The sequence below is a fragment of the Streptomyces platensis genome, from assembly GCF_008704855.1.
GTDB lineage: Bacteria > Actinomycetota > Actinomycetes > Streptomycetales > Streptomycetaceae > Streptomyces > Streptomyces platensis.
In genome coordinates this window covers 1605213-1662195 of the sequence record NZ_CP023691.1, presented here as the reverse complement: position 1 = coordinate 1662195, position 56983 = coordinate 1605213, and the positions used below count along the sequence as shown (strand labels likewise).

Sequence of the window (56983 nt, the reverse complement as noted above, 5' to 3'; positions counted from 1 at the left end):
CCGCCGAGCGCGATCAGGTGCGGGCCGCGGCGCCCCTGGTGCGTACGGTCGGCGACGGTGACGAGGCGCGGGACGCCGCCGCCCGGGCCGCCCGGCTGCCGTCGATGGCCTGGCAGGTGGTGCGGGACGGCCTCCAGCGCGGACCGGTGCTCATCCAGGTGCCGCGCCGGGGATACGCGCCCCGGCTGGCGTGCGAACGGTGCCGTACCCCCGCGCGCTGCCGGTCCTGCGCGGGCCCGCTGGAGGCGCAGGACGCCGGCGAGCTGTGCTGTGCGTGGTGCGGCCGCCCGGAGCCGGACTGGCACTGCTCCGAGTGCGGCGGCGCGCGGCTGCGGGCCCAGATCGTGGGGGCGCGGCGGACGGCGGAGGAGCTCGGCCGGGTGTTCCCGGCGGTGCCGGTGCGGACCTCGGGGCGGGACCATGTGCTGGCCACGGTGCCCGCTGCCCCCGCGCTCGTGGTGAGCACCCCCGGTGCGGAGCCGGTGGCCGAGGGCGACGGGTATGCGGCCGCGCTGCTGCTGGACGGCTGGGCGCTGCTGGGGCGGCCGGACCTGCGGGCGGGGGAGGAGGCGCTGCGCCGCTGGCTGGGAGCCGCCGCGCTGGTCCGCGGTCAGGCGGCGGGCGGCACGGTCGCGGTGATCGCGGAGCCGACGCTGCGGCCGGTGCAGGCGCTGGTGCGCTGGGATCCGGTCGGCCATGCGGTCCGTGAGCTGGCCGAGCGGGCCGAGCTGGGCTTCCCTCCGGTGTCGCGGATGGCTGCCGTGGCCGGCCGCGCCGACGATGTCACCGAGCTGTTGAGATCCGCCGAACTCCCCGCGGGCGCCGAGGTGTTGGGGCCCGTACCACTCCCGGTGCCGGACCCCGCTCGCCCGCGCCGCCCGGGCGACCCGCCGCCGGGCGAGCAGTGGGAGCGTGCGCTGGTCCGGGTCCGCCCCGGCCAGGGCGCGGCCCTCGCCGCCGCGCTCAAGGCCGCCCGAGCGGCCCGGCTGGTCAAGCGGGAGGGAGAGGCGGTACGGGTCCGGATCGATCCGCCCGATCTGGGGTGAGCGTCCGCCGGGGCGGGCCGTCGGCGCGTCCCCGCCCCGGACATGGCGCCGCCCCGGGACCGAGGCGGCGTCCCGGGGCGTTGGCGAGCGGCGTGGGGGCGAAGGCGCCCGGTGTCGCGGGTGGTTCAGCCGTTGCGGGGGCCGGGGAAGGCGCCCGGCCGGGCCGGTTCGTCGCGGGCGGCCGCGGAGGGCTGGGCGGGCATGGACCGGGCGGCCGGGACGGACGGCGCGGCGGGCAGCCCCGCGGCCACGGTCACCGCACGGGTCGCGGTGGTTTCCGGCGAACGCACCGCCGGCTCGGCGCCGTTGGCCTCCGCGGCGGGCTGGGCCGCGGCTCTGCGGGCACCGTAACGACGGTGTACCGCCTGTTTGGTGACGCCGAGCGCCGAGCCCACCGCGTCCCACGAGAATCCCAGCGAACGGTCGAAGTCGACCGCGGCCGTGACGAGGGTTTCGACGCTGTCCCGCAGTTCCTGGGCGAGGCGCACCGTCGGAGCGGGCGCGCGTCCGTAGACGACGAAGCCCGCGGAAGGGCCCGTGCGCCGGGGCCGGTAGACGTTGCCGAGCTGAGCGGTCAGCGTGCGCAGTGCGTCCACCTGCCGGCGCACCCGCTCGATGTCCCGCACCAGGAGATGCAGGCTGGCGCGCGCCTGGGCGTCGTGGGTTGCGTGGTCGGCCATGAGCAAGCCTCTCGAACCGGCGTGAAATAGGAAGGATGTGATACGAGCGGGCCGCCAGAGCGGCCCGGCCCGGGTCAATGCTGTTTGACCAACGCGACAGCAGCGGCTCTGGTCACGGTATGGGGGCGTACGAGCTTCCGCACAAGGCGCGGGAATTCGTGTACGCCCCCTGGAACCGTCTCCCGTGGCCCGCGTGCCGGACCCATAGACTGGTGCGTCGTTCCGCTGCGTGTGAGAGGTAGTTCGCCACCCATGAGGCTTGTCTTCGCCGGCACCCCCGAGGTCGCCGTACCCGCCCTCGATGCCCTGATCGCCTCGGACCGGCACGAGGTCGTGGCCGTGGTGACCCGGCCCGACGCCCCCGCCGGACGCGGCCGGAAGCTGGTCGCCAGCCCCGTCGCGGAGCGTGCGGAGGAGGCGGGCATCGAGGTGCTCAAGCCCGCCAAACCGCGCGACGAGGACTTCCTGGCCCGGCTGCGGGAGATCGCGCCGGACTGCTGCCCGGTGGTCGCCTACGGTGCGCTGCTGCCGAAGGCCGCGCTCGACATTCCCGCCAAGGGGTGGGTCAATCTGCACTTCTCGCTGCTGCCCGCCTGGCGGGGCGCGGCGCCCGTGCAGCACGCGGTGCTGGCCGGGGACGAGGTGACGGGCGCCTCGACCTTCCAGATCGAGACCGGCCTGGACTCCGGTCCGGTCTTCGGGGTGCTCACCGAGGAGGTCCGGGCGACCGACACCAGCGGCGATCTGCTGACCCGGCTGGCGTTCGCCGGTTCCGGGCTGCTGGTGGCGACGATGGACGGCATCGAGGACGGCACGCTCCAGGCGGTGCCGCAGCCGGCCGAGGGCGTCACGCTCGCCCCGAAGATCGAGGTCGAGGATGCCAAGGTGGACTGGGCGGCGCCCGCACTGCGGGTCGACCGGGTGATCCGCGGCTGCGCGCCCGCGCCCGGCGCCTGGACGGTCTTCCGCGGCGAGCGCCTCAAGCTGATGTCCGCCGTCCCGGCCGTGGACCACGCGGAGTTGGGCCTGGCGCCCGGCGAACTCGCCGTCACCAAGAAGGCGGTGCACGTCGGCACGGGCAGCCACCCCGTGGAACTCATCTGGGTCCAGCCGCAGGGCAAGAAGCCGATGAAGGCCGCCGACTGGGCGCGCGGGGTGCGCATCGAGGGCGGGGAGCGGCTGGGGGACAGCGCTTAGGGGGTGGGCGAACACATCCCGTAGGGGATGCCGGCGCCCCCTGCGGGCCACAACGTGGCGGGGGCGGGCCGGTATTCCCGAGGGGCCTGCCCGAGCGCGCCGCGGTGCCGCCCGTCGCGCCGCGGTGCCGCCCACCGTGCCGCGCCGAGGTGCCGCCCACGTGCCGCGGTGCCGTCGCCGCGCTGCCCACTGCACCCGTCCCTCTCCCGGCGCCGCCACCAGGTCCGCGTAGGCTGGGAGGTACCCCTCATCTCGTATCCGGAGCACCTTTTCTGTGAGTCAGCAGCCAGCCCGTCGCCCCAGCAAGCCCTATCGCCGCCCGCAGAAGGACCCGGTCAGGATCCTCGCGTTCGAGGCGCTGCGGGCCGTCGACGAGCGCGATGCCTACGCGAATCTGGTCCTGCCGCCCCTGCTGCGCAAGGCGCGTGAGGGCGGTGACTTCGACGCCCGGGACGCGGCGCTGGCGACGGAGCTGGTGTACGGCACGCTGCGGTGGCAGGGCACGTATGACGCGATCATCGCGCAGTGCGTGGACCGGCCGCTGCGCGAGGTGGACCCCCCGGTCCTGGACGTGCTGACGCTCGGGGCGCACCAGCTGCTCGGCACCCGTATCCCCAGCCACGCCGCGGTCAGCGCCAGCGTCGAACTGGCGCGGGTGGTGCTCGGCGACGGCCGGGCGAAGTTCGTCAACGCGGTGCTGCGCAAGGTCGCGGCCCATGACCTGGACGGGTGGCTGGAGCGGGTAGCCCCGGAGTACGACAAGGACCCCGAGGACTACCTCGGCCTCGTGCACGCACACCCCCGCTGGATCGTCTCGGCCCTGTGGGACGCGCTCGGCGGCGGCCGGGCCGGCATCGAGGACCTGCTGGAAGCGGACAACGAGCGCCCCGAGGTGACCCTGGTCGCCCGGCCCGGCCGGAGCACCGCCGAGGAACTGCTGACGGTGGCCGGCGAGGAGAGCGCGCTCCCCGGGCGCTGGTCCCCGTACGCGGTGCGGCTCGCGGAAGGCGGTGAGCCGGGCGCCCTGGACCCGGTGCGCGAGGGGCGTGCCGGGGTGCAGGACGAGGGCAGCCAGCTCGTCGCCCTGGCGCTGGCGAACGCGCCCGTCGAGGGCCCCGACCGCGCCTGGCTCGACGGCTGCGCCGGCCCCGGCGGCAAGGCGGCGCTGCTGGCGGCGCTCGCCGCGCAGCGGGGCGCCGCCCTGCTGGCGTCGGAGAAGCAGCCGCACCGCGCCCGTCTGGTGGCCCGGGCGCTGGCGGGCAACCCCGGCCCGTACGCGGTCATCGCGGCCGACGGCACCCGCCCCGCCTGGCGGCCCGGCGCCTTCGACCGGGTCCTGGTGGACGTGCCGTGCACCGGCCTGGGCGCGCTGCGCCGCCGCCCGGAGGCCCGCTGGCGGCGCCGCCCCGAGGACCTCGACGGCTTCGCCCCCCTCCAGCGCGAACTGCTCCGGCAGGCGCTCGCGGCGGTCCGGGTCGGCGGCGTCGTCGGCTATGCGACCTGCTCACCGCATCCGGCCGAGACCCGCGCCGTGGTGGACGACGTCCTCAAGGGCCGGGGCGGCGCACCGTTCGAGACGGAGTGGATCGACGCCCGTCCCCTGATGCCCGGCGTCCCGGCCCTCGGCGATGGTCCGGACGTCCAGCTGTGGCCCCATCTGCACGGTACGGACGCTATGTATTTGGCCTTGCTGCGCCGGACGGCCTGACAGCGGGCGCGTGGCCCTTGCGGCATCTGTTCCGGAAGAAGGCGCGAGCGGGCGCCGGGGGATCAGGGCGCGTGGGCGTGTGGTCGGTCGGCAGAGGTTTGCCGTCGGTCTTGCCTCAGTGTGCTGTCCACGGCCGCCCCGCCGTCCCCCCTCCCTGGTCCCCCGGACCGCACGCCATACTGGGGGCATGGCCTTGATCAACCCCAGCATTCTGTCCGCGGACTTCGCTCGCCTTGCCGAGGAGGCGAAGGCGGTGGAGGGCGCCGACTGGCTGCACGTCGACGTCATGGACAACCACTTCGTGCCCAATCTGACCCTTGGTGTGCCGGTGGTCGAGTCGCTGAGCAAGGCGACGGACACCCCGCTCGATCTGCATCTGATGATCGAGGACCCGGACCGCTGGGCGCCGCAGTACATCGAGGCCGGGGCCGGTTCCGTGACCTTTCATGTGGAGGCGGCGGCCGCGCCGGTGCGGCTGGCGCGGGAGATCCGGGCCAAGGGGGCGCGGGCGTCGATGGCGCTGAAGCCGGCCACGCCGATCGAGCCGTACGAGGATCTGCTGCCCGAGCTCGACATGCTGCTGATCATGACCGTGGAGCCCGGCTTCGGCGGCCAGGCCTTCCTGGACATCATGCTGCCGAAGATCCGCCGCACCCGTGAGCTGATCTCCCGGCACGGCCTTCAGCTGGCGCTTCAGGTGGACGGCGGGGTCTCGGCGGCGACCATCGAGCGGTGCGCGGAGGCGGGCGCGGACGTGTTCGTCGCGGGCTCCGCGGTGTACGGCGCGGACGATCCGGCGAAGGCGGTCCGGGACCTGCGCGAGAAGGCCGAGACGGCGACCGCGGCGGCGGGCTGGGGCTGCGCGCACTGAATTCCCGAGCGGGGGCGCGGGCGGCCCGGTCCATTCCGGCCACGGGAATCTCCTCGTGAGACGGCCGCGCCGCCCCTTGTGTGGGGCGCCACCGAGCGTTCATGAGGGTCGGGGCGCTGATGGTCCCCGTTGCCGCCGGGTTTCTGAAAGGATGAGCAAAGACTCGATCAGATGCGCAAAAGGGGAGAATTTCGTGGTAGCCAGCCGCCCACAGTCCGGAATGGGCCCTGCCGAGCTGGTGCAGGCCGCGGCCATGGCCCGCCGTTTCTATCTTGAGGGCAAGTCGAAGATTCAGATCGCGGAGGAATTCGGCGTCAGCCGGTTCAAGGTCGCGCGGGTGCTGGAGACGGCGCTGGAGCGTGATCTCGTACGCATCGAGATCCGGGTGCCCTCCGAGCTGGACGCCGAACGCTCCGACGCCCTGCGGGCCCGCTACGGCCTGCGGCACGCGGTGGTCGTCGAGTCGCCCGCCGACGCTCCCCCCGCCTTCGGCGGCCAGACCCCGCCCGAGGACGCCGCCGACCCGGAGAACCTCGGCGAGGTCGCGGCCGACCTGCTGGGCGAGCTGGTCGCCGAGGGCGATGTGCTGGGGCTGGCCTGGGGCCGCTCGACCATTCACATGGCCGCCGCGCTGCACCGCCTCCCGCCGTGCACCGTCGTGCAGTTGACCGGTGTCTACGACGCGGGGACCGCTGACCGCGGCTCCGTCGAGGCGGTCCGCCGCGCGGCCGATGTCGCCGGGGGCGAGGCGCACCCGATCTACGCGCCGATGCTGCTGCCCGACTCGGCGACGGCCGAGGCGCTGCGCCGCCAGACCGGCATCGCCCGCGCCTTCGACTACTTCGACAAGGTCACCGTCGCCTGTGTCTCCATCGGCTCCTGGGAGCCGGGCGTCTCGACCGTCTACGACATGTTGACGGACCAGGAGCGGGAGCACTACGCCTCGCTGGGTGCCGCCGCCGAGATGTCGGCGCACCTCTTCGATGCCGAGGGGCGGCGGATCGGCCGGGACCTCGGCGAGCGGTGCATCACCGTCGAGGCGGACCGGCTGCGCCGGATCCCGGAGGTCGTCGCCATCGCGGGCGGCCGGCGCAAGGCCGCCGCGATCGGTGCGGTGCTGCGCTCCGGGCTGGTGACGAGCCTGGTCACGGACACCGCGGCCGCCGACCATCTGCTGCTGGAGACCGGCCCGGGGCCGCGCCCGGCACTGGACCGGGCGGACCCCGACGGGGCGTGACGCACGCCGGAGCCGGTCGCGGTGCGTGATGTACGGCGGGCCGGAGCCGGATCCGTAGCCGGACGCGACGCCGGGCGGCCCGCGTAAGCCCGGGTCCGCGCCCCCGCGGGCACCCCGGGCGCGGTCATCGACGAGCAGCCTGCGCGGCCCTGTGACAGCATCGGCGCATGGTGATCCGCTTCTCCCCGCGCCGTGCCGCCGCCGTCCTCGGCGCGCTGCTCGCCGGGCTGCTCCTGGTGCTGACCGGGTGCTCCACGGGCGGTGGCCCCAACGGGAGTTCGCAGGCGGCGCCGCGGTCCACCGCGACGGCCGTCGACGGTACGCTCCGGGCTTCGGGTGTACCGGACCGGTCGCAGGGCATGCCGGTCGTGCCGGTCGGCGAGCTGCCTTCCCAGGCCCGGGACACCCTGCGCCTCATCGACGCCGGCGGTCCCTTCCCGTACGCCCAGGACGGCACGGTCTTCGGCAACCGGGAGCGGCTGCTGCCCCGTCAGCCGCGCGGTCACTACCACGAGTACACCGTTCCCACGCCGGGCGCACCGGACCGCGGCGCCCGCCGGCTGGTCACCGGCCGGAGCCATGAGACGTACTACACCGAAGATCACTACCGGTCCTTCAAGGCGGTGCTCCGATGACGGCTCCCGTACCCCGGCCGCTCGCCGCGGTGCTCGACGGCAGCACGCCCCCGGGGGTGCTGCCCTGGCCCGCGGAGCGCGCGGTGGCGGACGCGCTGGCCGCCGCCCGGGACGCCGGCTGGACCGGTTCGTCCCTGGATCTCGACGGGGTCGCGGACAAGGCCGCCTTCATGGAGCGATGCGCCCGCGCGCTGCGGCTGCCGGAGTGGTTCGGCCGCAACTGGGACGCGCTCGCCGACTGCCTCACCGATCTGTCCTGGTGCCCGGCCGACCGCGGCCGGCTGCTCGTGGTGACGGGCTGGCAGGGGTACGCGGCCGCGGCGCCCGATGAGTGGAGCATCGTCGAGGGAGTGCTGGCGGATGCGGTGGGTTACTGGCGGGACACGGACGCCGGACTGGCCGTGATCATGGCCAGGGGGCGGGCCCGGCAGGGCACGTAGCGGCGGCCACGGCGGCCCGACCAGCGGCGATGCCATGCGGTCCGCCGCCCGCGCGGAACATCCCCGCGCGGCAGGGACGCACCGGGCGCCGCGAGGCCCCTTGGGGGATCGCACACACGCCCGACGAAGCGCTCGGACAATCATATGACCCCTGGTCAGGGCCCGTATCCTGGCCATATGCGATTCCTGAACCCGAAGAACGGCGCGCTCGAAGAGAGTTCTTCGGTGCCCTACGACCTGACCTACGACGATGTGTTCATGGTGCCCGGACGCTCCGCCGTCGGCTCCCGCCAGGGCGTGGACCTGAGCTCGCACGACGGGACCGGGACCACCATCCCGCTCGTGGTCGCCAACATGACGGCGATCGCCGGCCGCCGGATGGCCGAGACCGTGGCCCGCCGCGGTGGCCTGGTCGTCATTCCGCAGGACATCCCGCTCGATGTCGTCACCGACGTCGTGACCTGGGTCAAGCGCCGTCATCTGGTCCTGGACACGCCGATCGTGCTGTCCCCGGTCGCGACCGTGGCCGACGCCCTGGCGCTGCTGCCCAAGCGGGCGCACGGCGCGGGCATCGTCGTCGAGGGCGGCCGCCCGGTCGGCGTCGTCACCGAGCACGACCTGGCCGGGGTGGACCGCTTCACCCAGGTGGCCGAGGTCATGTCCCGGGACCTGCTGGTCCTGGACGCGGACATCGACCCGCGGGACGCCTTCAACCGCCTCGACGCCGCCAACCGCAAGCTCGCGCCCGCGGTCGACGCGGACGGCATGCTGATCGGCATCCTCACCCGTAAGGGCGCGCTCCGCGCCACCCTCTACACGCCCGCCACCGACGCCGACGGGAAGCTGCGGATCGCGGCCGCCGTCGGCATCAACGGTGATGTGGCCGGCCGGGCCAAGGCCCTGCTCGCGGCCGGTGTGGACACCCTCGTCGTGGACACCGCGCACGGTCATCAGGAGTCGATGATCAGCGCGATCAAGGCGGTCCGGGCGCTGGACCCGCAGGTCCCGATCGTGGCGGGCAACATCGTCGCCGCCGAGGGCGTCCGCGATCTGATCGAGGCCGGCGCGGACATCATCAAGGTCGGCGTCGGACCGGGCGCGATGTGCACCACCCGGATGATGACCGGCGTCGGCCGGCCGCAGTTCTCCGCGGTGCTGGAGTGCGCCGCCGAGGCGAAGAAGTTCGGCAAGCACGTCTGGGCCGACGGCGGTATCCGCCACCCCCGCGATGTCGCCATGGCGCTGGCCGCGGGCGCGTCCAACGTCATGATCGGCTCCTGGTTCGCCGGCACCCTCGAATCGCCCGGTGACCTCCAGCACACCGCCGACGGCCGGCCGTACAAGGAGAGCTTCGGGATGGCCTCGGCCCGCGCGGTGCGCAACCGTACGAGCGACGAGTCGGCCTACGACCGGGCCCGCAAGGGGCTCTTCGAGGAGGGCATCTCCACCTCGCGGATGTTCGTCGACCAGGCGCGCCCCGGCGTCGAGGACCTGATCGACTCGATCATCGCGGGCGTCCGCAGCTCCTGCACCTACGCGGGCGCGGCCTCCCTGGCCGAGTTCGCCGAGAAGGCCGTGGTCGGTGTGCAGAGCGCCGCCGGTTACGCCGAGGGGAAGCCGCTGCACGACAGCTGGAACTGACGCGTCACACGGCCGCTCACCGGCCGTGGTCACCGCCGCTCAACGGCCCCGCACCGACTCGGTGCGGGGCCGTTCGGGTAAGTGGAACCCGGGGCCCCGGTCGGTGTCACGTGTGGGAACCCGTACGATCGGAACCTGGCGCGCAACGAACGACCGCCCGCCGCGCCGGTGCGCAACGATCGTGCACTGTTGCGCAAGGAACCTGCATTACGGCAGGTCAGCGGCGGGCCGTAAGGTCAAGCGCTGTACGTGGAGTGGCGGAGACCGCCTGCTCGGCGGTCTCCTGCTGCGGTGTGCTTCGGCATGCCCTTGTGCCGACCGCTGCCGGTCGCCGTCATCCGTACCCGTCATCTGATCGGCAGCGATAAAGGAGCCACCCCAGTGTTGGAGCACGGCGCAGCCCCGCCCGCAGGGGACAGCGACCCCAGGCCCCCCTCGTCAGGGGGCCTGGCCACTCGGCTGATGCGGCGCAAGCCCGTCGAGCGGCTGGTCGCCGAGGGCGGCAAGGGCGAGGGGGGAACGCTCCGCCGCTCGATGGGCATGTGGCAGCTGACCATGATCAGCATTGGCGCCACGCTCGGCACCGGCATCTTCGTGGTCCTCGGCGAGGCCGTCCCGGACGCCGGGCCCGCGGTCATCCTCGCCTTCGTGATCGCCGGGGTCACCGCCCTGTTCTCCGCACTGTCCTACGCGGAGCTGGCCGGCAGCATCCCGGTCTCCGGATCGTCGTACTCCTACGCCTACGCCACCCTCGGTGAGCTGGTCGCCTGGGTCTGCGGCTGGTGTCTGATCCTGGAGTACGGCGTCTCGGTCGCGGCCGTCGCCGTGGGCTGGGGCCAGTATCTGAACGAGCTGCTCAGCGGCATCTTCGGCTTCACCATCCCGGACGCGCTGTCCCAGCCGCCCGGTGACGGCGGTGTCTTCAACCTGCCGGCCCTGCTGGTCGTGCTGCTCGCGATGGTGTTCCTGCTGGGCGGCGCCAAGGAGAGCGCCCGCGCCAACACGATCATGGTCGTCGTCAAGATCGCCGCGCTGCTGCTGTTCTGCGGTGTCGCCGTCCAGGGCGTGCGGTCCGGCAACTACGCGAACTTCATGCCGATGGGCATGACGGGCGTCAGCGCCGCGGGCGCGACCCTGTTCTTCTCGTACATCGGCTTCGACGCCGCCTCCACCGCCGGTGAGGAGGCCAAGGACCCGCAGCGCGACCTGCCGCGCGCGATCATGCTCTCGCTGGTGATCGTCACGGCGCTGTACTGCCTGGTCGCGGCGATCGCCGTGGGCGCGATGCCCTGGCAGAAGTTCGAGGGCTCGGAGGCCGCGCTGGCCGGGATCATGAAGGCGGTCACCGGGCAGAGCTGGTGGGCCGTGCTGCTCGCCTTCGGCGCGGTCATCGCCATCGCCAGCGTCGTGCTGACCGTCCTCTACGGCCAGACCCGCATCCTGTTCGCGATGTCCCGGGACGGCCTGGTGCCCAAGGTGTTCTCGAAGGTGCACCCGAAGAGCGGTGCGCCGCGTGTCAACACCGTCATCGTCTCGCTGTTCTGCGGGGTGCTCGCCGCGGCGGTGCCGCTGGGCGAGCTGGCCGACGCCACCAGCATCGGCACCCTGTTCGCCTTCGCGCTGGTCAATGTCGCGGTGATCGTGCTGCGCCGCACCCGGCCCGACATGCCGCGCAGCTTCCGCACCCCGCTCTCGCCGCTCTTCCCGGCGATCGGCTTTGTGCTGTGCCTTTACATGATGGGCAGCCTCGGCGCCGTGACCTGGGTGGTCTTCGGTGTCTGGATGGCCGTGGGCCTTGTGGTCTACTTCGGATACGGCATGCGCCGCTCCCGATTGGCCACCGCAGAGAAGTGATCCACCCGCAGTGCGACTGAACGATCTCGACGAACGCATCGTCCACGCCCTCGCCGAGGACGCCCGCCGCAGCTATGCCGACATCGGCCAGGAGGTCGGGCTGTCCGCACCGGCCGTCAAACGCCGGGTGGACCGGCTGCGGGCGGACGGCGCGATCACCGGATTCACCGTACGGGTCGATCCGGCCGCGCTCGGCTGGGAGACCGAGGGGTTCATCGAGATCTACTGCCGCCGCAACACCTCGCCCGAGGCGATCCACCGCGGCCTGTCGCGCTACCCGGAAGTGGCGTCCGCCTCCACCGTCACCGGTGAGGCGGACGCCGTCGTCCAGGTCTTCGCCTCCGACATGCGGCACTTCGAACGGGTGCTGGAGCGGATCGCCGGCGAGCCGTTCGTGGAGCGGACCAAGTCCGTGCTGGTGCTCTCCCCGCTGCTGCGGCGCTACAGCTCGGGGGCGCCGGGCTGAGCCGGTGGCCGGCGGGCTTGCCGCTCACGACCCGCCGCGCCCGGCCCGGGCCCCGGCCCGCAGACCCCACACCACGGCACCGCCCACCACCAGCACCACCCCCGCCGCGATCCGGTAGCCCAGCGCCGTGGCGTCGGCGAACGCGGTGACCGCCGTGGCGCCGTGCCCGGTCCCTGCGGCGAAGCGCACGGACAGCACGGTGCCCACGACAGCGATCCCCAGCGCCGCGCCCAACTCGCGCGCCGCGCCCTGGAGTCCCGACCCCATCCCGGAGCGGTGGGCCGGTACGGACGCCACGATCGCATGTGACAGCGTCGGCATCGCCAGCCCCGCACCGGCCGCCATCACCAGCAGAAACGCCAGGTAGCAGAGGTACGGGGTGCGGGCGTCCGCGGTGGCGAGCAGCAGCAGACCGGCCGCGATCAGCGCCAGTCCCGCACCGGCCGTCCTGGCCTCGCCGGCCCGCTGCGTCCAGCGCATGCCGTACTTCGTCACCGCCATCATCCCGAGGGCCAGGGGCGCGATCGCGCACCCCGTCTGGAGGGGCGAGTACGCCTTCACGTACTGGAGGAACTGGGCGTTGACGTAGAAGAGCGCGAACATCCCGAAGAAGGTGACGGCGATACCGAGGCTCCCGGCGAGCAGCCGCGGCAGCCGGAACAGCCGGGGGTCCAGCACCGGGTGCGCGGCCCGCAGCCCGTGCCGGACGAACAGCGCGAACCCCACCAGCGCCAGGGCGAAGGCGCCGGTCACCGCGGCCGAGGTCCAGCCCCGCCCCGGGCCCTCGATGATGCCGAAGAGCAGTGCCGTCGCCCCGAGGACCAGCAGCGCCGAGCCCGGCAGATCGAGCGTCGCGGTCTGCCGGGGGATCCGGGGCGCGGCCGTCGCCACCCAGGCCGGCAGGGCCAGGGCGAGGGGCACATACGCCCAGAACAGCCCCTGCCACGGCAGGAATTGCAGGATCAGCGCGCCGCCCGCATTGCCCGCCAGCCCGCCGATACCGACCGCCGTGCTCCAGGCGGCGACGGCCCCGGCCCGGCGGTCGGGCGGCGCGGTGTGCAGGAGTACGGACATGGTCGCGGGGACCAGGAGCGCGGCGCCCGCGCCCGAGAGGGCCCGGCCCGCCAGCAGCACCGGCAGCGAGGTCGCGGGCGCGCACAGCAGCGCGCCCGCCGCGAACACGCCGAGCCCGGTGAGCAGCACCCCCTTGCGGCCCACCCGGTCGCCGAGCGCCCCGGCCGGGATCAACAGCCCCGCGAAGACCAGCACATAGGTGTCGACGATCCACAACAGCTGGGCGGGGGAGGGGTGCAGAGCGCTTGCGGCGATCTTGGGTATCGCCAGATTCATCGCGGCCACCAGCGACTGCGCCACCAGCACACAGGCGCACATCGCGGCCGTCACCGAGCGCCGCCGGGCGGAGCGGCCGGCGGCCGTGGGAGGGGAGTCCGGAGGAGAAACGGTGGAGGTCATGACCGGGACGCTAAAGTCCCGTTCAGTTGACCTCAAATGCAAGGGGCGCACTCCATGATTGCGCGAAACGCAAACATCGACCTCAATCTGCTGACGGCGCTGGACGCCCTGCTCGAAGAGCAGAGCGTGACCGCGGCCGCCGACCGGCTCGGGCTCTCCGGGCCGGCCATGAGCCGCGCCCTCGGCCGCATCCGCCGCACGATCGGCGACCCCGTCCTGGTGCGCGCCGGCCGCCATATGGTGCCCACCCCGCGCGCCCTGGAAATCAGGGCCGAGGTGCGCCGGCTGGTGGAGGCGGCCCACGGCGTCCTGGCCCCGTCCGCGCCCGCCGACCCGGCTCAGCTGGCCCGGGTGTTCACCATCAACGCCAACGACCTCTTCGTCACCTCCCTCGGGCCGCGCCTGGTCGCCCGCGTCGCCGAGGAAGCGCCGCAGGTCGTACTGCGCTTCCTCGGCGAGAGCCATATCGATGTGCCGCTGCTGCGGGACGGCGCCGCGGACCTGGAGATCGGCGTCATCGACAGCCGTGAGCCGGAGATCCGCAGGGAGGAGCTGTTCGTCGACCGCAGCGTCGCAGTGGTGCGCGAAGGCCACCCGCTGACCACCGGGAAACTCACCGCGCGCCGCTTCGCCGACGCCTCCCACCTCAACTTCTCCCGCCGCGGCCGGCTGACCGGGCCGGTCGACGCGGCGCTCGCCGCCCGCGGACTGCGGCGCAAGGTGATCGCCACCGTCCCGACCTTCGCCGCGTCGCTGATGATGATCCGCGACAGCGACGCGGTGGGCCTGACCAACGAGCGGGCCGGAGTGGCCACGGTCCGCGGTCTGGGCCTGCGCATGCTGCCGATCCCGCTCGAACTGCCGCCGATGACCATGGAAATGGCCTGGCATCCGCGCCAGGAGGCCGACGCGGGACACCGCTGGCTGCGCGGGCTGGTACGGGAAACGGCGCTGGAGAGCCTGCGGGACGCGCCGCCCGACGAGGTCTGAACCCGCCCCGGCGCAGTGGATCGCCGCCGGTCAGTTGATGCTCACCTCCCGGGGGCAGCCGCCGGCCGGCCCCGGTGCCCCGCCCAGGCCGCCCCGGCACCGGCGCAACGAATCACCGCACAGTCCCTTGAACGCGCAATGAATCGTCCATTGGCGCGCAACGGTGGCGCCTTGTCCCGGATCACCGGCGGCCCGTACCGTCAAGGCGTCCGCCCGCACCGTCCCGCCGAGGGGTCCCATGACGTCGCTGCACACCGCCCTGCTCCAGAGTTCGGGCCGGCCTGGCGATGTCGCACACAATCTGCGGGTGATCGAGGACGCGGCCCGCGCGGCGGCGGCCACCGGCGCCGGACTGCTGGCCTGCCCCGAGCTCTTCCTCACCGGCTACGCCATCGGCGGCGACGTCCACCGCCTCGCCGAGACCGCCGACGGCGACAGCGCGCAGGCCATCGGGAAGATCGCCGCCGAGCACGGCATCGCGGTGCTCTACGGCTACCCCGAGCGCGCCGCGCAGGACGAGCCCGACAGCACCGCGGTGTACAACTCGGCGCAGCTCATCGGCCCCACGGGCGAGCGCCTCGCCAATTACCGCAAGACCCACCTCTTCGGCTGCTTCGAGCAGGAATGGTTCACCCCGGGGGAGCGGGCCGTCGTCCAGGCCGAGCTGGCCGGCCTCCGGATCGGTCTGCTGATCTGCTACGACGTGGAATTCCCGGAGAACGTCCGGGCCCATGCGCTGGCCGGCACCGATCTGCTGCTGGTGCCCACCGCGCAGATGCACCCCTTCCAGTTCGTCGCCGAGTCCGTCATCCCGGTCCGCGCCTTCGAGAACCAGATGTATGTCGCGTACGTCAACCGGGTCGGCGCGGAGGGCGAGTTCGAGTTCGTCGGCCTCAGCTGCCTGGCCGGCCCGGACGGGGTGGTCCGCACCCGCGCCGGCCGTGGCGAGGAACTGGTCCGGGCCGATGTCGACCCTGCGTTCCTCAAGGAATCCCGGGCGGACAACCCCTATCTGCACGACCGCCGGCCCGAGCTGTACGGCCCGCTGACGTGACCTGACCCCCGCCTCCCCCCCCGATCCGCCGCAGGCCGGCCCACCCGGCCTGCACTGCCCTGCCTGCTGCGCCCTGTCTGCAAGGAGCTCGTCCCCGATGACGTCCACGGTGCCCACCGCCGCCCACCACGCGGATGCCCAGCCGCCGATCACCATGTTCGGCCCGGACTTCCCGTACGCCTACGACGACTTCCTCGCCCACCCGGCGGGCCTCGGCCAGGTCCCCGCGACCGAGCACGGCAAGGAGGTCGCGGTCATCGGCGGCGGCCTCTCCGGCATCATCACCGCCTACGAGCTGATGAAGATGGGCCTCAAGCCCGTCGTCTACGAGGCGGACCGAATAGGCGGCCGGCTGCGGACCGTCGGCTTCGAGGGCACCCCGGCCGACGCCGCGGGCCTGACCGCCGAGATGGGCGCGATGCGCTTCCCGCCGTCCTCCACGGCGCTCCAGCACTACATCGACCTGGTGGGCCTGGAGACCACGCCGTTCCCCAACCCGCTGGCCGCGGACACCCCGTCGACCGTCGTCGACCTCAAGGGCGAGTCGCACTACGCCCGTACCGTCGAGGACCTCCCCGAGGTCTACCACCAGGTCATGAACGCCTGGAACGCCTGTCTGGAAGAGGGCGCGGACTTCTCCGACATGAACCAGGCGATCCGCGAGCGCGACGTCCCGCGCATCCGCGAGATCTGGTCCCGGCTCGTCGAGAAGCTCGACAACCAGACCTTCTACGGCTACCTCTGCGACTCGACGGCCTTCAAGTCCTTCCGCCACCGGGAGATCTTCGGCCAGGTCGGCTTCGGCACCGGCGGCTGGGACACCGACTTCCCCAACTCCATCCTGGAGATCCTGCGGGTCGTCTACACCGAGGCCGACGACCACCACCGCGGCATCGTCGGCGGCAGCCAGCAGCTGCCGCTGCGCCTGTGGGAGCGCGAGCCGGCGAAGATCGTGCACTGGGCACCGGGCACCTCGCTCTCGTCGCTGCACGACGGTACGCCCCGGCCCGCGGTCACCCGCCTGAACCGCACGGCCGGCAACCGCATCACCGTCACCGACGCCGACGGCGACATCCGCACCTACGAGGCCGCCGTCTTCACCGCGCAGTCCTGGATGCTGCTGAGCAAGATCGCCTGCGATGACTCGCTCTTCCCCATCGACCACTGGACGGCGATGGAGCGCACCCACTACATGGAGTCCAGCAAGCTCTTCGTCCCCGTCGACCGGCCGTTCTGGCTCGACAAGGACGAGGACACCGGCCGGGACGTCATGTCGATGACGCTGACCGACCGGATGACCCGCGGCACCTACCTGCTCGACAACGGCCCGGACGAACCCGCCGTCATCTGCCTCTCCTACACCTGGTGCGACGACAGCCTCAAGTGGCTGCCGCTGGAGGCGAACGAGCGGATGGAGGTCATGCTGAAGTCGCTCTCGGAGATCTATCCGAAGGTCGACATCCGCAAGCACATCATCGGTAACCCGGTCACCGTCTCCTGGGAGAACGAGCCGTACTTCATGGGCGCCTTCAAGGCGAACCTGCCCGGCCACTACCGTTACCAGCGCCGCCTGTTCACGCACTTCATGCAGGACCGCCTCCCCGAGGACAAGCGCGGCCTGTTCCTCGCCGGCGACGACATCTCCTGGACGGCGGGCTGGGCCGAGGGCGCCGTACAGACCGCACTGAACGCGGTGTGGGGCGTCATGCACCACTTCGGCGGCACGACGGACGCCACCAACCCGGGCCCGGGCGATGTCTACGACGAGATCGCCCCGGTGGAACTGCCGGAGGACTAGGGCGACCAGGGCGACGAGGGCGACCAGGGCGTATGGCAGGAGTGGGTCACACCGGGTGATCCACTCCTGCGCCTTCGGCTCACGCCGCGGTGCGGTAGTGATAGCTGCACAGTTCGCGGAAGCCGGCCTGCTCGTACAGCCGGAGTGCCGGGACATGGCCGCGCGCCACCTGGAGATACATGCGGTCGGCCGCCTGGTCACCGGCCCAGCTGGCCAGCGCGGAGAGTACCGTACGGGCCGCGCCTTTCCCACGGGCGGCGGGAAGTGTGGCCATCCCGAACACACCCGCCCAGCCGGTGTCGGCGACCGCGCGGCCCACCGCGACCACCTCGTCCCCGGCCATCGCACAGGCGTAGGCGGACGGCTTCGCCACCCGGGCGAGCAGGTCCCATTCGGGGCGGGGGTCCCCGCCATGGCCGTGCACCGCGTGCCAGACGTCGAACCATGCGGACGTCGGGCGGTACGCCAGCCGCACCCGCAGCGCGCCGGGCGCCGCCGGTGCCGGCACCCCCGCGGTCGGCGCAACCCGCAACGACATCACGCTCTCCCGGCGGTAGCCCCGCTCCGCCAAGGCCGTGTCGAGTCCGTCCGGACACACCCCCGGGCTGATCTGGAACCGTGCGACGGCGTGCCGGCCGGCATAGAACTCCTCCACCCCGCGAATCCGGCGCCCCAATTCGTCGGGCCCGGCCACCCCGTGGGGCAGCACCGTCCCCACCCACCACGAACAGCTGGGGGAATGGCGCAGCCGCCACCCCGCCACCTCCTCGACATAGTCAGCCGGAAGCGCCCGAGCCGCTCTCTCCTGTAGGCCGCGCACCGATTCCGAGCCACTCACTGCCGAGTTCCCCTTCGCCCCGTCCCGCCGTGATCCCCCTCCACGCTAGATCCCGGCCGTCCGCGCCACATCGGGAATGTCGCGTCCGATGTCGATTTGCTGCCGTAGCTGCGGGAGACGGCGAGCGAGCCGCATCGCCGGCCCGTGCGGGGAGCGGGCGGCATGGCGTCGAGGACCGGGGCGCGGATCAGCCGGGCAGCGGAGTCAGCAGCATTCGCCCGACCAGGCCCACCCCGGCATCCAGCCGTTCGGTGAGCTCCTCCGTCACATCCGGCAGTCGGCGGACGCTCCACAGCGCGCGGGCCGCCGCCCAGGCGCCGTCTCTGGCCTTGTCCAGGCTCCAGGACCCGATCAGATGCGTCAGGGGATCGGCGACGTCCAGCACGTCGGGGCCGGGCATCAGCAGTTCACGGATCCGCTCCTCCAGGCTCGTCAGTACGCCGCCGACCCGGTCGAAGTCGTGCTCCAGCGCCGCCGGTTCGCACTCCAGCGCCCGGCAGGTGTCCAGTACGGCCAGCGCCAGATCGTTGCCGATGTGGGCGTTGATTCCGGCCAGGGCGAACTGGAGCGGACGCACTCCCGGGTGGCGGCGGAGCTGGAAGAGCGGCCGCCAGCAGGCCGGTGGCCGCAGCCCGGCGGCCGCGGCCTCCACCGCGTCGAAGTAACGCCGCGCGAAGCGGATGTCCAGCTCGCCGGTGGCCGCCGGATCCTGGAACGTACCGTCCCCGATGCGCCGTGCCACCGCTTCGGTGACGGCGAGATAGACCCCGTTGAAGACGGCCACCCCGTCCTCGGCGGGCAGCCCCGCGGCCAGCGCCCGCATCCGGGCCAGCACCTCCGGCACACCCGTGGTCGACTCGGGCCCCGCGGCGGTCGGGGGGCGGGCGGCGGATCCCCCGGCCGGGCACGTACGGCTGCCGGGGACGCCGAATTCCTGAGTTGTCGTCATCCACTCAGCGTGACAGTGGAATTGCGGATAGTGAGGAATGCTGGTCGTCGATGACCGAAAAGGGGTAATCGACGGCGCGCCCGCTTGTGGCGTGCCCTGCTCCACCGCGCCCCGGAAACCAGCCGGTCAGCCCTTCTCCTGCGGAGCCCGGCGACCTTCCGCACACCGCGGAATCCCCGTGCGGAGGCGGCTGGAATACGCACCCTCTCTCGGCCACCCGAATACGCCTCGGCGTCAGTTTGTCCAGACGCGGTCGTTCGACTATGAATCACCTCGGCTCTGTGACGTGCAGGGCGTCGCAGAGTGGAGAGTGATCATGGCCGGCTTCGGGTGGAAACTGCATGGGGACGGGCGCCATCTGAAGCCCGGCGAGGTGGTCAGGCCCGGAGAGCGCCTGACGTGGGGGCGGACGATCGCGCTCGGCGCCCAGCATGTGGTGTCGATGATCGGGGCGTGTTTCGTCGCCCCCGTGCTGATGGGGCTGGACCCCAGCCTCGCCCTGATGGCGTCGGGCGTCGCCACCGCACTGTTCCTGGTGATGACCCGCGGGCGCATCCCCAGCTACCTGGGCTCCTCGCTCTCCTTCGTGGGCGTCTCCGTCGTGATCGCGGGCCAGGGCGGTGACGCCGGCACCCTGACGGGCGCGATGCTCGTGGTGGGCGCCTGCCTGGCCGGCTGCGGTATCGCCATTCATGTCGTCGGGGCCCGGGTGATCCACGCGGTGCTCCCGCCGACCGTGACCGGCGCGGTCGTGATGCTGATCGGCTTCAACCTCGCCCCCGTCACGGCGTCCACGTACTGGCCGCAGGATCAGTGGACGGCGCTGGCGACGATGATGTTCACCGGACTCGCGCTCGTCGTGCTCCGGGGTTTCTGGTCGCGGATCGCCATTTTCCTGGGCCTGGTCTTCGGCTACGCCCTGTCCTGGATTCTCGACCGCACCGCGGGAAAGATTCACTCCGTCAATGGCGCGGGCAAGCTCACGGACCACTGGCGCATCGATTTCTCCGGCGTCGAAAAGGCCGACTGGATCGGCGTTCCCACGTTTCACGCACCGAACTTCTCGGCTTCCGCGATTCTTGTCGCGCTGCCGGTCCTCGTCGCGCTGATCGCGGAAAACGCCGGCCACATCAAGGCGGTCGGCGCCATGACCGGTGACCCCCTGGACGACAAAATGGGCATGGCCATCGTCGCCGACGGCACGGCAACCGTCCTGTCGACCGCGGTGGGCGGCCCCGCCACCACGACCTACGCCGAGAACATCGGCGTCATGGCGGCCACCAGGGTCTACTCCACCGCGGCCTACTGGGCGGCGGCCGGCTTCGCCCTGCTCTTCGGCCTGTGCCCGAAGTTCGGCGCGGTGGTGGCGGCGATCCCCGGCGGGGTGCTGGGCGGTATCACCGTCATTCTGTACGGCATGATCGGCCTGCTGGGAGCCCAGATCTGGGTACGGAACAAGGTGGACTTCTCGGTCCCCCTGAACCTCATCCCCGCCGCGGCCGGGATCATCATCGCCATCGGCGGCGTCTCGCTGAAGTTCACCGACAACTTCGAACTCAGCGGCATCGCGCTGGGCACGCTCACCGTGCTCACCGGCTACCACTCCCTGCGCTGGCTCTCCAGCGCGGCGTCCCGGCCCCGCACACCCCTCCTCGACGCCGGGACCAGCGAGTACGGGGAGCGTGGCGAGGGCGACGGCGAGGGCTGAGGCGGGCGACGGGGCGGCTGCTGGGACGTCTGAGACGGCTGATGGCTGCGACAACTCACCGGGACTCCTGACCCCCGCAGACCGGGTGCGCCTGAAGCTTCACGGCTCTCGTGGCCCACCACACCGCTGGGCCACGAGCCAAGGGCTGTCCCGTAATCCCTGGCGCAGTCGGACGACGGCATCGCGCGGCCCCTGACGGGCGCACGGATCGCGTGGGGGTGCGCCAGCCGGCACCGGCGGGTGGCACGTCGCCCCGAGCCGTTGGCCGGATACCACCGGACAGGCATGGACGAAGTTGTCGTCACCGTGGCCGGCGTGTATTCCGAGCACGGACACCGGAAACGCCGTGCGAGACCATCGAACCTCCTCGCCGCGTGCCGGAGCCGGACATGAACTGACACACGCTCAAGTGCGGGACTACGGGCGGGCGCCCTGTGACGCTCCCCGGCCCGCCCGCAGGGAGGAGACCCACCACCGTGCCCGACGACATCGCGCGCTGGCTGACCGAGCACGCCCGGCCACTGGGCACGCTGACTCCGGGCGCTCCCCACGACGACCTCGAACCGCTGGGCGACGCCCTGCGGGACGTGCGGATCGTCGGTCTGGGCGAATCCACCCACGGAACCCGCGAATTCCTCCAACTCAGGCACCGCATCGCGGAGTTCCTGGTGCGCGAGGCAGGCTTCACCACCCTCGCCCTGGAAGCCGGCGCATCGGCCACCCGCGCCCTGGACGCCTACGTCCGCCACGGCACCGGGGACCCCGCACGCCTCATCACCCGCCTGGGATTCTGGACTTGGCGCACGGAGGAGATGCTCGCCCTCGTCCAGTGGCTGCGCACGCACAACCGCGACCTGCCCGAGGACCGGCAGGTGCGCCTCGTCGGCATGGACCCCCAGCGCTGCACCGACTCCCTGGAGGCGCTCGCCGCCTACCTGCACCAAGTGGCCCCTGAGCAGGCGGAGAACGTACGCCGACTGGAGCCCCTGGCCCAGGCCCACCCCGCCGCCCACCCCGACCCGCACCAAGCCCTCCTGCACCGCGCCGAAGCCCTCGCCGCTTTCCTGGAAGACCACCACGAGGAATTCGCCCGGCACACCACACCCAAGACCGCCGACGAAGCCCTGGAACACGCCCGCATCCTCACCCGCGCCGCCGACCTGGTGACCCGCTCACCAGGCCCGCCGTCCGGCGACAACAGCGTCTTCGCCGCCCGCGACCGCTATATGGCCGACGCCGTGACCCGGCTCCTCGACGACGACCCCGCCGCACGCGTCATCGTCTGGGCCCACAACGGCCACCTCGCCAAGGGCACCTACGGCGACGGAGTACCCGCACTCGGCAGCCGGCTCCGGGACCGCTACGGCGACGACTACTACGCCCTGGCCCTGCTCTTCGGCAAAGGCACCTTCCTCGCCCGCCGCAGCCATAACCTGCACGCCCCGCCACGCCGCACCCGCATCGGCACCGGAACCCGCTCCCTCGAAGCCCGCCTCGCGGCCACCCTCCCCGGCAACTACTACCTCAACCTGCGCACCAACGCCCCATCGCCCCAAGCCACTCCATGGCTGCACACCCCCCACACCCAACGCAGCTTCGGCGCCGTCGTCCCCCGTTTCACCTACCGCTTCCACGTAGCCCCCCTCACCCCGGCCGACGACTACGACGGCATCGCCTTCGTCGCCCGCTCGAACTGCTCCCGGCTCCTGCCGACGGGGGATGTGAGCGCCGCCGGTCAGGACGGGGCAGATGGGGAGCGCCTCACGGGCCGGTCGCGCCCCGCGTAAGCCCAGGGGCGGGAGTTCTGGCTCCGGACAACGACCGGAGCCAGAACGCGTCCACGGGCCGGCTGCCCTGGCAAGGAGGTCCGTCGGCTCAGGAATCGAGCACGGCGGCGACGGATTCGATCTCTACCAGCTGGTCGTGGTAGCCGAGCACGGTGACTCCCATCAGCGTGCTGGGCACGTCGTGGTCACCGAACGCGTCCCGGACCACCTGCCACGCCGTCACCAGGTCCTCCTGCCGGGTGGAGGCCACGAGAACGCGGGTGCTGATGACGTCGTGCAGTGACGCACCGGCATCCGCCAGCGCGGTCCGCAGGTTCTCCACGGCCTTGGCCGCCTGCCCCGCGACGTCCCCGACCGCCGCAGTGGAGCCGTCCTCGTTCAGCGGACAGGCACCGGCGAGGAAGATCAGCCGCGACTCGGCCGGGGCCGTGGCCGCGTAGGCGTACTCGGCAACATCGGACAGGGACGCGGAGCGAATCAACGTGACGGCGCGTGGCACGGGCATTCCTTTCGCGGGGGATCCGGGACGCCCATGACCCTCTCAGGGATCGACTCTGCGTTCGACGCAATTTCCGGGGCGGGGGCGACTGCTCCGGTGGGAGGTGCGGTCTCGCAGGTGAGACGACGCCGCCTGCGAGACCTGCAAGACCCGGGGGGCTGCCCGCTACTACGGTGCGATGGCTCGGAGCCAGTCCTCGACGGCGACGACATCTGCCCACTGCGGGAACAGCCGCTCGGTGAGGAACCGGTGGACCTCGGGGTCGGTGTCGAGGCAGGCATCGGCCAGTACGGTGAGGCCGAAGTCCTGGTCGTTGGCCTGGCACAGGGTGTGCAGCACTACGCCGCTGGTGGCGATGCCGGTGAGAACAAGGCTGTCGATGCCGCGAGCCCGGAGCACCACGTCGAGGTCGCTGCCAGAGAACGCGCTCGCCCGCCTTTTGGTGACCACGATGTCGTCCTGCCGGGGCGCGACGTCGTGGTGGATCGCCGTGCCGGGGGCGCCCTCGGTGAAGAGGCCGGCCTGCACGATGGAGTTGAGCACCCTGTTGCGCGGGCCGACGTCAGGATGGCCCGGCCGTAAGCCGATGACCACGTAGATCACCGGGATGCCCGCCGATCGGGCGCCGTCGATGGCTCTGCGCAGGCGCGGCAGATATCCGGAGCCGTCGTCGGCGATGTCGACGACGTCCTGTTGGACGTCCATCACGAGGAGGGCGGTGTTCGCCATGCTTGTTTACCGTCCGTTCTTGAGTGGGAGACGAGAGTAACTCTGGGAAAAATCGCGGCTGGGGTGGGGGATTGGGCGCTCCTGCGGTGTCGTTGCCGTGCAGACCTGATGCGATTCGCAGCACGTCGAACTCCGCAGTCGGTGCGGCACCAGCCGCGGAATCCGAGCTCGTTGACGGGGTCTCTGTCGCGGTTCGACGGTGTTTCAGATGGGAAGCCCGATCAGTCCCCATCGGCGTCGTCGGGCTTCGCCGACCACTTCGGCCCAGCCGGACAGCAACGCGGTGAACTCGTCGAAGTCCGCGATCCAGCGCCCCGGGCATGCCGCGTGGCGTGCGTACGGTTCACGGAGTTGCGGCAGTGCGGGAGCAGCTTCCTGCCGGCAACGGTTCAGACGGGCCACGGACCGGGGTCCGCGGGCGATGAGCGGCCCGGACCGCCACAGGCCCTCCTCGGAGGGGAAGACGTCGGCGTCCACGTGATCGGTGTCGCTCTCGGCCTCAGGGCCCCACCAGATCAGGGCCCCACCAGATCAGGGCTTCCAGGAAGTCATCCAGCGCGGTCCGCGGCGCGGGGAGCAGGGCGCATCAGGGGAGGGCGATCGCTCGCGGTTGATGCGCACCGTGTGAGGCCACTCGCGGTCCTCCGCCCCTCCATGCATCCCGGCGAAGGGGCATCCTAAGCAGCCGCTTACCATGGCCCCGACCCGTCGTCAGGGCCTCACCCGTCCCGACAGCACCATTCGCACCAACAGCGCCGGTCGGCGCGAGAAAACCAGGAGCACGTTTCGTGAGCGTCGAACCCCTTCAGACCAGCACCGTCCCGTACGGCGAACTGGTACCCGTCACCGTCCACTTCGACGACCTCGACGCGCTCGGCATGCTCCACAACTCCCGCTACCCGCTGCTCGCCGAGCGCGCCTGGGCGGAGTACTGGCACGGCCAGGGCTTCACCTTCGACGGCGACTGGGCCGCCGCGGGCGATATGTGCAATGTCATCAAGGAGATGAAGGTCTCCTACGAGCGCCCGATCACCCGGCCCGGCCGGTACGCGGCGCACCTCTGGGTCGAACGCCTCGGCCGCACCGGCCTCACCTACGGCTTCCGGCTCTGCTCGGCCGACGGCACCGAGACCTACGCCCAGGGCCACCGGGTGCTCGTCCGCGTCGACGCGCAGACACTGCGCCCCACCCCGTGGTCCGACCGCGCCCGCGCCATCGCCGACCGGCTGCTCCGGCAGGAGGCGTCGGACGCGGGCACCGAGGCGGGCACGGAGGCGGAGGCGGCCTGAGTCTCGGTGGGCCGTGGGCGGGCACTCCTGCTCGGGGTGCTTCCGTCGACCGCACGGCCGGGGCGAGCCCGCCCCGCCCCCCGTCACCACCCGCCGCTCAAGACCTCTCCAGCTCCCCAGCCACCGCCGGGGCGCTCCCCGACGCCGTACGGCTCGGCACCGCCAGCACCCGCGCGCCTACCACCAGCCCACACGCCAGCGTCGTGACCAGCATGAACGACACCGGCAGTGAGGTCGCTTGGGTCAGGCCGCCGATCGCGGACGGGGCGATGAGACCGGAGGTATAGGTGATGGTGGCGACGCCCGCGATCGCCTGGCTGGGGGCGGGGCCGCTGCGCGCGGCGGCCGCGAAGGCCAGGGGGACCACCACCGCGATACCGAGGCCCATCAGGCCGAACCCGCCCATCGCCATGGCCGGATGCCGCGCCGCGACGATCAGCAGACCGCCGGCCGTGGCCAGTAGGCCGCCGGCCCGCACCGTACGCACCGCACCGAACCGGGCCACCACCTTGTCCCCGGCCAGCCGGGCGATCGTCATCGTGCAGGCGAAGGCGGTGGTCGAGGCGGCCGCCAGGCCCGCGTCGGTGCCCAGCTCGTCGCGGAGGTAGACCGCCGACCAGTCCAGTCCGGCGCCCTCCGCGAACACCGCGCAGAAACCTATGGCCCCGAGGATCAGCGCCGACCTCGGCGGCAGCGCGAAGCGCGGCGGCGGATGCTCCTCGGGGGTGCTGCGCAGATCCAGTACGCCCCGGCAGGCGAGCGCGCCGAGCAGGGTCAAGACGAGGGCGGCACCGGCCAGATGGAGCCGGGCGTCCCAGCCGGCGTGCGCCGCGACGGTGCCGGCCGCCGAGCCGAGCAGGGCGCCCGCGCTCCACATCCCGTGCAGCCCCGACATGATCGGTTTGCCGAGCCGGTCCTCGGTCTCCACGCCGAGCGCGTTCATCGCGACGTCCGACGTCCCGGAGGCCGCGCCGTACATCAGCAGCGCCGGGATCAGGGCGTAGAGGCCGGGGGAGAGGGCGGGCAGGACCAGCGACAGGGTCCACAGGGCGAGCAGACCGCGCAGCGCGGTGCGGGCGCCGAAGCGGTGGCTGATCCGGCCGGCCAGCGGCATCGCGAGGGACGCGCCGATCGCCGGGAAGGCGAGCGCCAGGCCGAGTTGGCCCGGTGAGATGGCGGTGTGGTCCTGGATCCAGGGGATGCGGGTCGCGAAGTTGCCGGTGACCGAGCCATGGATGAGGAACACCGCGGCAACGGACCGGCGCGCCCGGCGCAGCTCGGTGTGGGGGAGTGGGTTGGCGCCGTCGGGGACGCCGATGCCAGCCATGCGCGGTAAATTATCAGGAACCCTGCCTGATAATAAGGGGGTTGGTCCGAGCGAAGGAAAGAATCCCGCCATGCATGCACCGCGCGCGGCAGCGGCCGGCCGCACCGCCTCCCCGGCCACGGCACGGCTGATCAACGATCGGCTCGCGCTCCAACTCCTCCAGTCCGAGGGCGATTTGACGGCAGGTCAGCTCAAGTCGCTGACCGGACTGTCCCGGCCGACCGTGGCGGATCTCGTCGAACGTCTCCAGGAGGCCGGGCTGATCGCCGTGGTCGGCGAGAGCGGCGCCCAGCGGCGCGGGCCCAACGCCCGGCTCTACGGGATCGTCGCCGACCGGGCCCACCTCGTCGGCCTCGATCTGCGGACGCACAGCATCACCGTCGCGGTCGCCGACCTCCTCGGCCGGGTGCGCACCGAGCACACCGTGGCCATCGGCCCGGACGGTGCCCCCGACACGGCCGTTGCCACCGCTCTCGCCGCCGTGGACAAGGCGCTCGCCACGGCGGGCGCGCCCGCGCCGCACACCATCGCCGTCGGCGCGCCCGGCCTGGTCGACCCCGCCACCGGGCGACTCGCCGGCACCGACTGGACCTCGTCCTGGCATGTAGGGCTGGTCGGCGCGCTGCGCGCACGCACGGGCGTAGCGGTCCTGGTGGAAAACGAGGTCAATCTCGCCGCCGTCGCGGAGCAGCGCGACGGCGCGGTCCGCGACCGCGACACCTTCGTCCTGCTCTGGCTCGGCCACGGCACCGGCGCCGCCGTGGTCCTGGACGGCACGCTGCGGCGCGGCGCCTCGGGCGGCACCGGCGAGATCGGCTTTCTGCCGGTCCCCGGCACCGGCACGCTGCCCTCCGCGAGCGGCTGCGACGGCGGCTTCCACTCCCTGGCCGGCTCCGCCGCGATCTGCGCCCTCGCGGCGGAACACGGTCTGTCGCCCGAGGCTGCCGCGGGGTCGGCGGACGGGGCGAACGGGCCGTCGTCGGAGCATGCCGCCGGGCCGGGCGGGGTGAACGGGCCCTCGTACGAGAATGCCGCCGTGGCAAACGGGGCGAACGAGTCGTCGTCCGGCATCGAGGCCACCGACGGTCCGCCCGCCGAGTCGCTCGTCCGGGCCGCCGTGGCAGCGGGCGACGCCGGTGCCGCCTTCCTCGACGCGCTGGCCGCACGGATCGCCCTCGGCGTGGCGGCCGTGTGCGCCGTACTCGACCCCGGGTGTGTCGTGCTCGGCGGCGAGGTCGGCCGAGGCGGCGGCGCCGAACTCGCCGACCGGGTCACCGGCCATCTGGCGCGGCTCTCCCCGCTGCGCACCGACGTACGGGCGGGGGCGGTGGGCGGACGGGCGGTCCTGCTCGGCGCGGTCCTCGCCGCACGGGACGCCGCGCAGAACGACCTGTTCGGAGCCGCGGGCCCGGAGGCGGCTCCTCGTCCCTGAGGCATCCCTTCAGGGGGGTGGGAACAGATCCCGTAGGGGATACGGGCGCCCCTCGCGAGCCACAACGTGCCGGGGGCGGGGGGTATTCCCGGCCGAGTGCCAGGCCGGGGTCTTCGCGATGAGTGAGTCGGGGCCGGGGCCGGCGGCGTGCCCGGGGCCGGGGCCGGGGGCGGAGCCGGGGCCAGGGGCATTCCCGACGAGTCGCAGGCCGGGGTAGTCGCGATGGCAGCGCCCAACACCTGAACGCGCCCGTCTCAGCCGCCCGTCAGGCCCCCCACCCGCTCCGCCGGGAACTCAGACCGCCGCCGCCCGCTCCGCCAGGAACTCCGCATAAGTCCGTCGGCCCTCGGCGTGTTCCGGTGTCAGGTTTCCGCCGCGGCGTAGTGCGGCGGCGGTGGGGCCCGGTAGCCAGAGAGGCATCAGGAGGCGGCGTCGTCCGCCCGCCTCCAGTGTGGTCCGTACGAGGTCCCGGGCCGTCAGCACTTCGGGGCCGCCCAGGTCGGGGACCCGGCCGGCCGGGGGGCCGGCTGCCAACTCGGCGAGGCGGTCGGCCACTTCGTGTACCTCGACCGGCTGGACCCGTACCCCGGTAGGTACCGGCACTACCGGTGACCGGGCGCCTGCCTTGATGAGCTGGAGGACCAGATGGTGGAACTGTGTGGTGCGCAGCACCGTCCAGCCGATGCCGGAGTCCTCGATCAGCCGCTCCACGGCGAGCTTGGTGCGGTAGTAGCGGAGCGGCACCCGGTCCACTCCGACGATCGAGATGTAGACCAGGTGCGGGACGCCCGCCGTCTTCGCTGCCTGGACGAGCCGGCCGGCCGCCTCCATGTCGCCGCCGGCCGGTGTCGAGGCGCAGTGCACGATCGCCTCGACACCCGCCAGCGCCTCGGGCAGCCCCGTGCCGTCGCGCAGATCGACCGCGTGCGACTGCGGCCGGGGTCGCTCCGTGCCGGTGTGCGGACGCCGGCTCAGTGACCGGACGTCATGACCGTCGTCGAGCAGCCGGTGCACCAGGGGCCGCCCGAGTGTGCCCGTGCCGCCGGTCACCAGAATTGTCGCCATCGCGGATCAGTCCTTGAGGGGAGAAGGGACGGGTGCGTCCCCGCTATGACGCCTTATGTGCGCCGTGTGTGACACGGGCGGCGCGCCGGGGCTGTGAGGCAGCCCACAGGGCTTCGCTCGCATGGGCCACGACGCGGCGTGGCAGACTGAAGCCGTACTGACATAAAAGCAGCAGCGCACTCCGGGGTCGGTGTAATTCCGAACCGGCGGTAACAGTCCGCGACCCGTCCGCAGCCAGCGGCCGGTTGAGCAGGTGAAATTCCTGCACCGACGGTGAAAGTCCGGATGGGAGGCAGTGCGCGGCGGGCGAGCTTCGGTACACCGCCGTCGGCGGCGCGTCCGGGTATTTTCCCGGACGGTCCGTGTATTTCCGGCCGCGGTGTTCCCGTGGCGTCGTTTCCGCTTCTGTCGTCCAGACAGCCCCGGAGTCCGTGCCCTGAGAGGCAGGAGGACCCGGTGGCCACCGCAGCCCCCGTCGAGATCGCGGCGATGCGCCGAGCCATTGAGCTCGCCGCGCGCGGGCTCGGGCACACCAGCCCCAACCCCGTGGTCGGCTGCGTCGTCCTCGACTCCGCCGGCCGCACAGCGGGCGAGGGCTGGCATCAGCGGGCCGGCGGGCCGCACGCCGAGATCCATGCCCTGCGTGCCGCGGGCGAACGCGCCCGGGGCGGCACCGCACTGGTCACCCTCGAACCCTGTAACCACACCGGTCGCACCGGCCCCTGCGCCCAGGCGCTGATCGACGCCGGGATCGCCCGCGTCGTCTACGCCGTCTCCGACCCCAACCCGACCGCCACCGGCGGCGCCGTCACCCTGGCCGAGGCCGGGATCGACGTCGAGGGCGGACTGCTCGCCGACGAGGCAGCCGCGGGCAACGAGGCCTGGCTGACCTCGGTGCTGCGCCGCCGCCCCTTCGTGCTGTGGAAGTACGCCGCCACCCTCGACGGCCGGATCGCCGCCGCCGACGGCACCAGCCGCTGGATCTCCGCACCCGAGTCGCGCGCCGACGTGCACCGGCTGCGGGCCGCCGCGGACGCGGTGATCGTCGGCTCCGGCACCGCCCGCGCCGACGACCCGCAGCTCGGCGCCCGGATCGGCGGGCTGTCCGACGACGAGATCAGCCAGCCGCTGCGGGTGGTCGTCGACTCCGGCGCCACCGTCGTCAAGGCCGGCGCCCGCGTCCTGGACGGCACCGCGCCCACCCTCATCGCGGTCGCCGAGGACGCCGACGCCGGCCACCTCGACGGCCTCGCCCCGATCGTCCGGCTGCCGCGCGCCGCCGACGGGCGCGGACTGCACATCCCCGCACTGCTCCAGGCCCTGTACGAGCGCGACGTGCGCTCCGTGCTGCTCGAAGGGGGCCCCACGCTCGCCGGTGCCTTCCTCGCCGCCCAGGCCGTCGACAAGGTCGTCGGCTACCTCGCGCCGGTACTGCTCGGCGCCGGCCCGGCCGCCGTCGGCGACGCCGGAATCACCACCATCGCCCAGGCGTTGCGGCTCGACGTGACCGACACCGAACGGCTCGGACCCGACCTGCGCATCACCGCCACCCCCATCCGCCACGCCCTCCACGAGGAGAACTGAAGTGTTCACCGGAATCGTCGAAGAACTGGGTGCGGTCGTCGCCGTCGAGAACCTCGGTGACGCCTCCCGTTTCCGCCTCAGCGGGCCGGTCGTCACCGAGGACGCCAAGCACGGTGACTCGATCGCCGTCAACGGTGTCTGTCTGACCGTCGTGGACACCGCCGACGGTGAATTCACCGCCGATGTGATGGCCGAGACCCTCAACCGCTCCAGCCTCGGCGCGCTGGCCGCCGGCTCGCGGGTCAACCTGGAGCGCCCGATGGCGCTCGGCGGGCGGCTCGGCGGGCACCTCGTCCAGGGCCATGTCGACGGCACCGGCACGATCCTCGAACGCACCCCCGCCGAACACTGGGAGATCGTCAAGATCGCGCTGCCGGCCACGCTGTCCCGCTACGTCGTCGAGAAGGGCTCGATCACCGTCGACGGCGTCAGCCTCACCGTCGTCGACGCGGCGGACGACTACTTCACCATCAGCCTCATTCCCACCACCCTCGCCCTGACCACGCTGGGCATCAAGAAGGCCGGCGACCCCGTCAACCTCGAGGTCGATGTCCTCGCCAAGTACGTCGAGCGGCTGCTCGGGCGAGACACCGGCACCGGCGCGGACCTCAGGGATCTCGAGGAGATCAAGGAGATGGACCGGTGAGCGTCCTCGACACGCTGAACGGCGAGGTCTTCACGGCCTTCGGACAGCACGTCATCTGGTCGGACATGATCGGCAACACCATCGGTCTGGCCGCGCTGGCGCTCGGCTGGCGGCGCTCCATCTGGACCTGGCCCGCCCAGCTCCTCTCCGGAGTCATCCTCGTCGCCGCCTACGCCTCCGCCCATCTCAGCGGCGGCGTCGGCAAGCAACTCCTCGTCATCGGCGTGGCGTTGTGGGGCTGGCGGCAGTGGCAGCGCGGCCGGCAGCAGGCCCAGGACGGCTCCATCGCCGTACGCTTCGCCGACTGGCGCGAGCGGGCCGTGCTGCTGGGCGGCACGGCACTGGGCACCGCGGCCGTCGGCACCCTCTTCACCCTGATCCCGCAGCTGTCCTGGAACCCCTGGCCGGACGCCTACATCTTCGTCGGCACGCTCGCCGCGATGGTCGCCCAGGCCCGCGGACTGGTCGAGTTCTGGTTCGCCTGGCTGCTGGTCGACGTCGTCGGCGTCCCGCTCGCCTTCAGCAGCGGGCTCGCCTTCTCCGGCCTTGTCTACGTCGTCTATCTCGCCCTCGTCGTGTGGGGCATGCGCGACTGGTGGCTGCGCTCGCGTGCGAGCGGCCGCCCCGTCCTGGAAGGAGCAGCGGCATGACCGCACTACAGAGCTGGTACGACGAGGACGCCGCGGCCCTGGCGCTGGACCCCGTCGCGCAGGCCGTCGCCGATATCGCCGCCGGCCGCCCCGTGGTCGTCGTGGACGACGAGAACCGCGAGAACGAGGGCGACCTCGTCATCGCCGCGGAGAAGGCCACCCCCGAGATCGTCGCGTTCATGATGAGCGAGTGCCGCGGGCTGATCTGCGCCCCCATGGAGGGCCCGGAGCTGGACCGGCTGGAACTCCCGCAGATGGTCGAGCACAACACCGAGTCGATGCGGACCGCCTTCACCGTCTCCGTCGACGCCACCCCCGCGCACGGCGTGACCACCGGCATCTCCGCCGCCGACCGCGCCACCACCCTGCGGCTGCTCGCCGCCGGGGAATCGACCGCCGGTGACTTCGTCCGGCCCGGCCACATCTTCCCGCTGCGCGCCCGGCCCGGCGGCGTGCTGGTCCGCAACGGCCACACCGAAGCCGGCGTCGACCTCGCCCGGCTGGCCGGACTGCGCCCGGCCGCCGCCATCGTGGAGATCGCCGGCGAGGACGGCACGATGCTGCGGCTGCCCGAGCTGGTGCCGTTCGCCCGTAAGCACGGACTGTCGATCATCTCCATCGAGGACCTGATCGCCTACCGGCAGTCGTCCGAGCCCACCGTGCGCCGCGAGGCCGAGACCCGGCTGCCCACCGCCCACGGCGAGTTCACCGCCTACGGCTACCGCTCCACCGTCGACGGCGTCGAGCACATCGCGCTGGTCGCCGGGGAGCTCGGCGACGGCGAGGACGTCCTGGTCAGGGTGCACTCCGAATGCCTGACCGGCGATATCTTCCACTCGCTGCGCTGCGACTGCGGCCCCCAGCTGGAGGCCGCGCAGCGGCGGATCGCCGAGGCCGGACGCGGTGTGGTGATCTACCTCCGCGGCCACGAGGGACGCGGTATCGGCCTGCTGTCCAAGCTGCGCGCCTACGAACTCCAGGAGCGCGGCCGGGACACCCTCGACGCCAACCTCGAACTGGGGCTGCCCGCCGACTCCCGCGACTACGCGGCCGGCGCCCAGATGCTCCAGGACCTCGGGGTGCGCTCGGTGCGCCTGATGACCAACAACCCCGAGAAGACCGCCGCCCTGGTGCGGCACGGCCTGCGGGTCTCCGGCCGCGAGGCGATGCCCGTCCAGGCCGGGGAACACAATCTGCGGTATCTGCGCACCAAGCGGGACCGGATGGGGCACGACCTGCCCTGGCTGGACCCCGCCGCGGGCGGCGGCGCCAACGGGGCGGCCTACGCCCCGCCCGCCTCCGCCACCACCTGCGACAACCAGTAACCACCCGGCACCACGTCACCACCAACCGGCACCATCACCCGAACGAGGAGAACTGTGAGCGGCAAGGGCGCACCCGAACTGACCGTGAAGAACTGTGGCGACCTGCGGGTGGCCGTCATCGCGGCGCAGTGGCACCAGCAAGTGATGGACGGCCTCGTGGACGGCGCGCTGCGCGCCCTCACCGAGCTCGGGATCGACGAGCCGACGCTGCTGCGGGTGCCCGGCACCTTCGAGCTGCCGGTCGTCGCCAAGGTCCTGGCCGGCCGCGGCTATGACGCCGTGGTCGCCCTCGGTGTGGTCATCCGGGGCGGCACACCGCACTTCGACTACGTCTGCCAGGGCGTCACCCAGGGCCTGACCCAGGTCTCGGTGGACACCGGCGTACCGGTCGGCTTCGGCGTACTGACCTGCGACACCGAGCAGCAGGCCCTGGACCGCGCGGGCCTCGAAGGCTCCACCGAGGACAAGGGCCACGAAGCGGTCACCGCCGCCGTCGCCACCGCCGCGACGCTGCGGACCGTGTCCGAGCCCTGGCGCTGAGGCGAGGGGGCAACCGCGTAGGGTGGTCACCATCATGTCCAAGAAGACTTTCGAGGAGCTCTTCGCCGAGCTCCAGCAGAAGGCCGCCACCGGCGACCCCACCACCTCCCGTACCGCCGAGCTGGTGCAGGCAGGCGTCCATACGATCGGCAAGAAGGTCGTCGAGGAGGCCGCCGAGGTCTGGATGGCCGCCGAGTACGAGTCCGACGAGGCCGCCGCCGAGGAGATCTCCCAGCTCCTCTACCACCTCCAGGTCATGATGGTCGCCAAGGGCATCTCCCTCGACGACGTCTACGCCCACCTCTGATCCACCACACCGCACCCCAACACCCTTCACCTGCAAAGGAACTTGCTCTCATGCTGCGCATCGCTGTCCCCAACAAGGGTTCACTGTCCGAGCCTGCGTCGGCGATGCTCCATGAGGCCGGCTACCGCCAGCGCAAGGACCGCAGGGAACTGGTCCTGGTCGACGCCGAGAACGAGGTCGAGTTCTTCTTCCTCCGCCCGCGCGACATCGCGGTCTACGTGGGTTCCGGCAAGCTCGACATCGGCATCACCGGCCGTGACCTGCTGCTGGACTCCGGCTCGCCGGCCGAGGAGATCCTCCAGCTCGGCTTCGCCGGCTCGACCTTCCGCTACGCCACCCGCCCGGGCACGGCCAAGGACGTCAGCGAGTTCGGCGGCATGACGATCGCCACCTCGTTCTCCGGCCTGGTCCGCCAGCACCTCGCCGACAACGGCGTGGACGCCTCCGTCGTCCACCTCGACGGCGCCGTGGAGACCGCCATCCAGCTCGGCGTCGCCGAGATCATCGCGGATGTCGTGGAGACCGGCACCACCCTGCGCAACGCCGGGCTGGAGATCATCGGCGAGCCGATCCTGAAGTCCGAGGCCGTCGTCATCCGCGGCACCGGAGCGCCGGACGACGACCCGAAGGTGCGCCAGTTCCTGCGCCGTATGCAGGGCGTCCTGGTGGCCCGCCGCTACGTGATGATGGACTACGACATCCGGGTCGAGCACGTCGAGAAGGCCGTCGGCCTCACCCCGGGGCTGGAGTCGCCGACCGTCTCCCCGCTGCACCACGAGGGCTGGGTCGCGGTCCGCTCGATGGTCCCGTCCAAGGACGCCCAGCGCATCATGGACGAGCTCTACGACCTCGGCGCCCGCGCGATCCTGACCACCGGCATCCACGCCTGCCGGCTCTGACCCGCGGCCCCCGGCCACCCACCCGTACGCACCGCATCACCCACGACGGAAGACCGACGACGTGTCCGCGCCCCTGCCCAGCCTGCCGGTGACCTTCCGGCCGACCCGCACCCGGGTCGTCCTGTACTCCGTGGGCCTCGCCCAGCTCGCCGCCCTCACGGCGATCGCGCTGGCGCTGCCCAAGCTGAGCGGCGGCGAACGGCTGAGCTTCGTCCTCACCGGACTGCTGGTGCTCGCCGTCCTCCTGCTGCTCGGCCGCCCGAAGGTGGTCGCCCGGCAGGAGGGCATCACGGTGGTCAACCTCACCACCACGCGCGAACTGGCCTGGGCACAGGTCGTCCGGGTCAACCTCCGGGTCGGCGACCCCTGGGTCCATCTCGACCTCGCCGACGGCACCAGCCTGCCCGCCATGGGTATTCAGCCCGGCATCGCCCGGGAGCAGGCCCTCCGGGACGCCCGGGCGCTGCGCGACCTCACCGAGAAGCATGGTGCTGTCGACCACACGGCCGGGTGAGCCTGCCCTAATGCGGGCCCCGCTGTTTACTCTGTTCTCCGGGGCGCACCCTGCGCCCTGCCCTTCAGTGGGCTCACCACGACCCGAGGAGTGACTCCCTCCGGCAATGGACGGATCGTCCTGTAGTACCTGCGCCGCCCCTCCCCAACCCCCGCATACCACGGAGGCGGCGGCATGACCGGCCCCCTGCTGCTGCTCGCCGCGGCGCTCGTCCTGATCCTGGCCAACGGCTTCTTCGTCGCCGCCGAGTTCGGACTCGTCACCGTCGAGAAGGCGGACGCCGAGCGCGCCGCGGCCGACGGCGACCGCCGCGCCCACACCGTCGTCTCCGCACTCCGGGAACTCTCCTTCCAGCTCTCGGGCACCCAACTGGGCATCACCATCACCTCCTTGGTGGTCGGTATGCTCGCCGAGCCCGCGCTGGCCGAGCTGCTGTCCGGCCCGCTGCTGGCCACCGGCCTGCCCCAGGGCGCGGTACCCGGCACGGCCGTGGTGACCGGCATGCTGGTGGCCTCCGGCGTCCAGATGGTCGTCGGCGAGCTGGTCCCCAAGAACTGGGCGGTCTCCAAGCCGCTGCCCGTCGCCCGCGTCGTGGCCGGCCCGCAGCGGGCCTTCTCCCGCTTCTTCCGCCCGGTGATCACCCTGCTGAACACCGTCGCCAACCGTCTGGTGCGCGCCCTGGGCGTGGAGCCGACCGATGAGCTGGCCTCCGCCCGTACCCCGGGTGAACTGGTCTCGCTCGCCCGGCACTCCGCCCGCGCGGGCGCGATCGAGCAGGACACCGCTGACCTGTTCGTCCGCACCCTCTCGCTGGGCGATCTGACGGCGGAGAACGTCATGACGCCGCGCGTGCGGGTGAGCGCCCTCCAGTCCTCCGCGACCGCCGAGGACGTGGTGAACCTCACCCGGGCCACCGGCCTCTCCCGTTTCCCCGTCTACCGCACCCGCCTCGACGAGATCGTCGGCATGGTGCATCTCAAGGACGCGCTGGCCATCCCGGAGCACGACCGGCTGCGCACCCCCGTCGGACGGATCGCGGTACCGCCGCTGCTGGTGCCCGAGACGCTGCCGGTGCAGCCGCTGCTGGAGCGGCTGCGCAGCGAACAGCCGATCGCGGTCGTCGTCGACGAATACGGCGGCACGGCCGGCGTGGTCACCCTGGAGGACATCATCGAGGAGCTGGTCGGCGAGGTCCGCGACGAGCACGACGGGGTCGACCTGCCCGAGCTCGGCCAGGCCCCGCCCGAGGAGGGCCGCCCCGCCTGGGACGCCGACGGCGGCTGCCGGGTGGACACCCTGCGGCGGATCGGCCTGGACGCCCCCGAAGGACCGTACGAGACGGTGGCAGGACTGGTGGCACACATACTCGGCCGGATCCCGGCCCCCGGCGACATCGCGGAACTCGACGGCTGGCGGCTGCGGGTGCGGCTGGTGTCGCACCACCGCGCAGAGCGGATAAGGATCGTACGGACCGCGACCGTCACGGTGCCCGCCGCCCCCGGGGCGCCCCGTGAACCCGTCGTGGTCGGCGCGGAGGTGGCCCGGTGACGCTGGTCCAGCTCCTCTTCGCGGTACTGCTCGTGCTCGCCAACGGCTTCTTCGTCGGCGCCGAGTTCGCCCTGGTCTCCGTACGCCGCAGCCAGATCGAACCCCTGGCGACCGAGGGCTCCAGCCGGGCCCGCCAGGTGCTGCACGGCCTGGAGAACCTCCCGCAGATGATGGCCGCCGCCCAGTTCGGCATCACCGTCTGCTCACTGACGCTCGGCGCGGTCGCCGAGCCGACCGTCGCCCATCTCCTGGAACCGCTCTTCGCGGCGGTGCACCTCCCCGCCGCCCTGGTCCACCCGCTCGGCTATGTCATCGCCCTGGCGCTGGTGGTCTTCCTCCACCTCGTCATCGGCGAGATGGTCCCGAAGAACCTGGCGATGGCGGCGCCGGAGAAGACCGCCCTGTGGTTCAGCCCCGGCCTGGTCGCCTTCGCGCGGCTGTGCCGCCCGGTCACCGCGCTGCTCGGGGCCTGCGCCCGCGGGGTGCTGCGGATCTTCGGGGTGGAGCCGAAGGACGAGGTCGAGGCGGTCTTCACCAGCGAACAGCTGACCCACCTCGTCGAGGACGCGGGGCAGGCGGGCCTGCTGGAGCCGGCCGAACAGGAACAGCTCTCGGACGTCCTGGAACTGGGCAGCCGCCCCGTCACGGATGTCCTCCTCGACCGGGCGGCACTGGTCACCGTCGACCCGACCGTGACCCCCCGCCAGGTGGAGGAGCTGACCGTACGGACCGGCTACTCCCGCTTCCCGGTGTGCGCCCCCGGCGGCGCGTACATGGGCTATCTGCACGTCAAGGACGTCCTTGACCTGGAGGAACGGGACCGCGCGGTACCCCAGCGCATCTGGCACCCGATGACCACCCTGCGCGCCGAGCTGCCCCTGGACGACGCCCTGACGGCGATGCGCCGGGCCGCCTCCCACCTGGCAGCGGTCGCCGACGCGACCGGCCGGGTGCTCGGCCTGGTCGCCCTGGAGGACGTCCTCGAAATGCTGGTCGGTGAGGTCCGCGACCCGGCCCACCGGCGTGCTCCGGCGGCCCGCACCGGTCGGCGGCAGCCCGGCGAGCGGGTCAGCGAGCCCCGCGAGGAGGCGGCGCTGCCGGCGGAGAACCGGGCGATGGCGGGCTGAGTTGAGGCGGCGCCGGGCCGGGGCGCCGAGGGCGGAAGCGCTGTCCCGAGGCCCGGCGCCGGCGGCCCGCCCGGCGCCCGACGGTCAGTACTCCGGCCGCCCCCGCGGATCCGGCCCCCGCCCGGAGAGGACCTCGCCGTAGGCCTGCATCAGGTCGGGCAGCCGGAGGGTGGCGAGGTCGTCGCGGGTGGGGGTGCCGGGCCAGGTGGCGAGCCGTAGGTCGCGGTAGGCGCAGCTCTTCTCGTACAGGGTGCGCAGGAAGCGGCCGTTGCCCAGCTCGTCGATCCAGCCCTGCTCGACGACATGACCGCTGATGCTGCACAGTTCGTCGCGGGCCTCCTCGTCCCAGCGGTCGCCGTTCTCCGCGGCCAGCACCTCACCGATGGCGGTCAGTTCCAGCGGCCGGTAGCTGGGGAAGTCGACGCGGCTGGTGAAACGGGAGGACAGGCCCGGGTTGGCGGCCAGCAGCCGGTCCATGCCCTCCGGGTAGCCCGCCAGGATGACCACGAGCCGGTCACGGTTGTCCTCGGCGCGCTTGAGCAGCACCTGAAGCGCCTCGTCGCCGTAGGCGTCGCCCTTGCTGTAGCCGGAGTTGGAGAGGCTGTACGCCTCGTCGACGAAGAGCACCCCGCCCAGCGCCGAGTCGATCAGCTCATTGGCCTTCACGGCGGTCTGGCCGAGGAACTCGCCGACGAGATCGGAGCGCTGGGCCTCCACGAGATGGTCGCCGCCCAGCAGTCCCAGGGCGTAGAAGACCCGCCCGAGTATCCGCGCCACGGTCGTCTTGCCGGTGCCGGACGGGCCGGAGAAGACGAAGTGTCGTTTCGGCGGCTGCACCGGCAGCCCCTGGCTCGCCCGCAGCCGGGCCATCCGCAGCTGGGCGGACAGCGCCCGCACCTGCCGCTTGACCGGCTCCATGCCGACCATCCGCTCCAGCTCGGCCAGCGCCTTCTCCAGCAGCACCGGATCGGCGGGCCCGGCGGGCAGCCGCTCGGCGCCGCGCGGCACCGGGGCCGTCGCCTTGACCCGGGCCGCCGCGTCGCCCCCGGCGGGCACACCACCCGGCTCGCCCTCAGGACCGTCCGCCTCGCCGGTCACCAGCAGCTCACGGCCGTCGACCGGATCGAGCGGGGCCAGCGGATCCGGATCGCCGCCGGCTTCCTGGCCGAGGCCGGCGGCGGAGACCGTCGCGAGATCGGAGCCCTCGTCCAGGCCGTCGCCCTCCGCGATGGCGGCGAGCCGGGCCGCGGTGTCCATGAACGCCGGGTCGACGCGGTGCACGGCGCGGTAGAGGGGGAGCGCCGCGGCGCTGCGGCCGGTGCCCTCATGGGCGCGGGCGAGCCAGTAGCGCAGCTCCTTGCGCTGCGGCTGCTCGCTGCGGCAGCGCATCAGCGCCGCGGACAGCAGCGGCTCGGCCTGCCCGTACATCTCCAGCCGCACCCGCGCCATCCCGCCGAACAGCCCCGCCTCGATACCCAGCACCGGATCGGCGAGCAGCGGCTCGGTCTGCCGTACGAGCTGGTCCCAGTCCTTGACGAGATAGGCGCGGCAGGCGTGCAGAAAGCGCACCTGGGGGTCGGTGTCGACGGGCGGGCAGCCGGCCAGCGCCTGGTCCAGCTCGGCGACATGGCGGCCGTCGAGCCAGTGGGAGGCGTGCGCGAGCAGCAGATCACGGCCGGTCTCCAGCACGGGCTGGACCCACCAGCCCAGCCAGTACCAGGAGTTGAGGGTGCGTCGGTGACGCGCGCGCATCTCACCGAAGCGGTCGCGGTGCCGGTGCATGCGCAGCAGTGCGATGGAGGTATCGGCGCGCAGCGCGTGCAGTCCGAGCCAGGCGTCGGCCATCGTCGGATCGAGTCGTACCGCGGCCCGGAACTCCTCCTCGGCCTGCGGATACGCGCCCACGGTGTAGGCGTCGACCGCGCGCAGCCAGGCGAGCTCGGCCGGGGCGGGCGAACCCTGAGCGCCGAAATCCATCCCGTCCCCCCACAAAGCGTCCCCCCGTGCGGCGCCGGGCGAGTGCCCGGCGGCGGCTCCCTAACCGGCATACCGCGGGCGGGAGTTGACCGTATCCGCGCGCACCTCGGTCCTGGCCTGTGGTGGCACGGACTCGCATGGTACCTGCGGGATCGGTGCAGGCCGTAGAGGGCGGTACGGAGCAACAGCGGGGGGCCGGGCGAGGGTTCGCGGCGCGAAGGATGCGGTGACCCAGGGTGAGGGAAAGAGGGCGCCCGGCGGTGGCGCGGGGCGGTTTCAGACAGAACGAAGCCCCCGATCACGGGGGAACAACCGGGGGCTTCGCATCTGTGGGCGGTCCGTTGAACCGCACATTGAGAACGTAAGTCCTGTACGCCCCCCAGGTCAAGCCGAGTTGAGGTACTCGGCGGGACCCTGTCGGCGTCGCCGGGCGCCTATGCCATGGTCCACTACGGAGCGTGAGAAGCGGGGCCGATCATGGTGCCGCGGAAGGCCCCACGACTACCTCGTACCCCATCTGCCCCTGCTGGACCAGGAAATCGGCGTAGGGGCGCGAAGGATCCGCCGCGAAGTGCGCGCGCTCCGCCGGAATCCAGCCACTCCAGAACGCGGAGAGCCCCGGGCCGTCCCGGAGTTGACCCCTTTCCCAGGAGTGTTCGCTCGTCAGTTCCATCCACAGCAGGCACGCCAGAAACGGCCGCAGCGCCCGCCGGCCGGCGCCCACACCCTCGACGAGCACCAGCGGCTCGGGCGCCAGCGCACGCTCCTCGGTGAACTCGCCGCGCACCCAGTCATAGACGCCGTAGTGCGCCGTCTCACCCCGGGACAGCGGCGCGAGGATCTGGGCGTCGAAGCGCGCACTCCAGGCGAAGAGTTCCTCGTGGGTGGCGAGATCGTCGGTGTGCACCACCGGCACCCCGCCCAGCGCGCCGGCCAGCCGCTCGGCGAAGGTGGACTTGCCCGAGCCGGCGTGCCCGTCCACCGCGATCAGCCGCACCGGACCGCAGGAGGGCGGCACGGCGAGCAGCCGGGCGGCGAGCGAGGCAAGATCACGGTCCATTGCGCCAGCGTACGCCGCCCGCCCGCAGCACTCCGACGCCAGTGGTCCACACCAATATTGGTGCCGCGACGCGCCCCGCACCGCCTTCCGCAGCAGGCCAGGAACCGGAATAGTTGAGCCACTGCTCAGCCGCCCGCCGCCCGTCCGCCCCGACCTCCCGCCCGCCCGTCTGCATCCCACTGGGGGACCTCCACCATGACCAGCTCCGCACCCCGGCGCACCGTCCTGGCAGCCGCACTCGCCGCCGCGGCGGGTGCCGCCACCCCCTCGGCGCAGGCCGACGCCGCCCGTACGCCCGAAGCGTCCGCGGCCGCCGCCACCCCGGAAGCCGCCGCGCGCCGAACGAAGAGCCTCGTGGACTATCACGCCTGGACCACCACCGCCGACTGGAACAAGGGCCACGCCCAGGGCACCGCCATCGCGCACGGCGCCCGGCCCGGCATCCGCCTCGTTCACCCGGTCGGCACCCTCGACTACAAGGATCCGCACACCGGCCGGACCACCGCCTGGGAGTACGCCGTCTGGACGTCCCCGGCGCACTCCCTCAAGGTCCCGGCCACCGAGGCCGTCGCCTCCTGGAACGCCCACACCCCGCCCGGCACCTGGATCGCCGTCGAGCTGCGCGGCACCTACTCCGACGGCGGCCGCACCCCCTGGTACGTGATGGGCCGCTGGACCGCCGGCGACGGCGACGCCGATATCCGGCGTACCTCCGTCGACGGTCAGAAGGACGGCAAGAGCAGCATCTCCACCGACACCTTCGCCATCGACACCCCCGCGAGCGGCCTCCGCCTGACCTCGTACCAGCTGCGCATCACCCTCCACCGCAAGCCCGGCACCGCCCTCACCCCCACCGTCTGGCGACTGGGCGCCATGGCCTCGGACCTCCCCGACCGCTTCGAGGTGCCGGCATCACGGCCCGGCCGGGTAGGCCGCGAGCTGGTCGTCCCCCACTACTCCCAGGAGATCCACAAGGGTCAGTACCCGGAGTACGACAACGGGGGCGAGGCCTGGTGCAGCCCCACCTCCTCCCAGATGATCATCGAATCCTGGGGCCGCAAGCCCACCCGGGACCAGCTCTCCTGGGTCAACCCCGACTACGCCGACCCCCAGGTCTGCCACGCCGCCCGCCACACCTTCGACTACCAGTACGAAGGCTGCGGCAACTGGCCCTTCAACGCCGCCTACGCCGCCACCTACCGGGACCTTCAGGGCGTCGTCACCCGCCTGGCCTCCCTCACGGCCGTCGAACGCCTCATCCACGCGGGCCTCCCCGTCATCACCTCCCAGTCCTTCCTCAAAACCGAACTCGACGGCGCGGGCTACGGCACCTCCGGCCACCTGATGACCGTCGTCGGCTTCACCAAGGACGGCGACATCATCGCCAACGACCCGGCCGCACCGGACAACGCGGCGGTCCGGCGCGTCTACAAGCGCCGGCAATTCGAGAACATCTGGCTGCGGACCAAGCGCCACGATGTAAACGGCCAGGTCAGGAGCGGTTCGGGAGGGGTCTGTTACCTCTACTTCCCGGCTAAGCCAGCACCAACTCAGCACCGAGTTCTCGCGGAGCTGGGAATCCGCTGAGCATGTGCACCCCGTAGGTGGCCTCGATGACCTGACGGCAGCGGTCACTGCCGTCGAGGGTGAGGTGGCCGTACCGGTCCACCGTGATCTTGATCGAGCTGTGGCCCATCCATCGCGACACCTCGTGGATGGGGACACCGTTGCTCAGGGTCACGGTGGCCCATTTGTGCCGCAGGTCGTGCGGGTTGTAGCCGGGAAGCCCGAGGCGTTTCAGGGCCCGGTCCCAGGATTTACGGAAAAGGTCGGGGTAGATCATGCCTCCGGCCTGATTTCGAATGGGCAGCCGTTCGGCAAGCGGCTCCAGGGTGGCGGGCGCCGGTATATCATGCCATTCGCCCTCTTTTCGATGCTTCAAGGGGGCGTAGAGGGCAACGTACTTACCTGAGGAGTTCTTGATACGCACAACCTGCCGCCGGCAGCGCAGCGTGCCGTCGGCGATGTCCTCTGGAAAGACTCCCAGCGACTCCCCGATACGCAATCCGCAGCACGCCATGAGCCACACAGCAGGCTCCAGGCGTGGACCAATCTCTTTGGCCAAGGCTGAGATCTCATCAAAGCTGGGAAGCGCCCTCTCATCCACTTGCATGATGGGGTTGGCAGGCTTCTCGGCCTGCTTTACCGGATTCTCACGGATCCTCTTGTGGCGAACCGCGTGAGAGAACATCCCCGACAGAGCAATCCGGCGGGAATCTATCGTGTTGGGCATCGCGTCCTGCCGGCGCCAGAGCGCGTACAGCTCCTCCACGTCGGCCGCAGTGACCTGGGAGATGGTCTTCTTCCCCAGCTGCGGGAGGACGTGAAGACGCATGATGCGCTCGTAGGACTCCTCCGTGCCGGCCGCCATTGGCTTCAGAGCGAGCCACTCGGCCGCATAGCGCCGCACCGACACCTTGCCGGCAGAAGGATCGACGTAGCTGTTCTCCCGCTTGTCGTTCTCCATCTTCGTGGCGAAATCCACCGCGTCCTTCTTGCGGTCGAAAGACTTCTCACGCTGCCGAGCGCTACGCCCACCGGGCTCCCGGTACCGTACGAGCCATCGCTTACCGGGCGCCCCAACGCCTTTGTCTACTACCGTCGCCAAATCACGTGCCAATCCGTCCGAGCGTCATCGACGGGTCTTCCCGCCCGAGTGTGCTGTTGTAGCTCGGAATTCCGGCCGCGCCAAATGAGGGCTCGGGTTGATGATTTGGCTACGCGGCCACTCGGGGGAGGGGCTTGAGTTGGGTCATTGACGACGGGGCGCCCAAGCGTGCCGTCGAAGCGCTGTGCGGCGTCCGTGCGGCCGCAGGGCTGGGGCGGCGGTGGTTGGGGGTCATTGCACGGAAAGGAGTGCAATGACCACGGGATGTAAACGCGCGGAGAGAAGTTCGCGGTCGGCGCGAGCATTGCTCGGCTTCCCATGTCCGGCCCGGTCAACTGGCGACGTGGCTGGGGCTCCTTACGAAAGGCCCTGGGTATGCCGCAGACGTCAGAGGTCGAGCTGTGCCCGGCGTACAGGCCGACTCGTCCGCCGCCACCTGGGACTTCACCTAGGAAAGGGCCTCTGACCTGCGTCGGAGGCCCTTTCCGGTCTTTCGGGGGCTTGCCTGTTTAGGCGGCGGAAAGTCCCCGGAAAGTCCCCCTGACAGACCAGAAAGTCCCCGAAAAGTCCCCGGGTTGGGCTGCCTGGCGAGCCCCTCTGAGCAGGCGATTCTACGTCGAGTGTGATGGCTGGAGTGTCTGTTCCTGCGGTGAAAGGCCGTGCTGGAGCGCGTCGGCATCCGGCGCAGAGCATGGGCATCCAGGCGAGCAGGTCGAGGGCTTACTTGATCACGTGCCGGATGCCGATTGTCGGCGGCCAGTCGAAATTCCCCACGTACGGCCAGCTCGATTCCCCAACCGGCAGTCACACTCAGTAGCCTCGGTGCTGGCTATGGGAACCTGGCGCATGAAGGAGTTGTGGTCGTGGCACGTACCTGGCTATCCATCCGGGTGGAGTTGGTCTCCGGGCACGGTGCAGACCTGTGGCCTCGCCCCGGCCGCATCTTCGCCGCCGCGCGCTCGCACTCCTTCGCTCAGTTCGCCACGGCCATCGATCTCGCCTTCGGCCGCTGGGACCTGGCCCACCTGCACCTGTTCACGTTGGCCGACGGCGGCCGGGTCAGCCCCCTGGACTGGTGGGACAACGAGGGCCCGGACGGCACCGTGGATGGCCATGCCACCAAGCTGAGCAGGCTGCAGGCTGGCGAGCAGTTCGCCTATGTCTTCGACATGGGCGACGACTGGGCCCACCTGTGCACGGTGGCGGAAAAGCGCATCGATCCCCTCGACGAACTCGGCGAGGTACCCGACCGCCCGGTTCCCTACTGGGGCTGGGGTAACCTCCCGGACCAATACGCACGCCGCTGGGACGGGGACGACGGGGAATCGCCGATGCCGAAGCGCCCAGCCCGCGGGCTCAGCGACCTGCCTCCGATCCTGCCGTGGTGGGGCGAGCGCCGCCGAGGATGACCTCACGCTGCGTATACGCGGTGGCCGCCAGTGGGGAATCGAAGTGGCCATGGTGGGGAGCTGAAGTGGCCGCGAGCGGGGAAAACTAACTGGCCGCTGACAGCCGATGCATGTGAGAGCCCGAGGTTAGTGGATGGCCCAGCTCTTCGTACGGTCGCCGCGTTTCAGAGTGTCCAGGCGAAAGGCGAGCTGAGTAGCCGCCTCAAAGTCGCCCCGGTCGGCGCGGCGGATAAAGGAACCGAGTGTGTGGAGGTCCCGTAGCTCGGTGAGCACCGAGAGCCCTGGCCAGTCGGTGATGTCGTAGCCGTATGCGTCGGAGAAGGCGCGCAGTTGGGTAGTTGTACGTCCGAAGCGGACACCCTGGAAGGTGTTGGCGAGGTCGGCCTCGCGGGGGCCGATCGCCGCTTCGTCCCAGTCACTGAGCCTGGCGGCGGAGCCGTCCCAGAGGGTGTTGCCCGGATAGGCGTCACCGTGGATCAATCCGTGGCCGAGGGGCAAGTCGAGATGCGCGTAGGCATCCAAGAGTTCATCGGAGCGGCCCAGCAGCCACTCGCGATCGCTGGGTGCAAGGGCGGTACTGGATTCGACGGCAGGGCGCAGAGCGAGATGGGGGTGGTAGGCGGGTAGCGCGATGGGGGGCTTGGGAAGCCGGTGCAACTGGCTGAGCAAGCGGCCGAGATGTTCCGGGCCGGGGGGCGGGCCTTCGGGCTGCGGGTAGTGCCGCCACAGAGTGATCACGTATCCGTGGATGTCCAGGGGCTGCGATACATCGAGCGGTTCGGTGACCTCAAGTCCGTGGCCGGTCAGCCAGCGGGTGAGGTCGATGGCTCGTTGAATCGCGGCGCGCTGTTCGACCCGGCTGACTCGGATGACAGCGTCGGCATGGGGCAGGAGATAGACAGAGGTGGCATGGCTGCGCAGGGGCGAGATGCCCCGTGCCGAAAGCCCCCAGACCGTGCAGGCCCGTTGAGCGGCGCCCTGGGGCGTATGAGATGTCATCGTCATCGCTCCGACCGTAGCGCGGCCGTGCCGTCGATGACCCGGTAGCCCTGAATGAGGTCCGCCAGCTGTCCGATGGTCCGGTTGCCCTTGAGGTCGGTTCGGCGCATGAGGCTACTGAGGCGATCCATGGCGCTGCCGAGCTGGCGGATGCGCATCTGTGGGGGCAGGTCCAGGACATGTTGAAGGGCGGATGTCGCCCCGTCCGGGTCTCCCTGGAGGATGCCGGCGGTGATCAGGTCGATATGGGCCAGGGCCTCATCCCCGTACGAGCGTTCTTCCTTCGGGCCGCTTCGGTACGCGGTGATGGCGGTGGTGGCGTGCCGGTGGGCCTCCTCGTGTTTTCCGAGCAGCGTGTAGGTGCCGCCGAGGTAGTAGTCCTGCTTCGCGAGGGGGAAGGTCAGCAGGCCGCCGAACTGCTCGACCTCATCATGGAGCGGCGTTTCCTCCCTGGCCTGCCGCATCCGGTCGAGCGCGGCCAGTGACAACTCGTGGTCGCCGATTCGGGCCGCCACGCGAGCCTCGATCGCGGCGATACGGATTCGGGCTTGGCCTGCCGGAGCGAGCCGGGCCGCGTATTCCGTCAGCTTCAGCGCCATCCGGTTCTGTGGCGACCACTCGGTGATCAGCGCGGCCGTGCCGGCAGCCCACGCCCGGAGCCCGGTGTGATCGGCATGCTCGGCGCACAGGCGCGCGGTACGGATCTGCGCCATCGCGGACGCCTGCTCGCCGAGGTTCTGTGACGCGTGCGCGAGGAGCAGGCAGGCCGTCCCCGTGAGCATGAACAACTCGCGGCTCTGCTGGGGGCGCTGGCGGCCCTGCAGGCGGTTGAAGAGCTCATCCCGTACCGCGACGAGTTCGGTGAACAGCGGGAGCAGCGGTGCGTGGACATAGTCGGTGGCGATGCGGGCGAGAGTGAATCCGAACTGCTCAAGCTCGTCGGTGTTGACGTTGCTGGAAGAAATGAATTCGGCGAACGCGCTGGAGGACTGCGCCGCCCCGGTGGCGAGCGAGCGCAAATGATCGGCTTCCTCACGTTCCGGCTCCGGTGCCTCGCGCACAGGCGTACTGCCGGGAGCGAGCGGACGGAGTTCGACCGGCACATTCAGAGCGTCCAGAAACGCCTGGGTCTTGTCCACCCGCGTGAGACGCCGGGTTCCGGATTCGAGCTGGGAGAGGTAGCCCTGGCTGAGGCCGGTGAGGCGAGCGAGGTCGTCTTGCCGCAACCTGGCGTGTTGCCGCAGGAGACGGCTCACCTGCCCGAAGTCCATGACCCGGAGGGCATCTTGGATCCCGGGATCCGACCAGACACGAGTCGGGATGGGGGCGGCTCGGGCGTGGTTGAGGTTGGGACGCCTCGTGCGCACGCCCCACACAGTTCCCGTTCGTCCGGGTTGTAGCGGCTGAGGCGGCACCCGCACTTCAGGCAACGACGCTCACCGCTCACTGCCCCTCCCCGACCTCGGCCAACCGATACCGACGCATGGTGCTCATGCTGGCATTGCAGTTGCCATATTGCAGCCCAACTCCCATATCGCTCAGGGGATATGTGATCTCCAATTGCGCGGTGGCAGCGTGACCCGCAAGCCGGTGCCGAGACGACTTGACCTCGGCGTGGCAGGGACCTTGGGAGGTATGTCCATGACGGCGAACCACCAGATCGCGTTCCACATTCTCCGCAGGGAATCGATGGTTGCTGACTACCGGCTCCGTGCTGGCGTGGATCTGCTGAACGCGACCATGAATCAGCAGCACCGCTTCACCTTCGCCACCGGGCAGGAATACCTGCTGTGCAGCCACCAGCGGCTCCACGCGCCCGCAGAAGTCTCCGGCAATCGACGTTGGACCCGTGCCCTGGGCGAGCCGCGGTTGGCCCAGGCCCGCGGCTTCGCAGTTCGAGCTACCGCTCCGTTGCAGGTACTGAGGGAGACGGCCCAATGATCGGCCGGGGATCCTCGGCCGGCACGGCGGCTGCCGCCGAGTCTTTGATGTTCCGGCGGATGGGACGAGGGGCCGGCATGAATACCGCCGCCCTGGCCATGGAAGCCGTCATCGAGCACGCCGAGCTGCAATCGAGCATCTCATTGTCCTCCGACGATCTGGCCCCCCGTCGGGCCCGGGCATTCACCCGGACGAAGCTCACCGAGTGGGGCCTGGACGCTCTCGCCGATCGCGTACTGCTCATCGTCAGCGAACTCGTCACGAACGCATGCCGCCATGGCAGAACCAAGTCCGAGGGCGTGTTGGAGGAGATCACCCTGACGATCTCCTACCAGAACGCCGTCGTGGGGATCGAGCTGGAGGACAACTCCCGCCAGCTCCCCGTTCCGCGTAAGGGGCCGATCAGTGCGCTCGATGGCCGGGGCCTGTGCCTCGTAGCCGCCGAGGCGGACGCCTGGACCTCGCGCCTCAATCCCGACGGCACCGGCAAACGGGTGCTTGCCTTCCTGAGCTGGCCGTCGACGCCACCGGCCGTCTGACCGCAGCCAGCCCTCACCACTCCACGCGTCCAATCAGATCTTGGAGCTGTTCGTCATGCCCGCACACTCCCCGCCTGTCCTGCTGCACCTCCTTACACCGAGGGAAACCGAGATCCTGGGCCTTGTCGCCGATGGCCTGGGGAACAGCGAGATCGCGGCGCGCATCGGCTTGGCCGAGGACACCGTCAAGGGCTACCTGCGCAGTATCCGGACCAAGCTGGGCACGAGCCGCCGCCCGGTGCTCGCCGACATGGCGTGCCGAGCAGGCCATGCAGCCAGGCCCGAGGGTGCGGAGGCCGTGCGGCCGGAGATCTCCGATGAGGAGACGACCACGCTCAGGCTGCTCGCCCAGGGGGCGGGTGCAAGAGAAGTCGCGAAAGCGCAGCTCATGTCGCACCACACCGCCAAGAAGCACATTCGGCGGTTGCTGGACAAGATGGGTGCTTCCGACGCCGTGCACGGAGTCAGCCTCGCCTGGAGCTGGCACATCCTCAACGCCGACGAAGGAGCGCGATCCTGATGACGGCGTCCAGACTCAGGCGTGCGCTCGTCCTCGACCTCGACGGCGTTCTGCTCGATACGCGGCCGGTTATGCGGCAAGCGTGGCGAGAGGTACGCGAACGCCACGGCGTCGACGTGCCGTTCGAGGCGTACGAGCAACACCTCGGCCGCCCCTTCGACGACATCATGGAAATCTTGGGCCTCACCGAGGCTGATCGTCTCCACGAGACGTATGCGGAGGCATCTCAGCGAGGCTGCGAGCTGGCCAGCCCGTTCGCCGGCGTGGAGGAAGTGCTCCACGCATTCGCTGCCGCCGACTGGCTGCTTGGCGTCGTCACATCCAAGCCGTTGGACCGCGCCGCTCCACTGCTGGCCCGGCTCGGGTGCCCCTTTGCCGCGGTCCGCACCCCCAGCGGCCCCGGGCGGGGTAAGCCGGCACCGGACCCCCTGATGCTCGCGCTCGTTGATCTCGCCACTGATCCCGCGTCCGCGATGTTCGTGGGCGATATGGCCGTTGACCGCGAGTGCGCCCGGCGGGCCGGTGTGCCGTACGTGCATGCCGCTTGGGGCTACGGCGAGCCCGGCAGCCCGACACCTGAGATCGCGCGTGACCCGCAGGACCTCCTCCGGGTACTCGACACGACCTGTGAGTCGGGCCCCTTTGTCGCAGGGAGCCTGATGTGACCATTGCGAAGAGGAGCGCTCTCGGCCTCGTCCGGACTTCAGCGGGGGAGCAGACCGTCTGGGCGCTCGTTGGGGAAGCGTCCCTTCGGCACATGACGGCTGCCTGCATCACCACACTGGATCTTGAGGCTTTGCCGGTCGATCGAACAGAGGTGGATCGGCACGTCGCCGACGTCATGTCCGCCTTGGAGACGTACAGCTCGCGGCGCGCCGAGACGCCGGGTGGTGCCTCGTGGTTGTACGTGCAGCACGTTCCCGTACGGCGTCTGATCGCGCAGCTGGTGCGGAAGCTCCTGGCGCTGAGCGCGTGGCCCGAGTTCGCCGCGGCCCCCGGGCCCGTGACCCTTGCCCCGTACGAAGGACTGCTTGGCCTGCGGGACAGCAGCTCACGCGAGTACCGCTCCTACACCGTCACCTGGTCGGGTGTCGCGTACGCTCTTGGTGCGCTGGCGCCGCATAATCCGGCGCTCTCCGCCCGTCTGCGAAAGCTCACGACTCTCCACCCTGATAGCCGACTTGCAGGTGCCCCTACGCCTTCGGTCGTATCGGCCGAGGTGGTGGCACTGTCTTGGTCATCCCGGCACGCGCAGACCCTGCTGCCGGTGTTGGAGGAGCTCGCCGGCGCAGGCCGATCCAGCGCGCTGGTCGACCTCGCCACGGACCCGGTGGAGCGCTGCCCAGCCCCCGCGGGCGGGTCCATCACGCTGTGTCCAGCTCCCTCCGAGGCTGTCACCGCCTCCGGGACGGTCCCCGGGCTGCGTCTGGATACCGAAGAACCCGACGGCGTCGATGGCACGGCCCAAGTCGGTGTACACACCGTTCGGTTGGACCGGCTGGAGCGCCTCGCCGCCGCACTTCTGGAAGGGAGCGGCGGGTGTACCCAGCCGTCCTGGCGAGCCGTAGTGCGAGTGGAGGAGTGGCTCCAGGAGCTGCTCGACGCGGTACGCCCGCACACCGTGCTGCTGAGCAACGACACCAGCCCGCTCGGAGCGCTCGCCGCCCATGCCGCGGAGCGGCATGGTGCCACCACCGTGAACGTCCAGCACGGGGCGTGGATACCGGAGTCGGTCGCCTGGCCCGCCCTCCACAGCCGTCACATCGTTGTGATGGGTGACCGCGACGTTGCCCCGGCGAGGTCATGGGGTCGGCACCCCAAGGCGGAGATCCACGTTCTGGGGCAGCCGCGCTTCGATGCGCTCGCCGGCCTCGGGCGGGAAGCACAGCGTCGCTATCTCCAGAAGCTGCTCGGCGCCGACAGCGAGCGCGGTCCGGTGCGGATCGCGGTGTGGGCCTGCCAGCCGTTCGGCCCTGAGCGCCTCCAAGCTCAGGCGGACATCATCCTCGACGGTCTGAAGGCGGCCCAGGGGCACTGGGGGCTCGTCATTGCCCCGCACCCAGCCCAAGGGGGCCACGTCTTCGACCGCCTGCTGCGAGGGGACGGAAAACCACCTGTGGCTGTGGCCGATCCGCGCGTCGGGGCGCGTGGCTGCCTGGCGGGTGCGGACGCCGTGGTGAGTGTGTCCTCCACATGCGGCATCGAAGCCGTACTCCTCGACGTGCCCGTCCTCGAACTGGACCGCCCCGGTGACCGCACGCTTGGTCTCGCAGGGCACGCCGTCGCGCATCGGTGCCGAACGGCTGCCGATGTCACGGACGCGCTCGACCTCGTGAGCCGGGGGAGCGCCCGAGTACCGCGAGAAGCGCGCGATGCGGTGTGCCGCTGGCGAGGCCACAGCGCTGCCGACATCGCCCAGCTCATCATCCGCCAGGCCGAGGCCGGCATCTCGCACACCGACCCAATCGCACACCATCCCGCGGGCGCCGAGTCCGGCCTGTCCCGGGGCGAGGGAGCCACCATCCGATGACGAACCTGACAGCCGACACCGTCGCCCAACTCTTCACCGGGGCCGTTACGTTGGCCAAGAGCGGAGAGAAGATCAGCCCGCGCGGGATGGCTACTCGTGAGGTCCTCGACCTCACCATGCGCCTGACCCAGCCCCGGGCACGACTCCTGTACGCGCCGCCCGCCCGCATTGTGAACCCCGCCTTCGCGGTGGCCGAGACCGTCTGGCACCTTTCCGGCTCCGACGCCCCGTGGATCTTCGACTACAACGCGCGGCTGCGGCAGTACGCCGACGACGGCGTCCTCCGCGGCGCGTATGGGCCCAGGATGCGGAATTGGGGCGGGGAGGTCGACCAGCTCCACCGTGTCGTGGAGATCCTCAAGGACGACCCCGACTCCCGACGGGCGACGATCCAGCTCTACGACCCGGCTCGCGACACCGCCGGCCACAAAGACGTCCCCTGCACACTCGGCTTCCGCTTCCACCTGCGTGGCGGACGACTGCACATGTCGACCACGATGCGCGGCCAGGACGTGTGGATCGGCATGCCGTACGACCTGTTCTTCTTCACCACGCTCCACGAGCTCGTCGCCGGCTGGCTGGACGTCGACCTGGGGGAGTACCACCACCACGTCGACTCCCTCCACATCTACGAGCGCGACATCGAGAAGGCCGACGCGTTGACCGATGTGGCAGCGAGTCCGGTGATGCCTGAACTGTCCACGCGGTGGGAGGGGTTCGAGAAGCTCCTCGACCAGGTTGAAGCCGGTGGCGAGACGGGGTACCCGGGCTGGGATGCCATGGCTGAGACGATGCGCAGCTACCGGCTTTGGAAGGGCGGAGAGCACGAGCAGGCGTGTCGTATCGCTGACGCCCTCGAGGGGCCGCTCGGCGAGGCCCTGACCGGCTGGTACGGCGAGCTGAATCGTCGCGTTGGCGGCACGCCGGCTTCCGCACCGGTGGGGACGAGGTGACGACCGCCGTGGACCACGTTCCGTCCGTCGTCCTGGGCGTGTGCTCCTTCACCCACGACTCCGCCGCAGCTCTCCTCATCGACGGCGAGCTGGTGGGCTTTGTCGAAGAGGAGCGCTTGTCCCAGCAGAAACACACCCGTGAGTACCCGCGTCAGGCCATCGGGTGGCTGCTGGGGGAGGCCGGCATCACGCCGGGTGACGTCGATGCAGTCGCGTACAACTTCCAACCCATCCGCTACCTCGCCGAGACTCCTGCTGCCCTGCGGATGGCTCTGTCGGGCACGACCCGCTCACGGGCCATACCGCGTGCGGCAGGGTTCGCCAAGGTCGCCGTGCGTACCCGACGTCGCCTGCGGCTCCTCGCTCAGGACTTCCCCGACGCCCGTGTTACCCCCGTACTGCACCACCGCGCGCATCAACTGGCCGCGTTCACCGCGTCGGGCTGGGAGGAGGCGGCTGTTCTCGTCGTCGACAGCCTCGGCGAGCGGCAGACCACCACCATCGCCCACGCTCACCAGAGCGCCCGTCCCCGGGTGCGCATGCTGGAGGGGCTCACGGACCCGGCTTCGCTGGGCTATGTGTATGGGGCGGTTACCGAGCACCTCGGCTGGCGGCGCGGCGACGAAGAAGGCACCGTGATGGCCCTCGCAGCGCTCGGCGACCCCGCCCGATTCCGGCACGTCTTCACCCGCGCAGTCCACACCACAGCCACCGGCTTCGCCGTGGACCCGGCGTACTTCCCACCCCGCGTGCTCACCTCCGGCTATCCACGCACTTCCCCTCGGTTCGGCGCCGAGACCTGCCCGCCCCGGCAACCGGACGAGCCGGTCCAGGAGATCCACCAGGACCTGGCCGCCGCCCTCCAGGAGCGCACCGAGCAGATCGTGATCCACCTCGCGCGCCGAGCCCGCTTGGTGAGTGGCTCGCGCAGGCTGTGCGTGGGCGGTGGCGTGGCCACCAACTGCGTCAGCATCGGACGGATCATCGACGCCGGCATCTTCGACGAGGTCTTCGTCCCGCCGGCTCCCGGCGACGCAGGCACGGCGATCGGTGCCGCGGTCGCCGTGCACACCGACAGCGGCAGCCAACGGCCCCTGTCCGGGATCGCCCGTACCTGCTACCTCGGCCCGTCCTTCCCGGAGCCGGAGCTGGACCTCACCTCGTGGCCCGGACTGAAGCAGAAGCCCCTCGGGATGGACGCCGCGGAGTTTCTCGCGGACCAGCTGGCCCACGGGATGATCGTGGGGTTGTTCCAGGGCCGCGTCGAGGCCGGCCCCCGTGCCCTGGGGAACCGCTCGATCCTCGCCTCGCCCCTCGAAGCCGGGGTGGTCGAGCGCCTGAACGCAACGGTGAAGTTCCGCGAGCCCTTCCGCCCGTTCGCCCCGATGGTCACTGCCGTCCGCGCGCGTGAGTTCTTCACCCTCGGCCAGGACGCCCCGTACATGTCCATGGCCTCCCAGGTGACCGACGCTGCCCGCGAGCGCATCCCCGCGATCGTCCACGCCAACGGCACCGCCCGCCTCCAGACCGTCACCGCGCCACAGAACCCGTTCATGCACCAGGTCCTGGAGGCGTTCGCCCGCCGTACAGGGGTGCCTGTCCTGATCAACACCTCGCTCAATGTCAAGGGAAAGCCCATCTGCGGCACCCCGGAGATGGCACTGGACTGCCTCGCGAACTCCGGGCTCGACGCCCTGCTGCTCGAAGGGCGGTGGATCACCAAATGAAGATCGGATACAGCTTCTGGGGCTTCCTCGGAAACGGGGTCACCGACACCCCCGACGGAGGCCGCAGCCACCGCCGGCCGTTGATCGACGCGCTCCTCGGGCGCGGCCACGAAATCGTGTTTCTACAGGTCGACCGCGATCGACTCGAAGCCGGAGACGACCTCGGCGACGCGTACACCTTCGGCGCCGGCATCCCGGATATCGACGTGCTGTTCCTTGAATGGCGCTGGCCCATCGAAGGGCGCAACACCACCGCCTGCGGCACCCAAGGACACACCTGTGATCTTCACCGCCAAGCGGAGCTGCTCCAGCACTACACCGTTCGCCGCCGTACCCCCACCGTGATCTGGGACAAGGACCGGCGACTGCGCGAGGACAGCATCTGGCGACGGATCCGGAACGTCGAGGTGTGCGAGGCCGCCCTCACGCCGACCCCTGATGCCCACCGCCTGCTCTTCCCGGTCGACGATGCGCTCCTGCACGGCGCCGACCCAATCGCCCTGGCCAGCGAGGACCGGAAGACGCCGCTCGGTTACGTTGGCAACCAGTACGACCGCGACGACGAGTTCGACCGCTTCTTCGCTCCAGCTGCGGCCTGCTTCGAGCACCGGGTGGGTGGCAAATGGACCAGTACCACGTGCTGGCCACATGTCACCTTCCTCGGCCGAATCCCCTTCAACGCCGTCTCCAGGCTCTACAGCACGACACTGGCCACGGTCCTGCTCCTGCCCGAGCGGTACGCCGCGGTCGGACAGATGACGCAGAGGATCTTTGAGGCCGTCCTCGCCGGGTGCCTGCCGCTGGCGCCGGCCAGCATCCGGCACGTCGAGCAATTCGTCCCCGAGGGCCTGGTGGTCAGGTCCGGCGACCAAGTGATCCAGCGGATCGCGGCCCTCCAGAAGATCGCTGGCAGCCACCAGCACGCCGAACTGATCTCGGAGTGCATCGGCAGGCTGGAGCTGTTCCGGCTCAGCCACCAGGTCGACGCGCTGGAGACCGTGCTGGACGTGGCCACCGCCGCCGCGCCGCCAAGGCAGGGGGCCGCGTGATGAACCGCCTCGCACGGGCCAGCAGGCCGCGATCATCCGTATGTGTTCCGGCGGCCGAGCCATCCGGGCACCCGAGCACCTTTAGGCTGGAGCACCATGAAGAAGGTCGCCATCGTCGGCTGCGGAGGCAGCGGCAAGTCGGATCTTGCCCGCAAGCTGGCCAAGATCCTGGATGCTCCAGTGACGCATCTGGATGCCGCGTTCTACGACGACGAGTGGAACGCCTTGCCCATGGAGAAGTTCGCCGAGGTGCAGCGCGGCCTGGTCGCGCAGCCGACGTGGATCATCGACGGCAACTACAACTCCACGCTGCAGATCCGGCTCGAAGCCTGCGACACCGTGGTGCTGATGGACGTCTCGACGCCGGCCGCACTGTGGGGGATCTTTTCCCGACAGATCCGCCACGGCGCCGGACACAAGGGCAACGGGGTGCACAACCGCATCACCTGGGGCGTGATCAAGTACGTGGCGACCTACCGGCGCAAGATGCGACCGCGGGTCATGGCCAAGATCGAGGAATTCGCCGCGGGGCATGCCGAAGTGGTGCTCCTCACCAGCCGCCAGCACACGCGACGCTGGCTGCACCAGGCCGCCGCCCAGCACAGCTGAGCGCTCCGCGCCCCGAGCGGGGGTGCGGTTCGTGATCAACAACCCGTTTCTCGACCCCGACCGGCAGGGCGAGCTGTACGGCAACACCGCCCGGCTGGCCAGTCGCTCCAGCGCGCTGATGCGGGCCAAGACCGCTGGACGTCCCGTCCCCGAGACCATCGTCCAGCTGGCCCAGGCACACCGAGCCGGGTCCGACCGTCGTCCCGGCCTGGTAGCGGACATCGGATGCGGCCGCGGAACCAGCAGCCGCGTCCTGGCCCAGCAGCTGAAGCCGCAGCGGCTCGTGGGTATCGACGCCTCTCCCGCCCTGGTGACCGCCGCTCGAAGTCGCGTCAGCCACCACCCCGGAACGCAAGTGGCCTTCCTCCAGGGGGACTTCCACCATCTACCCCTGTCCGATGATTCGTGTGAGCTGGCTGTAGCGGCGTTCTGCCTCTACCACTCACCCGACCCCGGGCGAGCCATCGCGGAAATCGCCCGCTCCCTGGCCCCCGGTGGGCTCGCCGTGCTGGTCACCAAGGCGCTCGACAGCTACAGCGACATGGACGCCCTCATCGCCACCGCCGGTCTCGACCCGCACGCCGAGCGGCACGAGAGCCTTTACGCCACCGCGCACGGAGGCAACCTCGCCGACCTGGCGCAGTCAGCCCTGGACGTGGTGGCGGTCGAGCACGAGGAGCACCGCTTCGAGTTCTCCGGTCTTGACCACGCCGCCGAGTACCTCGCCACCAACCCCAAGTACGACCTGGCACCCGGTCTGTACGGCAACCCGGGCGCCCTGGCCGCCGCGCTCCACGAGTGGCACCCGGACAAGCCGATCACCACCACTTCGGTCATCACCTATGTCGTGGCCTGCTCGGTGGGAGGTCGGACGTGACGCCCTTCCACTTCACCAAGCACTACGAGACCCCAGCGAAGGCCGCTGCCGCCGCCCACCACTACGGGTGGCTCGCCACCCATGCGAAGCCGCTACGGCAGCCGGCGCTGATTGTGATCGGGCCGGCCAGCCTGACCTTCGAGCACATCGACGGTCGTCATGCGCAGAAGAAGGACCTGCTGTCTCTGGCCGCGCTCCTGGGCGATGCGCATGGTGCTGCCTGGACAAGCGGCCTGGACGCAGCACAGCTGGACATACCTCACGAACTCCGG

Annotated in this window: 54 protein-coding genes and 1 riboswitch (2 of these 55 only partly in view); of the genes, 40 read left to right on the top strand and 14 right to left on the bottom strand. The window is 71.3% G+C overall.

The genetic code is table 11. The annotated features are described in order from the left end of the window. Positions 1-1046: the end of a primosomal protein N' gene (locus CP981_RS07030; RefSeq protein WP_085924518.1), read on the top strand. Its footprint begins 1093 nt before the window's first position; the window shows 1046 of its 2139 coding nt (coding positions 1094-2139); its start codon lies beyond the left edge, outside the window; the stop codon is at positions 1044-1046. 125 nt (positions 1047-1171) lie between these two features. Here the strand turns inward: CP981_RS07030 and CP981_RS07025 are convergent, their stop codons facing one another. Then, entirely contained in the window at positions 1172-1726 is a 555-nt protein-coding gene (locus CP981_RS07025) for a hypothetical protein (protein ID WP_085924517.1), read from the bottom strand. A gap of 252 nt (positions 1727-1978) precedes the next feature. Between CP981_RS07025 and fmt the strand changes: the two genes are divergently transcribed. From fmt to CP981_RS06980, 9 genes are all read left to right on the top strand, one after another. Further along, positions 1979-2923, top strand: a complete 945-nt coding sequence (fmt, locus tag CP981_RS07020; RefSeq protein ID WP_085924516.1) for a methionyl-tRNA formyltransferase — start codon at positions 1979-1981, stop codon at positions 2921-2923. Between the two features lie 274 nt (positions 2924-3197). After that, positions 3198-4631: an RsmB/NOP family class I SAM-dependent RNA methyltransferase gene (locus CP981_RS07015; RefSeq protein ID WP_085924515.1), complete on the top strand. Its 1434-nt coding sequence runs from the start codon at positions 3198-3200 to the stop codon at positions 4629-4631. Between the two features lie 187 nt (positions 4632-4818). Further along, positions 4819-5502, top strand: coding sequence for a ribulose-phosphate 3-epimerase (gene rpe, locus CP981_RS07010; RefSeq protein ID WP_042156824.1), 684 nt, complete (start codon positions 4819-4821; stop codon positions 5500-5502). A 220-nt stretch (positions 5503-5722) separates the two neighbouring features. Then, entirely contained in the window at positions 5723-6739 is a 1017-nt protein-coding gene (locus tag CP981_RS07005) for a sugar-binding transcriptional regulator (protein WP_042156821.1), read from the top strand. Between the two features lie 167 nt (positions 6740-6906). Beyond that, positions 6907-7374 carry a guanyl-specific ribonuclease gene (locus CP981_RS07000; protein WP_085924514.1) on the top strand — a complete coding sequence of 156 codons (468 nt, stop codon included), beginning with the start codon at positions 6907-6909 and terminating at the stop codon, positions 7372-7374. After that, entirely contained in the window at positions 7371-7814 is a 444-nt protein-coding gene (locus CP981_RS06995; protein WP_085924513.1) for a barstar family protein, read from the top strand. Before CP981_RS07000 ends, CP981_RS06995 begins: the two co-directional genes overlap by 4 nt. A gap of 177 nt (positions 7815-7991) precedes the next feature. Then, complete coding sequence (locus tag CP981_RS06990; RefSeq protein ID WP_085924512.1) at positions 7992-9455, top strand: GuaB1 family IMP dehydrogenase-related protein; 1464 nt, start codon at positions 7992-7994, stop codon at positions 9453-9455. Positions 9456-9836: 381 nt separating this feature from the next. Next, positions 9837-11309 carry an amino acid permease gene (locus tag CP981_RS06985; protein WP_085924511.1) on the top strand — a complete coding sequence of 491 codons (1473 nt, stop codon included), beginning with the start codon at positions 9837-9839 and terminating at the stop codon, positions 11307-11309. A gap of 10 nt (positions 11310-11319) precedes the next feature. Further along, positions 11320-11775, top strand: coding sequence for an Lrp/AsnC family transcriptional regulator (locus CP981_RS06980; RefSeq protein WP_030076492.1), 456 nt, complete (start codon positions 11320-11322; stop codon positions 11773-11775). Positions 11776-11799: 24 nt separating this feature from the next. Here CP981_RS06980 and CP981_RS06975 read toward each other — a convergent pair whose 3' ends face one another. Continuing rightward, positions 11800-13248: an MFS transporter gene (locus CP981_RS06975; protein WP_085924510.1), complete on the bottom strand. Its 1449-nt coding sequence runs from the start codon at positions 13246-13248 to the stop codon at positions 11800-11802. A gap of 54 nt (positions 13249-13302) precedes the next feature. Here CP981_RS06975 and CP981_RS06970 point away from each other — a divergent pair, with 54 nt between their 5' ends. The 3 genes from CP981_RS06970 to CP981_RS06960 all read left to right on the top strand — a co-directional run bounded on the left by CP981_RS06970 (position 13303) and on the right by CP981_RS06960 (position 17090). After that, on the top strand, positions 13303-14238 hold the full coding sequence (locus CP981_RS06970; protein WP_085924509.1) for a LysR family transcriptional regulator: 936 nt from the start codon (positions 13303-13305) through the stop codon (positions 14236-14238). 238 nt (positions 14239-14476) lie between these two features. Then, positions 14477-15292 carry a carbon-nitrogen hydrolase family protein gene (locus CP981_RS06965; protein WP_085924508.1) on the top strand — a complete coding sequence of 272 codons (816 nt, stop codon included), beginning with the start codon at positions 14477-14479 and terminating at the stop codon, positions 15290-15292. Positions 15293-15389: 97 nt separating this feature from the next. Then, on the top strand, positions 15390-17090 hold the full coding sequence (locus CP981_RS06960) for a flavin monoamine oxidase family protein (RefSeq protein ID WP_085924507.1): 1701 nt from the start codon (positions 15390-15392) through the stop codon (positions 17088-17090). Between the two features lie 79 nt (positions 17091-17169). Here the strand turns inward: CP981_RS06960 and CP981_RS06955 are convergent, their stop codons facing one another. Together CP981_RS06955 and CP981_RS06950 are read right to left on the bottom strand one after the other, a co-directional pair. Further along, entirely contained in the window at positions 17170-17928 is a 759-nt protein-coding gene (locus CP981_RS06955) for a GNAT family N-acetyltransferase (protein ID WP_085924506.1), read from the bottom strand. 187 nt (positions 17929-18115) lie between these two features. Beyond that, the gene (locus CP981_RS06950; protein WP_425282112.1) at positions 18116-18877 is read right to left on the bottom strand and encodes a DUF5995 family protein; all 762 of its coding nucleotides are present in this window, start codon (positions 18875-18877) and stop codon (positions 18116-18118) included. Positions 18878-19193: 316 nt separating this feature from the next. On the opposite strand from CP981_RS06950, the gene CP981_RS06945 reads away from it, so the two are divergent. Both CP981_RS06945 and CP981_RS06940 read left to right on the top strand, forming a co-directional pair. Further along, the gene (locus tag CP981_RS06945; protein ID WP_085924505.1) at positions 19194-20585 is read left to right on the top strand and encodes a uracil-xanthine permease family protein; all 1392 of its coding nucleotides are present in this window, start codon (positions 19194-19196) and stop codon (positions 20583-20585) included. Positions 20586-21061: 476 nt separating this feature from the next. After that, positions 21062-22372: an erythromycin esterase family protein gene (locus CP981_RS06940; protein ID WP_085924504.1), complete on the top strand. Its 1311-nt coding sequence runs from the start codon at positions 21062-21064 to the stop codon at positions 22370-22372. Between the two features lie 88 nt (positions 22373-22460). Here the strand turns inward: CP981_RS06940 and CP981_RS06935 are convergent, their stop codons facing one another. The 3 genes from CP981_RS06935 to CP981_RS06925 form a co-directional block, all read right to left on the bottom strand. Continuing rightward, positions 22461-22871 carry a RidA family protein gene (locus tag CP981_RS06935; RefSeq protein WP_085924503.1) on the bottom strand — a complete coding sequence of 137 codons (411 nt, stop codon included), beginning with the start codon at positions 22869-22871 and terminating at the stop codon, positions 22461-22463. A gap of 168 nt (positions 22872-23039) precedes the next feature. Beyond that, positions 23040-23600, bottom strand: a complete 561-nt coding sequence (locus CP981_RS06930; protein ID WP_085924502.1) for a cysteine hydrolase family protein — start codon at positions 23598-23600, stop codon at positions 23040-23042. A gap of 204 nt (positions 23601-23804) precedes the next feature. Then, positions 23805-24077 (bottom strand): hypothetical protein, encoded by a 273-nt coding sequence (locus tag CP981_RS06925; protein WP_208852910.1) that lies wholly within the window; start codon positions 24075-24077, stop codon positions 23805-23807. Between the two features lie 311 nt (positions 24078-24388). Here CP981_RS06925 and CP981_RS06920 point away from each other — a divergent pair, with 311 nt between their 5' ends. Continuing rightward, a complete protein-coding gene (locus tag CP981_RS06920) occupies positions 24389-24889 on the top strand; it encodes an acyl-CoA thioesterase (protein ID WP_085924501.1) in 501 nt (166 codons plus the stop codon). A gap of 97 nt (positions 24890-24986) precedes the next feature. Here CP981_RS06920 and CP981_RS06915 read toward each other — a convergent pair whose 3' ends face one another. After that, a complete protein-coding gene (locus tag CP981_RS06915) occupies positions 24987-26216 on the bottom strand; it encodes an MFS transporter (protein WP_085924500.1) in 1230 nt (409 codons plus the stop codon). Positions 26217-26286: 70 nt separating this feature from the next. Between CP981_RS06915 and CP981_RS06910 the strand changes: the two genes are divergently transcribed. Further along, a complete protein-coding gene (locus CP981_RS06910) occupies positions 26287-27648 on the top strand; it encodes an ROK family transcriptional regulator (protein ID WP_085924499.1) in 1362 nt (453 codons plus the stop codon). A 294-nt stretch (positions 27649-27942) separates the two neighbouring features. Here the strand turns inward: CP981_RS06910 and CP981_RS06905 are convergent, their stop codons facing one another. Then, entirely contained in the window at positions 27943-28713 is a 771-nt protein-coding gene (locus tag CP981_RS06905) for an SDR family oxidoreductase (protein ID WP_085924498.1), read from the bottom strand. A gap of 172 nt (positions 28714-28885) precedes the next feature. After that, positions 28886-29016: riboswitch (FMN riboswitch) on the top strand. 153 nt (positions 29017-29169) lie between these two features. Between CP981_RS06905 and ribD the strand changes: the two genes are divergently transcribed. The 10 genes from ribD (at position 29170) to CP981_RS06855 (ending at position 37853) form a co-directional block, all read left to right on the top strand. Then, positions 29170-30297, top strand: a complete 1128-nt coding sequence (gene ribD / locus CP981_RS06900) for a bifunctional diaminohydroxyphosphoribosylaminopyrimidine deaminase/5-amino-6-(5-phosphoribosylamino)uracil reductase RibD (protein WP_208852909.1) — start codon at positions 29170-29172, stop codon at positions 30295-30297. 1 nt (position 30298) lies between these two features. Continuing rightward, the gene (locus CP981_RS06895; protein WP_085924497.1) at positions 30299-30943 is read left to right on the top strand and encodes a riboflavin synthase; all 645 of its coding nucleotides are present in this window, start codon (positions 30299-30301) and stop codon (positions 30941-30943) included. Continuing rightward, positions 30940-31593, top strand: coding sequence for a nicotinamide mononucleotide transporter family protein (locus tag CP981_RS06890; RefSeq protein WP_085924496.1), 654 nt, complete (start codon positions 30940-30942; stop codon positions 31591-31593). Before CP981_RS06895 ends, CP981_RS06890 begins: the two co-directional genes overlap by 4 nt. Continuing rightward, entirely contained in the window at positions 31590-32918 is a 1329-nt protein-coding gene (locus CP981_RS06885; RefSeq protein WP_085924495.1) for a bifunctional 3,4-dihydroxy-2-butanone-4-phosphate synthase/GTP cyclohydrolase II, read from the top strand. The genes CP981_RS06890 and CP981_RS06885 overlap by 4 nt, the downstream gene beginning before the upstream one ends. A 54-nt stretch (positions 32919-32972) precedes the next feature. Continuing rightward, positions 32973-33458, top strand: a complete 486-nt coding sequence (gene ribH, locus CP981_RS06880; RefSeq protein WP_018087562.1) for a 6,7-dimethyl-8-ribityllumazine synthase — start codon at positions 32973-32975, stop codon at positions 33456-33458. A gap of 34 nt (positions 33459-33492) precedes the next feature. Further along, on the top strand, positions 33493-33765 hold the full coding sequence (locus tag CP981_RS06875) for a phosphoribosyl-ATP diphosphatase (protein WP_042157533.1): 273 nt from the start codon (positions 33493-33495) through the stop codon (positions 33763-33765). Positions 33766-33815: 50 nt separating this feature from the next. After that, entirely contained in the window at positions 33816-34664 is an 849-nt protein-coding gene (hisG, locus tag CP981_RS06870; protein WP_085924494.1) for an ATP phosphoribosyltransferase, read from the top strand. 61 nt (positions 34665-34725) lie between these two features. After that, on the top strand, positions 34726-35178 hold the full coding sequence (locus CP981_RS06865; protein WP_085924493.1) for a PH domain-containing protein: 453 nt from the start codon (positions 34726-34728) through the stop codon (positions 35176-35178). 174 nt (positions 35179-35352) lie between these two features. Beyond that, positions 35353-36726, top strand: coding sequence for a hemolysin family protein (locus tag CP981_RS06860; protein WP_085924492.1), 1374 nt, complete (start codon positions 35353-35355; stop codon positions 36724-36726). Continuing rightward, a complete protein-coding gene (locus CP981_RS06855) occupies positions 36723-37853 on the top strand; it encodes a hemolysin family protein (protein WP_085924491.1) in 1131 nt (376 codons plus the stop codon). Before CP981_RS06860 ends, CP981_RS06855 begins: the two co-directional genes overlap by 4 nt. Before the next feature lie 84 nt (positions 37854-37937). On the opposite strand, the gene CP981_RS06850 is transcribed toward CP981_RS06855, so the two are convergent. Then, entirely contained in the window at positions 37938-39830 is a 1893-nt protein-coding gene (locus tag CP981_RS06850) for an AAA family ATPase (protein ID WP_085924490.1), read from the bottom strand. Positions 39831-40305: 475 nt separating this feature from the next. Beyond that, the gene (locus tag CP981_RS06845; RefSeq protein ID WP_085924489.1) at positions 40306-40890 is read right to left on the bottom strand and encodes a uridine kinase family protein; all 585 of its coding nucleotides are present in this window, start codon (positions 40888-40890) and stop codon (positions 40306-40308) included. A 195-nt stretch (positions 40891-41085) separates the two neighbouring features. Between CP981_RS06845 and CP981_RS06840 the strand changes: the two genes are divergently transcribed. Further along, entirely contained in the window at positions 41086-42477 is a 1392-nt protein-coding gene (locus tag CP981_RS06840; RefSeq protein ID WP_085924488.1) for a peptidase C39 family protein, read from the top strand. Here the strand turns inward: CP981_RS06840 and CP981_RS06835 are convergent. After that, a complete protein-coding gene (locus CP981_RS06835) occupies positions 42425-43435 on the bottom strand; it encodes a tyrosine-type recombinase/integrase (RefSeq protein ID WP_085924487.1) in 1011 nt (336 codons plus the stop codon). The two genes, CP981_RS06840 and CP981_RS06835, sit on opposite strands and share 53 nt — an antisense overlap. 986 nt (positions 43436-44421) lie before the next feature. Between CP981_RS06835 and CP981_RS06830 the strand changes: the two genes are divergently transcribed. Further along, positions 44422-44967, top strand: coding sequence for a plasmid pRiA4b ORF-3 family protein (locus CP981_RS06830; protein WP_167536067.1), 546 nt, complete (start codon positions 44422-44424; stop codon positions 44965-44967). A gap of 126 nt (positions 44968-45093) precedes the next feature. Here CP981_RS06830 and CP981_RS06825 read toward each other — a convergent pair whose 3' ends face one another. Then, positions 45094-45972: an aminoglycoside phosphotransferase family protein gene (locus CP981_RS06825; protein WP_085924485.1), complete on the bottom strand. Its 879-nt coding sequence runs from the start codon at positions 45970-45972 to the stop codon at positions 45094-45096. Next, a complete protein-coding gene (locus tag CP981_RS06820; RefSeq protein ID WP_244329588.1) occupies positions 45969-47342 on the bottom strand; it encodes a helix-turn-helix domain-containing protein in 1374 nt (457 codons plus the stop codon). Before CP981_RS06820 ends, CP981_RS06825 begins: the two co-directional genes overlap by 4 nt. A gap of 265 nt (positions 47343-47607) precedes the next feature. Here CP981_RS06820 and CP981_RS37595 point away from each other — a divergent pair, with 265 nt between their 5' ends. The 11 genes from CP981_RS37595 to CP981_RS06765 form a co-directional block, all read left to right on the top strand. Next, a complete protein-coding gene (locus CP981_RS37595; protein ID WP_158092643.1) occupies positions 47608-47907 on the top strand; it encodes a hypothetical protein in 300 nt (99 codons plus the stop codon). Positions 47908-47984: 77 nt separating this feature from the next. Continuing rightward, positions 47985-48446 carry an ATP-binding protein gene (locus CP981_RS06810; protein WP_158092642.1) on the top strand — a complete coding sequence of 154 codons (462 nt, stop codon included), beginning with the start codon at positions 47985-47987 and terminating at the stop codon, positions 48444-48446. Positions 48447-48486: 40 nt separating this feature from the next. Beyond that, positions 48487-48966 carry a LuxR C-terminal-related transcriptional regulator gene (locus CP981_RS06805; protein WP_085924482.1) on the top strand — a complete coding sequence of 160 codons (480 nt, stop codon included), beginning with the start codon at positions 48487-48489 and terminating at the stop codon, positions 48964-48966. Continuing rightward, a complete protein-coding gene (locus CP981_RS06800; RefSeq protein WP_085924481.1) occupies positions 48966-49631 on the top strand; it encodes an HAD family hydrolase in 666 nt (221 codons plus the stop codon). Before CP981_RS06805 ends, CP981_RS06800 begins: the two co-directional genes overlap by 1 nt. Continuing rightward, positions 49628-51496 (top strand): hypothetical protein, encoded by a 1869-nt coding sequence (locus CP981_RS06795; protein WP_085924480.1) that lies wholly within the window; start codon positions 49628-49630, stop codon positions 51494-51496. The genes CP981_RS06800 and CP981_RS06795 overlap by 4 nt, the downstream gene beginning before the upstream one ends. Then, a complete protein-coding gene (locus CP981_RS06790; RefSeq protein WP_085924479.1) occupies positions 51493-52449 on the top strand; it encodes a thymidylate synthase in 957 nt (318 codons plus the stop codon). Before CP981_RS06795 ends, CP981_RS06790 begins: the two co-directional genes overlap by 4 nt. 8 nt (positions 52450-52457) lie before the next feature. Next, complete coding sequence (locus CP981_RS06785) at positions 52458-54176, top strand: carbamoyltransferase family protein (RefSeq protein ID WP_085924566.1); 1719 nt, start codon at positions 52458-52460, stop codon at positions 54174-54176. An 80-nt stretch (positions 54177-54256) separates the two neighbouring features. Next, positions 54257-55225 (top strand): CgeB family protein, encoded by a 969-nt coding sequence (locus tag CP981_RS06780; RefSeq protein ID WP_244329587.1) that lies wholly within the window; start codon positions 54257-54259, stop codon positions 55223-55225. A 96-nt stretch (positions 55226-55321) separates the two neighbouring features. Then, positions 55322-55834 (top strand): P-loop NTPase family protein, encoded by a 513-nt coding sequence (locus CP981_RS06775; protein ID WP_085924477.1) that lies wholly within the window; start codon positions 55322-55324, stop codon positions 55832-55834. Between the two features lie 31 nt (positions 55835-55865). Further along, on the top strand, positions 55866-56711 hold the full coding sequence (locus CP981_RS06770) for a class I SAM-dependent methyltransferase (RefSeq protein ID WP_244329586.1): 846 nt from the start codon (positions 55866-55868) through the stop codon (positions 56709-56711). After that, a protein-coding gene (locus CP981_RS06765) for a phosphotransferase (protein WP_085924476.1) crosses the window boundary here: on the top strand, positions 56708-56983 show its 5' end (the start). It continues 489 nt past the right edge of the window; the window shows 276 of its 765 coding nt (coding positions 1-276); it begins with the start codon at positions 56708-56710; the stop codon falls past the right edge of the window. Before CP981_RS06770 ends, CP981_RS06765 begins: the two co-directional genes overlap by 4 nt.

Excerpts from the sequence above, each read along its gene's own strand:
- CP981_RS07025 (WP_085924517.1), bottom strand. The coding sequence starts at position 1,726 with ATGGCCGACCACGCAACCCACGACGCCCAGGCGCGCGCCAGCCTGCAT.
- fmt (WP_085924516.1), top strand. The coding sequence starts at position 1,979 with ATGAGGCTTGTCTTCGCCGGCACCCCCGAGGTCGCCGTACCCGCCCTC.
- rpe (WP_042156824.1), top strand. The coding sequence starts at position 4,819 with ATGGCCTTGATCAACCCCAGCATTCTGTCCGCGGACTTCGCTCGCCTT.
- CP981_RS07005 (WP_042156821.1), top strand. The coding sequence starts at position 5,723 with ATGGGCCCTGCCGAGCTGGTGCAGGCCGCGGCCATGGCCCGCCGTTTC.
- CP981_RS07000 (WP_085924514.1), top strand. The coding sequence starts at position 6,907 with ATGGTGATCCGCTTCTCCCCGCGCCGTGCCGCCGCCGTCCTCGGCGCG.
- CP981_RS06995 (WP_085924513.1), top strand. The coding sequence starts at position 7,371 with ATGACGGCTCCCGTACCCCGGCCGCTCGCCGCGGTGCTCGACGGCAGC.
- CP981_RS06990 (WP_085924512.1), top strand. The coding sequence starts at position 7,992 with ATGCGATTCCTGAACCCGAAGAACGGCGCGCTCGAAGAGAGTTCTTCG.
- CP981_RS06975 (WP_085924510.1), bottom strand. The coding sequence starts at position 13,248 with ATGACCTCCACCGTTTCTCCTCCGGACTCCCCTCCCACGGCCGCCGGC.
- CP981_RS06970 (WP_085924509.1), top strand. The coding sequence starts at position 13,303 with ATGATTGCGCGAAACGCAAACATCGACCTCAATCTGCTGACGGCGCTG.
- CP981_RS06965 (WP_085924508.1), top strand. The coding sequence starts at position 14,477 with ATGACGTCGCTGCACACCGCCCTGCTCCAGAGTTCGGGCCGGCCTGGC.
- CP981_RS06960 (WP_085924507.1), top strand. The coding sequence starts at position 15,390 with ATGACGTCCACGGTGCCCACCGCCGCCCACCACGCGGATGCCCAGCCG.
- CP981_RS06950 (WP_425282112.1), bottom strand. The coding sequence starts at position 18,877 with ATGACGACAACTCAGGAATTCGGCGTCCCCGGCAGCCGTACGTGCCCG.
- CP981_RS06945 (WP_085924505.1), top strand. The coding sequence starts at position 19,194 with ATGGCCGGCTTCGGGTGGAAACTGCATGGGGACGGGCGCCATCTGAAG.
- CP981_RS06930 (WP_085924502.1), bottom strand. The coding sequence starts at position 23,600 with ATGGCGAACACCGCCCTCCTCGTGATGGACGTCCAACAGGACGTCGTC.
- CP981_RS06915 (WP_085924500.1), bottom strand. The coding sequence starts at position 26,216 with ATGGCTGGCATCGGCGTCCCCGACGGCGCCAACCCACTCCCCCACACC.
- CP981_RS06910 (WP_085924499.1), top strand. The coding sequence starts at position 26,287 with ATGCATGCACCGCGCGCGGCAGCGGCCGGCCGCACCGCCTCCCCGGCC.
- CP981_RS06905 (WP_085924498.1), bottom strand. The coding sequence starts at position 28,713 with ATGGCGACAATTCTGGTGACCGGCGGCACGGGCACACTCGGGCGGCCC.
- CP981_RS06885 (WP_085924495.1), top strand. The coding sequence starts at position 31,590 with ATGACCGCACTACAGAGCTGGTACGACGAGGACGCCGCGGCCCTGGCG.
- CP981_RS06875 (WP_042157533.1), top strand. The coding sequence starts at position 33,493 with ATGTCCAAGAAGACTTTCGAGGAGCTCTTCGCCGAGCTCCAGCAGAAG.
- hisG (WP_085924494.1), top strand. The coding sequence starts at position 33,816 with ATGCTGCGCATCGCTGTCCCCAACAAGGGTTCACTGTCCGAGCCTGCG.
- CP981_RS06860 (WP_085924492.1), top strand. The coding sequence starts at position 35,353 with ATGACCGGCCCCCTGCTGCTGCTCGCCGCGGCGCTCGTCCTGATCCTG.
- CP981_RS06850 (WP_085924490.1), bottom strand. The coding sequence starts at position 39,830 with ATGGATTTCGGCGCTCAGGGTTCGCCCGCCCCGGCCGAGCTCGCCTGG.
- CP981_RS06845 (WP_085924489.1), bottom strand. The coding sequence starts at position 40,890 with ATGGACCGTGATCTTGCCTCGCTCGCCGCCCGGCTGCTCGCCGTGCCG.
- CP981_RS06840 (WP_085924488.1), top strand. The coding sequence starts at position 41,086 with ATGACCAGCTCCGCACCCCGGCGCACCGTCCTGGCAGCCGCACTCGCC.
- CP981_RS06825 (WP_085924485.1), bottom strand. The coding sequence starts at position 45,972 with ATGACGATGACATCTCATACGCCCCAGGGCGCCGCTCAACGGGCCTGC.
- CP981_RS37595 (WP_158092643.1), top strand. The coding sequence starts at position 47,608 with ATGACGGCGAACCACCAGATCGCGTTCCACATTCTCCGCAGGGAATCG.
- CP981_RS06810 (WP_158092642.1), top strand. The coding sequence starts at position 47,985 with ATGAATACCGCCGCCCTGGCCATGGAAGCCGTCATCGAGCACGCCGAG.
- CP981_RS06800 (WP_085924481.1), top strand. The coding sequence starts at position 48,966 with ATGACGGCGTCCAGACTCAGGCGTGCGCTCGTCCTCGACCTCGACGGC.
- CP981_RS06790 (WP_085924479.1), top strand. The coding sequence starts at position 51,493 with ATGACGAACCTGACAGCCGACACCGTCGCCCAACTCTTCACCGGGGCC.
- CP981_RS06775 (WP_085924477.1), top strand. The coding sequence starts at position 55,322 with ATGAAGAAGGTCGCCATCGTCGGCTGCGGAGGCAGCGGCAAGTCGGAT.